The sequence below is a fragment of the Kitasatospora sp. LaBMicrA B282 genome (assembly GCF_050325825.1).
Taxonomy (GTDB): domain Bacteria; phylum Actinomycetota; class Actinomycetes; order Streptomycetales; family Streptomycetaceae; genus Kitasatospora.
Map to the genome: position 1 here is coordinate 1 of NZ_JBNQTI010000060.1, position 45,445 is coordinate 45,445.

Sequence of the window (45,445 nt, forward strand, 5' to 3'; positions counted from 1 at the left end):
CGGGGCCCGCCCGCCACCGGGCCGAGCACCCCGGCGGCCACCACCAGCGGGGTCGCCCCCTGCACCAGGGCGACCCCGAGGCAGCCGACCGCCGCGAGCCGGTGGAGCGAGCCGGCGGCGACCGCCCGACCGCCCAGCACCGCCGGCAGCACCGCCCCCGCCGGCCCGCCGAGCGCGGCGATCAGCAGCAGCACCGGGAACGGGGTCGTCGGGTCGCGCAGCGCGAAGCCGAGCCAGAGCAGCGGCCCGGCCGACAGCGCCAGCACGAGCGCCACCCGGCGGCCCGGGCGCGCGGCCGGGACGAGGGCGGCCAGCAGCCCGGCGACGGTACCGGTCAGCCCGGGAGCCGCGACCGCCCAGTACGCCGCGGGGTCGGCGACCGTGAAGCCGGCCCGGTCCAGCCGGACGACGGTGATCGACCAGAGTTGCCCGATCGCCCCGGCCAGCAGCACCGCCGGGGCCCAGCGCCACCAGGTCCGGTCGGTCCGGCGCCGGGTGCCGGGGGCGATCGCCGGTCCGGCCCGGTCGCCCCGGTCGGTGTGCGTCACGGCCGCGTCACCCGCCCGTGCCGTCAGCAGTCCGGTCGCGTCGCGAACCGCCAGAGCGCGAGCACCAGCAGGAAGCAGACCGCCGAGAAGGCCGCGGTCCACCAGGCGGTCTCCCCGTCCCCGGCGAGCCAGGCGTTGGCGGCCACCGAGAGCGCCCACAGCTGGCCGACCGTCAGGGCCAGCGCGACCCCCAGGCCCAGGGCACCCGGCGCGGCCCGGCCGGGCGCCGGGTCGGTGGCCGGGACGGGGGCTGACTCGGTGGCCGGGTCGGGGGTCGGCGGGTCCGGGGTGAACCGATCGTCCGTCACGCCTGCTCCAGCGGAGGTGCGGTGGGTGCGTCGGTGGGTGCGTCAGGTGACTCGGAGGGAGCGTCGGGCGACCCGGTGGCCCCGGTGGGCGAGCTGCCGGGCCCGGCCGGCGGTGTGGTGCTCCCGTCGGCCGGGGTGCTGGGGTCGGCCGTCGGACCGTCGCAGCCCGCGTCCCGGGCCAGCCCGCCGTTGCGGGCCCGCAGTTCGCGGCAGACCCCGTGCTCCTCGCTCTCGCCCGGCCGCGCGGTGCCGATCGCCCACACCGCCCCCGCCGGGTCCTCCACCAGCACCACCTTGGGCAGCCCGCGCGGCGGCGGACCGGCCGTCACCTCGCCGGTCCGGACGTCGAAGGCGCCCTGGTGGCACGGGCAGACCAGCTCGCCGGCGACCCCGCGGTCGGGGCGCCAGAGCAGTCCGCAGCCCAGGTGGGTGCAGACCGCGGAGTAGCCGACCAGCGAGTCGTCGGCGAGCCGCAGCCCGATCGCACGGTCCTGCGCGGTGGGGTAGTCGAAGGTGACGCTCTCGCCGGGGGCGAGTTCGTCGACCACCTTCACCGGGTCGGCCCCGGCGTCGCCGTGCCGCGGCAGCAGTCCGGCGGCGACCAGCGTCGAGCCGACCGCCAGCCCGCCGGAGAGCGCGGCCGCCAGGCGCAGGCAGTCCCGCCGCCCGGCCCGCGGCCCCTGGCCGGGCGCCGCGCTCGCCGCGCCGCCTGCTGCTTCCGGCCCGATCGGTTCCTGGCCGGTCATGGCTGCCACTCCTCGCTCGCCGAGGCTGCTTCGACCGGGCCCGCTTCGACTGGGCCCGTCCCGGCCGCCGCACGGGCCTGCCGTCCACTCGCCCCGAACGGCAGGTACAGCACCAGGTGGAAGAGCGCGAAGACCACCGCCGCCAGGTGCAGCACCGCCAGGAACTGGTACCCCGCACCGTGCAGCGCCAGCGCGGAGAAGGTCAGCAGCAGCCCGGTCACCGCGACGGCCAGCAGCACCAGCAGCACCGGCCGCCGGGACCCGCCCCGGCCACCGGGCGGCGTCGGGCGCCGCCGGGCCGAGGGCCGCAGCAGCACCGCGACGCCCACGAGCACCAGCAGCGCCGCGAGGTCCAGCCCGTGCAGCAGCCACCAGCCGAGCACCCCGTCCGGGTCGAAGCCGACCAGCCGCTCTCCCCAGAGCCGTAGCTCGTACCCGCCGGCGCCCGGGTCGGCCGGCGCCGTCCAGGTCACCCACCCCCAGACCAGCGGCAGGGCGAGCACCACGGCCAGCAGGCAACCCCAGACGACCAGCTGGTGGGCCAGCCAGTCGGCCCGGGACGGCGCGGCCCGGAGCGGTCGGAACCCCAGCCGGCCGAGCAGCAGCCGCAACGGCCGACGCGGCCCGCGGGCGGCGCCCCGGAGCAGCCGGCGCCCGCGGCGCGAGTCCGCCCAGACGGTCAACCGGTGCCCGAGGCCGAAGGCCAGGCCGAGCGTGGCCAGGGTGTAGGGGAGCAGGGCGGCGTCCAGGTCACGCAGCACCCGGCTGCCCGAGACGATCGCCAGGGCCAGCGCGAGCACCGCCAGCACCCCGGTCGTGGCCGCCCGCCGGCCCACACCGATCGGCGGCATCGCGGGCTCGGCCCAGGGGGGTGGGGGTGCCGACTCCGCGGCCCAGGACGCGGAAGCCGCGGGCTCCTCGGGCGGATCGGCCTGCTGCTCGGACACGGCCACCGGGCGACCTCCACGGGTGGGGACGGACGGCTGCCGCGCACCTCGCCCGGCTCCCTGCCAGGCACGCTAGGCGGGAGCCGGCGCGGCTGCCCGCCGGAGCGGGCGTCCGGGTGAGCGCCGGTGGGCTGCGCGGCAGTGGGCTGCGCGGCGGTGGGGCGCGGCGATCGCCCCGGACCCGGCGGTCAGGCGGTGCGCTCGGGCGGCAGCCGGGAGAGGAACACCTCGAAGGAGGTCGGCTTGACCTCGTTGACCCCGCTGAACGGGTAGTCCATCTCCTTCACCGCGATCAGCGAGATCGAGACCAGCACCGTGAGGGTGAGCACCATCGCCAGGTGCGCCCAGGTGTTGGAGAGGCCGAAGAGGAAGGAGAACCCCACGGTCAGCACCGCGCCGAGGATCAGTGCGATCCAGAGCAAGGGCGGGACCAGGTCCTCGATCTCGTTCAGCCGGGAGCGCCGCTCACTGGCCAGCTGCTCCACACCGGTCACCGCGTGGTCGTACAGCACCTGCTCGCGCGCGTTGCTCGGTTGGAACCCCATCGTGGTGTCGCGCATGTCGTACATCAGCTGGGTGGCGTGCGGGTCGCTCTGGTGGTGCCTCATCAGGCCCCACTCGTCGTCCATCACGGCGTGCGCGTACTTGAGGGTGTCGTCCTCCAGGTGGGCGCCCATCGGCAGCGGCATCTGACGGGACATCCAGTACACCCCGGCGAGCGCGTCCGCCTCGCGGAAGGTGGTGGCCTTCGCGGCGTCGGTGTTCTCCCAGACCGCGATCACCACGAAGGCGAGCAGCACGGCGTAGATCACGCCGACCACGGCGAAGATGAAGCCGGCCACGTCGTTCTGCGGCAGCCGGGTGGTGTGCGGGAAGAAGCGGTTGAGCCCGAGCAGGACGACGGTCACCAGGACCAGCGAGCCGAACAGGATGAGGTAGTCGGAGTAGTTCACGGCTTGGTCCGGTCCGTCGCGGTGGGCACGACCCGGCCCGGGCCCGCTCCGCGGTCCAGGGCGGCCAGGTGGGCCCGGCCGGCCAGGTGCGCGGCGGCGATCCGCTGCCGCAGCGGCTCCGCCCCGCCGTCCGGCACCCCGTCGGCCGCCTCGCCGGTGGGCAGCAGGTGCACCGTCACCCCGTCCGGGAGCTGCGCGACGGCCGCCGCCAGGCTCTTGTACCGGGCGAGCTCGAACGCGACGGAGGCCGCCTCCCACGGCGTGGTGGGTGCCGGCCGCGGTGGCTCGGCCTGCCCGACGTGCAGCAGGTAGACGGTGTCCGCACCCAGCTCGACCGCCCGCTGCACCGGCGGCCCGTCGTCCGTGCGGTGCTCCCCGCCGGTCGTCACCGGCGGCCACCACCCCGGCGCCGCGCAGCAGGCGAGCAGGGCCGGCACCAGGGGCCCGGAGCCGAAGTACCGCGTGGTGGACGGCTCGAAGGAGCCGGCCACGCACTCGAACGGCACCGCCAGGTCCTCGATCCGGGTCTCCGCCCCGAACTGGCGCAGCAGCAGCTCGCGCAGCTCCCCGCCGGCGCCGGGTCGTCCCGGCCGCCGCGGGTGCCGGGCCTGCTCGCGCGCGAAATCCACCCAGAGCTGACCCAGCGACACGCAGGCGCCGAGCGTGGGATCCGCCGCCAGCACCGCTCCGTGCACCGCCCCCACCGAGGCGCCGACGATCAGGTCCGGCCGCACCTCCGCCTCGAACAGCGCCCGCAGCATCCCGACCTCGCCGCCACCGAACCGCCCGCCGCCACCCCCGAGCACGAACGCGGTCCGCTTGCTCGGGTCGGACAGTTTCTCTCTGTGACTGGTCGTGTGCATAGAGAAATTTGTCTCACGTGATCAAAAGGAGTTTCCACTCGGACACGCCCGCTGATCAGGCGGTGCTGTCGGCCCGTCAGGGGCGCTCCGGCGTCAGCCCGGCCGCTCGGTCGGGTAGTGGCACGCCGCGGCGTGGTCCACGCCGGCCGCCGCCGGGGTGAGCCCCGGCGCCTCGTTCTCGCACCGCCCCCGCCGCTCCGCGGCCAGCCCCGCGTAGACCGGGCAGCGGGTGCGGAACGGGCAGCCGGCGTGGCGCTCGGTGGGCGACGGGGGGTCGCCGGCCAGCAACAGGCGTTCGCGGGAGCGCTCGGCCACCGGGTCGGGGAGCGGGACCGCCGACAGCAGCGCCCGGGTGTAGGGGTGGCGGGGGGAGTCGAAGACGGCGGCCGCCGTGCCGTGTTCGACGGTCCGGCCGAGGTACATCACGCTGACCCGGTCGGCGAGGTGGCGGATCACCGAGAGGTCGTGGGAGACGAAGAGGTAGGCCAGGCCGAGCGAGGCCTTGAGCTCCTGGAGCAGGTTGAGGATGCCGGCCTGGATGGAGACGTCCAGGGCGGAGACCGGCTCGTCCAGCACCAGCAGCTCCGGCGAGACCGCCAGGGCGCGCGCGATGGAGATGCGTTGGCGCTGGCCGCCGGAGAACTCGTGCGGGTAGCGGGCGGCGTGGGCGGGGTCGAGGCCCACCTGGGCGAGGAGCGCCGGCACCCGGGCGGCGACGGTGGCGCGGTCGGCGCGGCCGAGGGCGTGCAGGGGCTCGGCGATGATGTCGCCGATCGGCATCCGGGGGTCGAGGGAGGCCATCGGGTCCTGGAAGACGATCTGCAGCTGCCCGCGCAGGCGGTGCGCCTCGGCCCGGCCCAGGGTGGCGGTGTCCTGGCCGAGCAGGTCGATCCGCCCGCCCTCGGGCCTGCCCAGCCCCAGGATCTCGAAGAGCGTGGTCGACTTGCCCGAGCCGGACTCGCCGACCAGGCCCAGGGTCTCGCCGCGCCGGATGTCGAGCGAGACGCCGTCGACCGCGTACACCTCGCCGACCTTGCGCTTGAAGACGCTGCCCTTGAGGACCGGGAAGGTCCTGCGCAGCTCGGTGACGGTGAGGACGGGGGCGAGGTCGGCGCGCGCGGCGACGGCGGACGGCGCGGGGAGGGAGGGGACGGGGTAGACGGCGGACGGCGCCGGCCGGTTCACCGCCAGTTCCGCGGCGCGCAGGCAGGCGGCCGCGTGGTCCCCGACCAGGGTCAGCCCGGGCTCGGTCACCCGGCACTCGTCGGTGGCCAGCGGGCAGCGCGGGGCGAACGGGCAGCCCGGCGGGAGCGCGTTCAGCGCCGGCGGGTTGCCGGGGATCGGGATCAGCGGGCCGCCGGCGCGGTCCAGCCGGGGCACCGCGCCGATCAGGCCCAGGGTGTAGGGGTGGTGCGGTGCGGCGAAGAGGTCGTCCACGGTCGCGGTCTCCACCACCCGGCCCGCGTACATCACCGCCACCCGGTCGGCCATCTGCGCGATCACGCCCAGGTCGTGGCTGACCAGCACCAGGGCGGCGCCGGTCTCGCGCTGGGCGGTGCGCAGCACGTCGAGCACCTGGGCCTGGATGGTGACGTCGAGGGCGGTGGTGGGTTCGTCGGCGAGCAGGACGTCGGGGTCGTTGGCGACGGCCATGGCGATCATCGCGCGCTGGCGCATGCCGCCGGAGAACTCGTGCGGGAAGGCGTCCAGGGCCCGTCCCGGGTCCGGGATGCCGACCAGTTCGAGCAGGTCGCCGGCGCGGCGGCGGGCGGCGGCCCGGTCGACGTCCTGGTGGATCCGGACGGCCTCGGCGATCTGCTCGCCGATCCGGTAGACGGGGGTGAAGGCGGAGAGCGGGTCCTGGAAGACCATGGCGATCCGGCGGCCGCGGATCTTCGCCAACTCGCGGCCGGGCAGCCCGATCAGCTCCTGCCCCTCCAGCTCGACCGAGCCGTCCACGGTGGCGGTGCCGGGCAGCAGGCCGAGGATGGAGAGCGCCGTGACCGACTTCCCGGAGCCGGACTCGCCGACGATCCCCAGGGTCTCGCCGCGTTCCAGGGTGAGGTCGACGCCGCGCACCGCGGTGGTGGCGGGGCGCCTGCGGGCGCCGGCGAACTCCACCCGCAGGTCGCGGACGGCGAGCAGCGGGGTGGCGGTGGCGGTGGTGGTCATCGGGTCCGGCCTTCCGGGGAGGTGCTGCCGGGGGAGGTGCCGGCCGGGGCGGTGCGTGCGGTCGTGCCGGGGCGTTTCCGTCGGGTCCGCCGCACCCGCCCGGCCTCCGCGGTGGGGTCGAGCGCGTCGCGCAGCCCGTCCCCGATCAGGTTCACCGCGAGCACGAAGAGCACCAGCAGCCCGGCGGCGAAGTAGAACATCCACGGGTAGCTCGGCGCCGCGTCGGTGCCGTCGGCGATCAGGGTGCCGAGCGAGACGTCCGGCGCCTTCACGCCGAAGCCGAAGTAGGAGAGGGCGGTCTCGCTCATCACGGCCGAACCGACCGCGATGGTGGCGTCCACGATCAGGTAGGAGGCGGCGTTCGGCAGGATGTGCCGCCAGATGATCCGCAGCGGCCGCACGCCCATGAACTGCGCGGCCCGGACGAACTCGCGCTCCTTGAGCGAGATGGTCATCGAGCGCACCACCCGGGCGGTGATCATCCAGTTGAACGCGGCCAGCAGCACGACGAAGACGATCCAGCCGCCGCTCTGCAGCCGGGGCGAGATGATCGCGATGATCAGGAAGCTGGGGAAGACCAGCATCAGGTCGACGAAGAACATCAGCAGCCGGTCGGTCCAGCCGCCGAAGTACCCGGCGCAGGCGCCGACCAGGCCGGCCGCCACGGTGGAGAGCAGCGCCACCAGCAGGCCGATGATCAGCGACTTCTGCAGGCCGCGCAGGGTCTGCGCGTAGACGTCCTGGCCGAGGCTGCCGGTGCCGAACCAGTGCGTGCCGGACGGGGGTTCGCGCAGCGCCGAGTAGTCGATGTCGGTGTAGTGCCAGTGCGTCAGGTGCGGGCCGACGAAGGCCAGCAGGAAGAGCAGGACCACCACGGCGAAGCCGACCAGCGCGCCGGGGGCGCCGAGCAGCCTGGCCAGCACCAGGCGGCCGCGGCTGGTCGGGGCCGGTGCGGTGGCGGTGCTCCCGGCGGCGGGGGCCGGCGGCTGCTCGTCGACGGCGGTGGTCACGGTCACGTCCCCCATCACACACGCACCCGCGGGTCGAGGGCGGCGTGCAGCGTGTCGGCCAGGAACCCGGAGGCCAGGATGGTCACCGCGGTGAACAGGTTGACCGCGACCACCGCGTTGACGTCGTTCTCGTAGATCGAGCTGATGAACCACTCGCCCATCCCGTGCCAGCCGAAGATCACCTCGGTGAAGGTGGCGCCGGTGAAGATGCCCAGGATGTTGTAGGCGAACAGGGTCGACATCGGGATCACCGCGGTGCGCAGCCCGTGTTTGAGCAGCACCTGGCGGCGGGTCAGTCCCTTGGCCTCGGCGGTGCGCAGGTAGTCGGAGCCGAGCACGTCGAGCATGGTGCTGCGCTGGTAGCGGCTGTAGGTGGCCACGCCGGCGACGGCCAGCGAGATGGTGGGCAGCAGCAGGTGGACGCCCCAGTCGGCGAGGTGGGCGCCGAGGCCGCCGGTGAGTCCGGGGGTCTCGTAGCCGGTGAAGTTGATCAACTGGTGGCCGCTGGACTGGTTGAGCGCGATCGCGCCGTTCTTCAGGAAGAGCGCGATCAGGAAGACCGGCGAGGAGAGCACCACGAACGAGAAGACGGTCAACGCCCGGTCCGAGAACCGGTACTGGCGCACCGCGCCCCAGGCTCCGGCGGCCACCCCGAGCACCGTGCCGAGCAGGCTGCCGACCACCAGCAGGCGCAGCGAGACCCACAGTCGACGGCCGAAGTCGGCGTTCACCGAGGTGTCGTGGATGGTCCGGCCGAGGTCGCCGTGGGCCAGGCCGTCGGCCCAGTGGCCGAACCGGATCACCACGGGGGTGTGGTCGTTGATGCCGAGCCCGGTCAACTGCCGGTCCACCGCGGCGGCGGACGGGCGCGGGGTCTTGTTCTCGAAGTAGCTCCGCGGGTTGAGCGCGGCGCTGGCCAGCCAGTAGGCGAGGAAGATCGAGACCACCAGGAGGACCACGTAGTAGGCGAAACGCTTCGCCAGGTACCGCAGCATCAGCCACTCCACGGAATGGGTCGGATGCCGCGACGCCCGGGGGGACTCCCGCTCGTCATGACTGATTGCCTTCGCTCGATGGGTGTTGTGAGCAGCTTCGCGCAGCGGAATTCTGGGACCGACCGTTCGGGTGGTCAAGACCGTGCGCGGCACTGCTTCGAAGGTGCGAGCGAAGCAGCAGGTCAGAGTCTTGCAGTCGGTTGCGGACAGGGTGTTTCGGCGGTGTTGCCTCCTGTGTCGATTCGATCAGGAGTGAACACCGGCATCTGGTGGGCGAACTGATCGGCTGTTACGTTCGGCTGGCCCGCTGCGGGTTGGCTGCCCGCGTTCAAGTGGCTGCCCACTTGGCTGCCCACGTTCAAGGATCCGAAAACCGATCCGACGTCGATCCGATCCACCCGATCCGAGCCACCGATCCCACCCGATCCCACCCGATCCCACCCGATCCCACCCGATCCGATCCACCGATCCCACCCGATCCGTCTCCCCAGGAGGGACCCTCCATGGACGCCACCGCGCGGCGCGGCCGCACCCGCTCGACGCTCGCAGCACCGCAGCCGGCCGGCCCGGGGCTGCTGCGATCCGCGGCGACCCGCTCGCTGGTCGCCGCCACCGCGCTCGCCCTGGCGGTCACCGGCTGCAGTTCGAGCTCCTCGAAGTCCGGCGCCGCGGCCCCGAGCGCGGTGCCCAGACTCAACGCCGAGGACATCAACGCGCAGCCGGTGAGCAACCTCAAGCAGGGCGGCGTGTTCCGCAACTACCTGCAGCAGTGGATCGACCAGTGGAACCCGTACCAGGTGGACGGCACCTACGGCGACTCGGTCGAGATCATGAAGATGGTCGAGCCGATGCTCTTCCGGATCGACGCCACGGGCGTCTTCCAGCCGGTCTCCGACTACCTGGAGTCGGCCCAGGTGGTCTCCACCTCGCCGCAGGTGGTGCTCTACAAGCTCAACCCGAAGGCGCACTGGTCGGACGGCAAGCCGCTCGGCTACCAGGACTTCAAGGCGGTCTGGCAGGCCGACAACGGCACCAACCCGGCCTACAACTCGGCCAACCCCACCGGTTACAACCAGATCAGCGACGTGTCGCAGGGCGACGACCCGACCCAGGTCAAGGTCACCTTCTCGACGCCGTTCGCCGACTGGCAGAGCCTCTTCTACCCGCTGCTGCCGGCGGCCGGCATCTCCACCCCGGACGACTTCAACAAGGGCTGGATCGACAAGATCCCGATCACCGGCGGCGCCTTCAAGCTGGGCTCGCAGGACAAGTCGGCGCAGACCATCACCGTCGTCCCGGACCCGACCTGGTGGGGCCAGAAGCCGGTGCTGGACAAGTTCACCTACCAGGTGCTGTCCGCCTCCGCGGTCACCCAGGCCTTCCTGAACAACGAGATCGACGTCGCCAGCGCGGGCAACGCCAACGCCTACGCCCAGTTGAAGGGCGACCCGAACGCGGACATCCGCACCTCGGGGCCGTGGGACGAGGTGCACATCTCCTTCGGTTCGAACGGTGCGATGGCCGACCAGAAGGTGCGCCAGGCGCTCGGCAAGGCGATCGACCGCAGTGCGCTGATCAAGGTGATGAGCCAGGGCGTCCCGGTGGTCTTCCCCGAACTGGGCAACCACATCTTCATGACCAACCAGGCCGGCTACCAGGACAACTCCGGTGAGTGGGGGAAGTTCGACCAGGCCGCCGCGAAGCAACTGCTCACCGAGGCCGGCTGGCAGGACGCGGGCGCCGGCAAGCCGCGGACCAAGGACGGCCAGCAGCTGGAGCTGCACTTCGTCGTCTCCGACGGCTCCTCGCAGGCGAGCCTCGACATGACCACCGCGGTGCAGAACATGCTCGCCCAGGTCGGCGTGAAGCTGGACGTCGACAAGGTGCCGGAGAACGACCTCGACGAGAAGTACATCAACGTCGGCAAGTTCGACCTGGCGACCTGGCGCAACACCGGGTCCTTCCCGCCCTCGCTGGTGATCCCGTTCTACCAGCAGACCAGCGGGGACAACGTCTACGAGAACTACTCCAAGCTGAGCACCCCGGAGATCGACAGCCTGCTCAAGCAGGCCGCCTCCACCCTCGACCCGACCGCGGCCGCCAAGCTCTACAACGAGGCGGACGCCAAGATCTGGGAGCTGGGCCACACCCTGGAGATCTACCAGCGCCCGTCGGTGGGGGCCTACCGCAAGGGGCTGGCCAACTACGGGGGCTCCGGGCTGGCGGACTTCGACTACGCCAAGGTGGGCTGGCAGAAGTAGCGCACGCGGAGAGCGGCGCTGTCGGGCAGCGCGGTGATCACGAGGCCGGTGCGGTACCGGACCAGGGGTGCTTCCTCCCCCTCCGGAGCCGCGCCGGCCTTGACCTTCCGCGTTGCCCGCAGGACGCCTTCCTCGCCGTGCCTCTGAGAGGGAATCTATCCGGACATTCAGGGCGATCGCACCCTGCGACACCCCAGGCGCGCGCGTGGGAGCCGACGCTGTCACCCGGTTCGCGCACTGCGGCGTCAACTCTCCTTGACCCTCCGCAGGTCGTCGATCGGGCCGTTGGGCGCCCCAGGTGACGCCTCGCCAAGGCATGCCGTCGCGGTGCGTGCGCTGACCACTCCCGACTGCGACGATCGGGCCGCAACACGCCGAACCGGCGGGCCCGCCACGCCCGCAGAGCCAGGGAGAACCGCGCCGATGACCGCAGGACCGCAAGCCGCCGAGCCGGCCGCCGACCCCGTGGTGCGGCGGATGGTGCCGCGCCGCCGGGACGAGCCGCACCGCGTCGCGACCTCGCTGGAACTCTTCTTCGACCTCTGCTTCGTGGTCGCGGTCGCCCAGGCCGGCAAGCAACTGGCCACCGCCCTGGGCGAGGGGCACCTGCGGGTGGCGCTCTTCGGCTACCTGCTGGCCTTCTTCGCGGTCTGGTGGGCCTGGATGAACTTCACCTGGTTCGCCTCCGCCTACGACTGCGACGACGTGCCGTACCGGATCACCACCCTGGTGCAGATCACCGGCGCGCTGATCCTGGCGGCCGGGATCCCCCGGCTCTTCCTGAACCGCGACTTCACCCTCGGCGTGCTCGGCTACGTGGTGATGCGCCTGGCGCTGGTCACCCAGTGGCTGCGGGCGGCCCGCGGGGAGAGCGGGCCGGCCCGGGCGATGGCCCGCAGCTACGCGGGTGGCATCACGCTGGTGCAGGTCGGCTGGGTGCTGGTACTGCTGCTGCCCAACTCGGTGATCCCCTGGGTGCTGCCGCTGGTGGTGATCGCCGAGCTGTCGGTGCCGGCGGTGGCCGAGCGGCGGGTGCAGAGCACCTGGCACCCGCACCACATCGCCGAGCGGTACGGGCTCTTCACGCTGATCGTGCTCGGCGAGACGGTCTCGGCCGCCACCGTGGCGGTGCAGAGCGGGGTCGACGAGCACGAGGCGCTCGGCAAGCTGGTCGCGATCGCCGTCGGCGGCCTCCTGCTCTGCTTCTCGGCCTGGTGGATCTACTTCGCGGCGCCGATCCACGAGCACCTGCGCTCCAACCGGCAGGCCTTCCTCTGGGGTTACGGCCACTATCTGATCTTCGGATCGGCCGCCGCGATCGGCGCCGGCCTGGAGGTCGCGGTCGAGCACGCGGTCGGCCAGGCGCACATCTCCGGCGCGGCCGCGAGCGCCGCCGTCACCGTGCCGGGCGCGCTCTACCTGTTCACCGTCTGGCTGCTGCACTCCCGGCACGGCAAGACCGGCGCCGCCCAGTGGGTGCTGCCGACGGCCGCCGCGGCCGTGCTGGCCTGCACCGCCTTCGGCGAGTCGGGCGTCCTGGCCGCCGGACTGGTGGCCGCCGCCGCGGTGGCCCTCGGCGTCTGGCTGCACGCCCACGCCCGCCCGGGGAGCCCGCACGTCGCGCACGCCTCGCACGGCTAGGCGTACCGGTCAGGCGTGTCCGGTCGGGTGTGTCGGTGCCGCCTGCCACGATGGCAGGCCCCGCTCCCGTCCCGGTACCCGAGGAAGTCGCCCGTGTCGCTCGCCGACCAGCCCTACGCCCACCTGCTCCGCCCGCACACCGGGCCGCTGCGCCGTGACGAGCGCTATGACACCGTGCACTTCGACGGGCTCGAGCTCGCCGACGGTCAGGCGGGCGGCGCGCTCTTCCTGGAGTGCGCCTTCACCGACGTCTCGCTCACCGAGCTGAAGCTCCGGCAGGCCCGGTTCACCGAGGTCTGGCTGGAGCGCTGCCGGTTGCTCGCCTGCGAGCTGGTGGAGAGCGAGTGGCAGGACGCCAGCGTGCTGGACGGGGTGCTCGCCGGGGTGTCGGCCTACGGTGCCCAGCTGCGGCGGGTGACGGTGCGCGGGTGCAAGTTGGAGGCGGTCAACCTGCGCGGCGCGGTGCTGCGCGACGTGGTCTTCGAGGACTGCCGGCTGCACGACGTGGACTTCGGCGGGGCCAGGCTGACCGGGGTGAGCTTCCCCGGCAGTGCGTTGGAGGAGGTCCGGTTCGGCGGCGCCACGCTGACCGGCACCGACCTGCGCGGCGCCACCCGGCTGGAGCTGCCGGACGGTCACGAGGGGCTGCGCGGTGCGCTGGTCTCCGCCGCCCAGTTGATCGAGCTGGCCCCGCAGTTCGCCCGGGCGCTCGGGGTCGAGGTGCGTGACTGACGACCCTTCGGGTGCGATCCGCAGGTCAGCCGGATGCGGTGCTCAGTTCACCCACCGGACGCTCGCTGACCTGCGAACGAACAGTCAGGCAAGGGTCGGTGCAACCCCCTGGTGCCTGCCGCGCGGCTGGGCCACGATGTGCGCGGCCCACGTTGTATGAACAACCCAGTGTGCGGACTGACGCAGCGTGCGGACAGGGCCTCGGGCGCCCGGCAGCCGCCGGAGCGCCGGCAGCCGCCCAGGGCGGCGACACCGAAGGGTTTGGCGATCCGGATGACAGAGCTGAGTCGTAGGACGTTCATGGCCGCCACCGCGGGTGCGGCCGCGGGCGTGGCGGTGGCCGGGACGGCCGGTGCGCCGACCGCGGCCGCCGCGTCCGGCACGACGCTCACCACCACGGGCACCATCACCGACGTCCAGCACGTGGTGATCCTGATGCAGGAGAACCGCAGCTTCGACCACTACTTCGGCACCCTGCAGGGCGTGCGCGGCTTCGCCGACCGCAGCGCGATCCAGATCGCCGGCGGCTACAGCGTCTTCAACCAGCCCAACAGCAGCACCGCCCGCCAGTACCCCTGGGCGTTCAACCCCACCGCCACCGGTGCCGGCTCCAGCCCGGAGACCACCGCGCAGTGCAACGGCGACCTCTCGCACGCCTGGTCCGACCAGCACAAGGCCTGGAACGGCGGCAAGATGGACTCCTGGGTCGCCGCCAAGGGCACCGTGCGCACCATGGGCTACCTGCAGCGCTCGGACATCCCCTTCCACTACGCGCTGGCCGACAACTGGACGGTCTGCGACGCCTACCACTGCTCGGTGCTGAGCGCGACAGGCCCCAACCGCACCTACCACTGGTCCGGCATGATCGACCCGAACGGCACCGCGGGCGGCCCGGCCTACGACGGCGGCGACGAGTCCGGCCTGGGCTGGCAGACCTACGCCGAGGCGCTGGAGAACGCCGGCGTCAGCTGGAAGGTCTACCAGAACGCGAGCGACAACTTCGGCGACAACGCGCTCGCCTACTTCAGCCAGTTCGCGGGCGCCCCGGCCGGCAGCGACCTGGCCGTCAAGGGCATGGGCTCGGTGCCGAGCGTCACCGGCCGCACCCCCGACGACATCGCCGCCGCCATCCAGGCCGACGTGCTGGCCGGCACCCTGCCGCAGGTCTCCTGGGTGGTGGCCGACCAGCAGTCCTCCGAGCACCCCTACGCCACCCCGGAGGACGGCGCGCACTTCGTGCACATGGTGATCAACGCGCTGAACGCGGACCCCAACGTGTTCGACTCCACCGTGCTGCTGATCAACTACGACGAGAACGACGGCTTCTTCGACCACGTGCCGCCGCCGGTCGCCCCCGCCGGCACCGCCGGGGAGTTCTACAGCTCCACCAACATCGGCATGGGCTTCCGGGTCCCGCTGCTCGCCATCTCCCCGTGGAGCCGCGGCGGTTGGGTCAACTCCCAGGTCTTCGACCACACCTCGGTGCTGCGCTTCCTGGAGGTCTGGACGGCTGCCCTGGGCACCCCGGCCCAGTGCACCAACATCAGCGACTGGCGCCGGCGGGTCGCGGGCGACCTGACCGGCATCTTCGACTTCGCCAACCCGGTCTACGGCCTGCCGACCCTGCCGGACACCTCGCAGACCATCGGCCTGGCCACCTGCGGTCCGCTCGGCAACCCCTCGCCGACCACCAACGCGCTGCCCGTCCAGGAGTCCGGCAGCCGCCCGGCCCGCGCGCTGCCCTACCAGCCGGGCGCCAACCTCGACCACCTGGAGCTGGACAGCGCCTCGGTGATGAAGGTCTGGCTGAAGATGGACAACCTGGGCACCGCGACCACCCACTTCGCGGCCTACGCCAATGCCCACCGCACCGGCGGCCCCTGGCAGTACACGATCGACCCGGGCCAGAGCACCAGCGACTACTTCAACGTCGGCTCCGGCGCCGGCAACGGCGCCTACGACCTGACCATCATCGGCCCCAACCGCTTCCTGCGCCGCTTCCAGGGCGACGCCACCAAGGCGGGCAAGAACCTGGTGGTCACCTCCTCGTACTCGAACGCCCCGGACACCGGCAAGCCGGCCATCTGGTTCAAGCTCGCCAACAACGGGAGCAACCCGGTGACCTTCACCATCAAGTCGAACAACTACCGGACCGACGGCCCCTGGACCTACACCGTGGCCGCCGGACAGAGCGTCAGCGACTACTTCAACGCGGTCGCGTACAACGGCGGTTGGTACGACTTCACGGTGACCGCCGGCAACGACGCGACGTTCTCGCAGCGGTTCACCGGCCACCTGGAGACGGGTGCGGCCAGCGTGACCGGCTGACCGGTCGGAGTCGACGTGCGTGGCCGCCCGCCCCGGGAAGGGGTGGGCGGCCACGTGCGTTCCGGTCGCGTGCTCTTCCGGGTGCGTGCGCTGGGCTACTCCTCGCCGAGCATCATGTGCAGCAGGTCGCGCAGCGTCTCCCGCTGTTCCTGGTCGAGCCGCTCCAGCGGGTGCGAGGCGAACGGGGTGGCGGCCCGCAGGTTGGCTATCACGCTCAGACCGGCCTCGGTGGCGGCGACCAGCTTGACCCGGCGGTCGCCCGGGCTGGGGCGGCGCTCGGCCAGGCCGCGGGCCTCCAGCCGGTCGACGATCGCGGTGACGTTGGACGGCTCCGCGCACAGCTTCTCGGCCAGTTGCCGCATCGCCATCGGCTCCTCGACCGCGCGCAGCGCCTTGGCCTGCAGCGGGGTGAGTTCGTGCGGGGCGGCGGCGGCCTCGGACTCCTGGGCGTAGCGGCGGTTGATCGCGGCGAAGAGCGCCACGACCTGGCTGGTCAGTTCATCCGAGGGCATGGCCCCAGTCTACCGAGATGCTTGACAACCGAAAACATCTGACCGCATAGTTATCGAAGCAGGTAGTTATGAACCATAAGAGTTGTGGTTCATAGGGAACTGGAGTGAAGCAGATGAGCACCGAGCCCACCGTCCTGATCACCGGCACCTCCTCGGGCATCGGCCTGGCCACGGCGGTCGCGGCCGCGCAGGCCGGCTGGCGCGCCGTCGCCACCATGCGCGACACCCGCAAGGCCGACGCCCTGCTGGCCGCCGCCGAGGCCGCCGGGGTGCGCGACCTGGTCGAGGTCCGGGCCCTCGACGTGACCGACCAGGCCGCCGTCGAGGCCTGCCTGGCCCAGGTCGCCGCCGACCACGGCCGGCTGGACGCTGTGGTCAACAACGCCGGCGCCGGGCACGTCGGCACCATCGAGCAGGGCACGGTGGCGGACGTCCGCGCCGTCATGGAGGTCAACTTCTTCGGCGTGGTCCAGGTGACCCGGGCCGCGCTGCCGCTGCTGCGGGCCAGCCGGGGCCGGCTGATCACCGTGACCAGCATCGGCGGTGTGGTCGGCCAGCCCTTCAACGAGGCCTACTGCGCGGCCAAGTTCGCCGTCGAGGGCTTCATGGAGTCGCTCGCGCCGGTCGCGGCGAGCGTCGGCGTCACCGTCAGCGTGGTCGAACCCGGCGCGGTGGCCAGCGAGTTCGTCGCCAACATCGACGTGGCCGAGGACCCGGTCGCCGCCGCCGGCCCCTACGGCCCGGCGCTGGCCGGCTACCTCAAGCACGTCCAGGGCGCCTTCGCCAACGCGCAGACCCGCGAGGAGGCGGCCGGTGTGATCATCGAGACGCTCACCGCGGAGCAGCCCGCCTTCCGGGTGCAGACCTCCGAGCGGGCTCGCTACGTCACCGGGCTCAAGCTGACCGACCAGGACGGCTCGGCGGTGCAGGGGATGACGGCCGGCTGGGTGGCCTGAGTCCGGCCGCCCTCTCCCGCGAGTCCTCCCCGGACGGTACCCAGGTGTCCCCGGCCGGTGCGCGGGTAGGGGCCGGAGTGCCGACCACCGCAGATCACGGTGCGTGGCGTCGACATGCGGGCCGGCGCGAGCGGTGACATGTTGGTGGCAGCCCATCGTCGGACGAACCGCGAGGAGGAGACATGGGCATGCTGGACAAGATCAAGGGCATGTTCGGCGAGCACGGTGACAAGGCCGCCGATGCGGCCGGCCAGGCCGAGCAACGCGCCATGGACGCCGGGCAGCAGGCCGCCGACAAGGCCGGGAGCAACCTGCCGGGTCCCGCGGCCGACGCCCTGGGCAACGCCACGGGCCGGACCCAGCAGAGCGCCGACGACCAGCTGCAGCAGGCGGAGTCGGACATGGAGAGCGAGGGCGGTCAGAACCGCGAATGGGAGCGGTGAGCAGCCGTACCCACCCGAAGGGGCGGGGCGCTTCCCGGTACGGGAGGCGCCCCGCCCCTTCGGCTTCTGCTCGGCGCGTGGTCCTCGGCTCTTCAGCCCCTTCTGCTCAGCTCGGCTGCTGAGCCCGTTCTGCTCAGCCCGTGCGCGGCGGCAGCGGCGGCCGGCGCAGGTCCGGGCGCGGGGTGTCGGCGGGCGGCGGGGCGGCGGCCGGCTGCGCGTGCAGCAGCTCCAGGGCGACCTTCACCGCCTCGACCAGCTCGGTGTTGCGGCCCGCCGCCCAGTCGGCCGGGGTGCGCAGCACCGGGATGTCCGGCTCGACCCCGCGGTTCTCGATGCCGAAACCGTGCCCGCCGGTGAACCAGGAGGCGTTGGCCGGCACCGAGATCTGGGTGCCGTCGCCCAGGGTGCTGCGGCCGATCGTGCCGACCACCCCGCCCCAGGTCCGCCGGCCCAGCACCGGGCCGAGGCCGAGCAACTGCACCGCCGCGATGATCACGTCGCCGTCCGAGCTGGTCGCCTCGTCGGCCAGCGCCACGATCGGGCCGCGCGGCGCGTCCCGCGGGTAGCGCACCGCCCGGCGGCCCCGGGTGTGGTCCCAGGCCAGCACCCGGCGGGTGAGCTTCTCCAGCACCAGCTCGGAGACGTTGCCGCCGGCGTTGCCCCGCACGTCCAGCACCAGCGCCGGGCGGTCCAGCTCGCGCCGCAGGTCGCGGTTGAACTGCGCCCAGCCGGAGCCGCCCAGGTCCGGGATGTGCAGGTAGCCGCAGAGCCCGTCGCTGAACTCGCGCACCATGGCCCGCCGCCGGGCCACCCAGTCCTGGTAGCGCAGCGGCCGTTCGTCGGTCAGCGGGGTGATCGCCACCCGGCGCACCGGCCCGGCCACCCCGCGCCGGAAGGCCAGCTCCAGGGTGCTGCCGCCGGCCCCGGCCAGCAGCGGGGCCGGGCCGCGCACCGGGTCCGGCGGCCGGCCGGCGATCGCCACCAGCTCGTCGCCCTCGCGCACCTGCACCCCGGCCAGCGGCGCCCGGGCCCGCGGGTCGGAGGACTCGCCGAGCAGCACCCGGTCCAGCAGCCAGCGGCCGTCCGGCTCCCGGTGCGCCCCCGCACCGAGCAGGCCGAGCGGCTGCTGCACCGGCGCCGGGCCCTCGCCGCGCCGGGCCGGGGTGACGTAGGCGTGCGAGGTCCCCAGCTCGCCGAGCAGCTCGCGCAGCAGGTCGGCGAAGTCGTCGGGGGAGGCGATCCGGTCCAGCAGCGGTTCGTACTGGGCGACCAGCGCCGGCCAGTCCAGCCCGCCCAGCTCCGGGTCCCAGAACTGGTCGCGGACCAGCCGGGCCGCCTCGCGGTAGGCCTGCCGCCACTCCGGACCCGGGTGCACGGTGTGGGTGATCCGCCGCAGGTCCACGCTCAGCGCGGCGCCCGGCGCGGCCAGCGGCAGCAGCTTCAGGGTGCCGGCCACGAAGGTGGTCACCATGCTGCCGTCGCCGGACACCGCGTAGCCGTCCACCTGCTCCTGCACCGTGCTGCGGGCCGCGGCGGCCAGGTCGAAGTACTCCAGCGCCGGGCGGCCGGACAGGTCGGTGGGGCTGGCGAAGGTCTCGCCGAGGGCGCCGGAGATCGGCCAGCGCAGCCAGAGCAGCCCGCCGCGCACCGGCGCCGGGGTGGAGTACTTGGAGGCGATCACCGGGAACGGCACCAGCCGCTCGGTCAGCCCCTCGGTGTCCACCAGCACGGTGCCGTCGCCCGGCGCCGGATCCGCCTCGTCGCCCACCGGGGCGGCGAACGGCGACGGCGTGTCGGCGGCCAGCGGGACCAGGTAGGGGCGGCAGCCCAGCGGGAACGAGAGGTCGCCGGTGTGCACGTCGTGCACCGGGTCGAAGCCGCGCCAGGAGAGGAAGACCAGGTAGCGGCCGTCCCGGGTGAAGACCGGCTGCTCGTCCTCGAACCGCCCGTCGGTGACGTCCAGCGGCAGCGCGTCCGGCAGGTCCACCCGCTGCAACCGGATCCGGCGCAGCGACCGGCCCGCCACCGGCTGGGACCAGGCCAGCCAGCGCGAGTCGGGGGAGAAGGCCAGGCCCCGGATCGGCCCGTAGCCGGCCCGGGCCAGCTCGCGCACCGCGCCGTCGGCGACGTCCACCAGCAGCAGCCGGCCGTCGCCCGCGGCCGCGGCCAGCGCCTGGCCGTCCGGGGCGGCGACCAGCTCCAGCACGTACCCCAGCTGCCCGCCCGCGATCCGGCGGGCCGGGTGCTGCGCCGGGCTGCCGGGCAGCGGGGCCAGCTCGATCGCGTCCTCGCCCTCGGCGTCCGTCACCCAGGCGATCTGCCCGGTGCCGCCCAGGACCGCGGGCAGCCGGGCCCGCACCCCCGGGGTGTCGGCCAGCGCCCGGGCCGGCCCGTCCCGGTGGGTCAGCCAGTAGAGGCTGCCGCGCACGCCCACCACGCCGGAGCGCCCGCTGGCGTCGCAGACCAGGTCGTTCAGGTGCCGGGCGGCGGTCACCTGGTACGGGCGGCGCCCGGCCCGCGAGCCGCCCAGCCGCACGGTCAGGCGCTGCGGGGCCGGTGCGGCCAGGCTCTCCAGCAGCCACAGGTCGCCGGCGTGCTGGTAGACGATCCGGCGGCCGTCGGTGGCGGCCTCGCGGGCGTAGTAGCTCGCGTGGTCGGTGTGCCGGCGCACGTCGGTGCCGTCCGGGCGGCAGGAGTAGAGGTTGCCGACGCCCTCGTGGTCGGAGAGGAAGGCGATCCGAGGGGCGCCGTCGGGGTGCGTGACCAGCATGGGGGAGGAGAGGTGGCCCGGCAGGCCGGTCAGCAGCTGCTCGCCGTCCAGCCAGAGCCGGCCGGTGGCACCGCCCCGGTAGCGCTTCCAGGCGGCCGGCTCGTGCGGGGCGGCGGCGGTCAGCAGCAGGGTGTGGTCGTCCGTCAACTGGCAGTCGCGCACCGGTCCCCAGGGCAGCCGGCGGCCCGGCGCGCCGTCGGTCGGCAGCGCGTGCGCCCAGGTGTAGTGGGCGAACGGCTCGTGGTACGAGGTCACCGCGAGCACCTCGCCGCCCGGCAGCCAGCCGCGCACCCGGGTGTCCTGGCTGCCCCAGTAGGTCAGCCGGACCGCCTCGCCGCCCTCGGTCGGCGCGGTCCACACCTCGGGGGTGAGCGCGGCCCAGCTGGTCCACGCCACGGTGCGGCCGTCGGGCGACAGCCGCGGGTGCGAGACCCGGGTGCGGTCGCAGCTCACCCGCCAGGCCCGCCCCGAGGCGCCGTCCGGGCCGAGCGGGGCGAGCCAGACGTCGTCCTCCGCGGTCAGGGTCAGCAGGTCACCCGCGAGGTGCGGGTGGCGCAGGTAGCCGCGGTACTCGGGGGGCTGGTCGGGCGAGTGCTCCGATGGCCGCTCGGTGGGGTGGTCGTCGCTCACTCCTCCCATGGTTCGGGGGGTGCCGGAGGGCGGCAACCGGGGGTGGGTCCACGCGGTGCGGGGGCGGGCGGCTCAGGCCGGGGGCGGCGGGGCTCAGGCCGTGCGGGGGCGCTCGGAGCCGGCCGGCCAGATCTCGTGCACCCAGAGCCCGGCCCGGCGGGTCAGCGCGGCGATCTCGGCCGGCTCGCGCTGGTCACCCTCCGCGGTGCCGTCCCAGACCGCGATCAGCTCGTCGATCATGCCGACCAGGGCCCGCCCGAGGTCGTCCCCGAGCCCGCCCGCGGACTTCGGCGCCAACCGGTGCACCGCGGTCGCCTCCCGGGCGATCTCGGTCCGCGGCAGCTCGGCGCCGCCGGCGGGCAGCAGGACCTCCACCTTGCCGCCGTGCTCCCGCACCGCCTCCGCGAACCAGGTCTCCGGCCCGGGGCGCAGCGCGGTCACGCCGACCAGCTCGTACGGCCCGTACGTGGTCACCAGCCGCCACAGCTCGCCCCGCACCAGCATCTCGGTCAGATCGGAGAGGTTCCGGTACCCGGTGATTCCGACGCGCATTTCTCGTGCCCTCCAGTCAGGGCCGTGCCGCGGCCAGGATAGCGGGGAGGGGCGGGGCAGCGGTGCGTCCCGGCACCGGGCAGGGGCGAAAGCGGCCAAAGCCCTGGAAAGGCGCCCGAAACCCCAGCTCTCCCCGGCCCGCTCACCGATTCCAACGCCACCGCTGCGCTCGGGTGTTCCCCGTCCGGGTGTGAGTTTTCCCTGTTCCGGCAGCCCTTTTCGGGGGGATCGGCGGACCTCCATACTCCGAGGTCTCCCCCTCCCCCCGAGCAAAGGTGATCTGTGACCGTGCTGCTGACGACCGGTGACCCGACGGACTCCTCCGCCCCGGCGGAGCCCCGGCCTCCCGTCTCCTGGCTGGTCCGGCGCGGCGTGCTGCTGCCGCCCGGGCCGCAGCGGGTGCTCGCGCTGGCGAGTTTCGTGAACATGGTCGGCAGCGGGGTCTTCATGGTCAGCGCCGCGCTCTTCTTCACCCGGTCGGTGGGGCTGTCGCTCGGTCAGGTGGGGCTCGGGATGGGGATCGGGGCGTTGGTCGGGCTGGTCTCCGGGGTGCCGGTGGGGCGGTTGGCCGATCGGCGCGGACCGCGGGAGGTGTACCTGGCGACGCTGACCGTGCAGGCGGTGGCGATGGCGGCGCTGGTGCTGGTGCACAGCTTCTGGCTGTTCGTCGTGGTGATCAGCCTGACCGAGCTGGCCGGTTCGGCGAGCCAGGCCGCGCGGGCGCCGCTGGTGCGCGGGTTGGCGGGGCCGCGGCCGGCGGCGCTGCGCGCGTACCTGCGGGCGGCGGTGAACCTCGCCGGCAGCCTCGGGGCCATGCTGGCCGCGTTGGTGGTGCAGGTGGACTCGCGGACCGCCTACGTCTGCCTGGTGCTCGGCAACGCGGTCAGCTTCCTGGTCACCGCGCTGGTGGCCAGGAAGCTGCCCTCGGTGCCGCCGGTGCCCGCGCCGGCCGGGCGGGAGAAGGCGAGCGCATTGCGGGACCACCCGTTCCTGGTGTTCACCGCACTCGAGGCGGTCACCGCGATGCAGGGTGACGTGCTGATCTTCGCGCTGCCGCTGTGGATCGTCGAGCACACCCACGCGCCGCGCTGGTTCGTCGGGGCGACGGCGCTGGCCAACACGCTGCTGGTGGTCGTGCTGCAGGTCCGGGTCGGGCGCGGGATCGACACCAACGCCACCGGGGCCAGGGCCTGGCGCCGGTCGGGGTGGGCGTTCCTGGTCGGGATGGCCCTGATCGGGTTGGCGGCCGGGCTGCCCGGCTGGTGCGCGGTGGTGCTGATCGGCGTCGGCACCACGGTCCACACGGTGGGCGAGATCCTGCAGGCGGCCGGGTCCTTCCAGCTGCGCTACACGCTGGCGCCGGCCCACGCGCAGGGCCAGTACACCGGGATCGGCAAGATCGGCAACGGTCTGGTGCAGGTGGTCGCCCCCTCGGTCCTCGGGGTGCTCTGCATCGGGTGGGGTGCGCCCGGCTGGTTCGTGCTGGGCGGGGTCTTCGTGCTGACCGGGCTGGCGATCGGGCCGGTGGTGCGCTGGGCGGAGCGCTGCCACCCGGAGCGGGTGACCGCCTGAACCTGAGCCGGCACTGAACCTCAACCGGCACCGGACCTCAACCTGCACCGGACCCCAACCGGCACCGGACCTCAGCCGGCACCGGACCTCAGCCGGCACCGGACCTCAGCCGGCACCGGACCTCAGCCGGCACCGGACCTCAGCCGGCGCTGAACCTCAACCGGCACCGGCCACCGGCGGTCGGCCGGTCACGGCGCTGGTCTCGGTGCCCTGCCCCGGCTGCCGGACGGCGGCCACGGCGTGCGCGTGCCGGTCGCTGGTCGCCTGCAGGGTCCAGGCCGCCGCCGGCAGGCGCTCCGCCTGGTAGCCGTCCAGCAGGGTGTCGGCCGCCCGGCCGGCCAGCACCGGGCCGAGCCGGTCGCCGAGGCAGACCGCGTCCTGGATCCCGGTGTTCATGCCGAGCCCGCCGGCGATCGGGTGGACGTGGGCGGCGTCCCCGGCCAGGAAGACGCGGTCGACCCGCATCCGGTCCACCATCCGCACGTTGACCCGCCAGGCGGAGAGCCAGGTCGGGTTGGCCAGCTCGATCCCCGGCACCTTGGCGAAGCGGTCGAAGAGCCGCTGGAAGCCGGCCAGGGACGGCGGCAGCGGGGTGCCGCGCTCGTCGGTCTCCGGTGAGGCCTGGAACTGGAAGCTCCGGGTGCCGGGGACCGGCCAGAGCAGCACCCCGCCGTCCGCGGCGAACCACTGGTGCCAGTGGTCCCGGTCGATCCCGTCCGCTTCGACGTCGCCGCAGACCATGCTCTCGGTCGCCTCGCCGTGTCCGTCGAAGGCCAGCCCGAGCAGCTTGCGCACGGTGCTGTGGCCGCCGTCGCAGCCGGCCAGGTAGCGGGCCCGCAGGCGGCGCCCGTCGGCCAGGGTGGCGGTGACCCCGGCGTCGTCCTGTGCCAGGTCCACCAGCTCGCAGCCGAGTTCGACGGTGACACCGAGTTCGGCGAGCCGCTCGCGGAGGATCGCCTCCAGTCGCCACTGGCCGAGTTGCAGGCCCGAGGGAGTGATCTCGGTGTCGTTGACGAACTCGCCGTCGAAGTACTTGCGCAGCACCAGCCGGGTCACCCCGGCGGCGTGCAGCCGCTCGGTCACCCCGAGGTCGGCCAGTGCGGCCAGGCCGGCCTCGTTGAGCCCCTTGCCGCGGGACTCGCGGTGGTGGGCGGTGGCGCGCTCCAGCACACGGACGGTGGCGCCGTGTCGGGCCAGCGTGCCGGCCAGGGTCAGGCCGGTGGGGCCGGCGCCGATGATCAGGACGTCCGGGTTCTCGGGCATCACGGGTCGCTCTCCTCGTCGGTCGGTGTGGCCTCCACTGAACTCGCCTCCGAGAGAAAATGCAACCGGGTAACGAAAGTGACCGGGTCATGGATTTGGGTTAGGGTGATCGGCATGGAACCTGTGCTGGGCCTGCGCGAGCAGAAGAAGGAGCGGACCCGGTGGCACCTGGCCGGCACCGCGCTGCGGCTCTTCCTGGAGCGCGGCTTCGACGCGGTCTCGGTCGCCGAGGTCGCGGCCGCGGCCGAGGTCTCGAAGCCGACCCTGTTCCGGTACTTCCCGACCAAGGAGGACCTGGTCCTCGACCGCTTCGCCGACCACCAGGGGGAGGCCGCCCGGGTGGTCCGCGCCCGCCCCACCGGGTGCAGCCCGCTGCGGGCGCTGCACGAGCACTTCCAGGACGGGCTGCGCCGGCGGGATCCGATCACCGGCCTGAACGACCACCCGGAGATCGTCGCCTTCCAGCGGCTGCTCCACACCACCTGGAGCCTGCAGACCCGGCTGACCGCCTACACGGCGCGCGACGTCGAGCTGCTGGCCGAGGAGTTGGCCGAGCCGTACGGCGACGGTGGCCTCGGCGCCCGCCTGGCTGCGCTGCACCTGGTCACCGTGCAGCAGGAGTTGGGGCGGGAGAACTGGCGCAAGCTGGTGGCCGGGCGGACCGCGGACCAGGCCTACCCGGAGGCGGCGGCCGACGCGGAGCGCGCCTTCGGCGCCCTGGCGCAGGGGCTCGACCGGCCGACCGACTGAACTCCCGCCCAGGAGGCGGCAGTCGGCGGGGAGGTCAGTCGACGGGGACGTCAGACGGCGGCGCCGCGGTTGAAGGCGCGCCGGGCCCACAGGTAGCCGAGCAGGGTCAGACCGAGGCACCAGGCCAGGGCGACGACGCCGTGGTCGCCGATCGGCGCGCCGGTCAGCAGCCCGCGCAGGGTCTCGATGACCGGGGTGAACGGCTGGTACTCGGCGAACCAACGCAGCGGGCCCGGCATCGAGGACGGTGGCACGATCGCACTGCCGAGGAAGGGCAGGAACTGCATCGGCAACGGTATGTTGCTGGCGCTCTCCACCGTGGCGGCCACCAGCCCGATGGCGGCGGAGAGCCAGGTCAGGGCCAGCGTGACCAGGGTCAGCAGGCCCGCGGTGGCGAGCCAGGCGAGCGGGTCGGCGGTGGGGCGGAAGCCGACCGCCAGCGCGACGCCGATCACCGCGACGATGCTCACCAGGGTCTGCAGCACGCTGCCGACCACGTGCCCGGTGAGGAAGGAGGCACGGGAGATGGCCATGGTGCGGAACCGGTTGACGATGCCTTCGGTCTTGTCCGAGCAGACCCCGACCGCGGTGGCCAGCGCCCCGGAGGTGGCGGCCATCAGGATGATGCCGGGCGCGAGGTAGTCGATGTACTTCAGGCCGCCGGCGCCGCCCGAGGCTCCGGGCACGTCGTGCAGGCCGTTGATCCCGCTGCCCAGCGTGCCGCCGAAGGCGTAGTCGAAGAGCAGCAGCATCATCACCGGCATCGCGATCACCGAGACGGTCATCGACGGGTAGCGCAGCGCGTGCTTCAGGTTGCGGCGCAGCATGGTGACGGAGTCGCGGGCGGCGTGGGAGAGCGGGATGCGGGAGCGCGCGGGCTGGGCGAGGGTGGGCGTGGTCATCGGGCCGGCTCCTTCGAGTGCGGGACGCCGTCGCCGGTCAGGGTGAGGAAGACGTCGTCCAGGTCGGGGGTGTGCACGGTGAGCTCCTCGGCCGGCACCCCGGCGCGGTCCAGGGTGTCGAGGACGGCGCGCAGCGCGGGCAGGCCGCCGTCGCCGGGGATGGTCAGGGTCAACGCCTCGTCGTCGCGCCCGGTGCGGGCGAAGAGCCGTTCGGCGGCGGTCAGCTGCTCGGTGCCGGCGAAGCGCAGTCGCAGGTGGCCGCCGGGGATCCGGCGCTTCAGCTCCTCCGCCGTCCCCTCGGCGATCAACCGGCCGTGGTCCAGGACCGCGATCCGGTCGGCGAGTTGGTCGGCCTCGTCCAGGTACTGGGTGGTCAGGAAGACGGTCACCCGGTGCTCGGCGACCAGGTTGCGGATGATCCCCCACATGGTGCGCCGGCTGCGCGGGTCGAGGCCGGTGGTCGGCTCGTCGAGGAAGATCACCCGGGGCTCGCCGACCAGGGTCATCGCCAGGTCGAGCTTGCGCCGCATGCCGCCGGAGAAGGTGACGGCGGGTTTGCGGGCGACCTCGGTCAGGTCGAAGCGGCGCAGCAGGTCGGCGGCCCGGCGGCGGCCCTCGCGCCGGTCCAGGTGGTGCAGGTCCGCCATCAGGAGCAGGTTCTCCTCGGCGGTGAGCAGGTTGTCCACCGCCGAGAACTGGCCGGTGACCCCGATCGCGGCCCGCACGCCGTCGGGGTTGCGGGCCAGGTCGTGGCCGGCCACCTGGGCGGCGCCGGCGTCGGCCGGGATCAGTGTGGAGAGGATCTGCACGGCGGTGGTCTTGCCGGCGCTGTTGGGCCCGAGCAGGGCGAAGACCGTGCCCTCGGGGATGTTCAGGTTGATCCCGGCGAGGACCTGCCGGTCGCCGTAGGACTTGGTCAGGCCGAGGGCGGAGATGGCCGTGGGGCGCAGGGTGGTGACGCTCGGTGCGGTCATGTCGCTGGGTCCTTTCTGGCCGAGCGGGTGGTCAGGCGCGGCGGATGGTGATGTCGCCCAGCCCGGTGCGGGCCCGGACCTCGACGGTCTCCTCGCCGGCCGCCGGGGCACCGGTGGCGGGCAGCGCGTTGTGCACGCCGCCGAAGGCGGTGTCGAGGTCGAGCCAGGCGGCGGTGCCCTCCCGGACGCCGACCTCCAGGTGGCCGGTGGAGGTCTGCAGCTGCACCTTGCCGCTGGTCACCTCGGCCACCGTGATGTCGCCGAACGCGGTCTTGGCGTCGACCCCGGACTCGGCGGTGCCCACCACGATCCGGCCGTTGGCGGAGCGCACGCTGATCTCGCCGGTGGCCCGGTGCACCACGATCTCGCCGTTGGTGTTCTTCACCGTGGCGGTGCCGTCGATCGAGCCGAGCTCGATCAGGCCCATCCCGGTGACCTCGGCGTCGCCGGCAGCCTGGTTGAGCCGCACCGTCCCCGCGGTCTTCAGCTCGGCCGGGCCGGTCCGGTCCAGGCGGAGGTCGCCGAGCGAGGTGCGCACCCGGCAGGCGCCCAGCAGGCCGCTGCTGGTGACGTGCGCCACCGGTGCGTTGATCTGCAGGCCCGATCCGGTCGGCAGCTCGACGGTGATCTCCAGCGAGCCGCTGCGGCCGAACGGCGAGCGCTTGCGCGGGGCCTTCAGCTGCAACCGCCCGTCCACGCAGCTGACCTTGGTGCCCTCGGCGACCCGCACGTCGTCCTCCTGGGCGGGGTTGGCCGGCAGCACGGTCACCTGGGTGTCGGTGCGCTCGCTCGCGGTGATCCGGACCGAGGCGATGTCGAACTCGAGGATGGCGGTGATGGGTTCGGGGGTGGCGAAAGTAGGCATGACGGTGTCGTCCTCTCGGCTCAGTGGCTCGTGGACGGTTCCGCAGGTGCGGGACCGGAGGCCCGCCGTGGGTGGCGGGGTGAAGTCCGGCGGTGGCGCTGTCGCCGGGGTGACGTGGTGCGGGGGCGCGGCGCCCCTGGCGGGCCGGCTAGCGGACCCAGCCGGTGTAGTTCTGGCGGCGGGCGGCGGGGGCCCGGGTGGTCCGGGGGGCGGGTTCCAGGGCTGCGGCGGCGGCCCGGACCAGCCAGGCGTTGACCGACAGGCCCTCCATGGCGGCCGTCTCCTCGATCCGGGACTTGAGGTGGGCGGGCAGGCGGAAGTTGATCCGGGCGGTACCGCTCTCCTCGCCGTCGGCGGCGCCGGGCGGCGGCGCGAGCGGAGCGGCGGGGGCGGTCGGCAGCGGGGCCTCGTCGGCCTCGGGTGGGCCCAGCACGAACGGCGGGGTCACCACGAACTCCGGGTCGAGGCCGCGCAGCCGCAGGTCCACCGAACCGGGCGCGAGGTCCAGGGTGATCTCGCCGGTGGCGTCGGAGAGCGCGTTCAACAGGGTGAGCCGGATCGCCGACTCCAGTGGCGAGGTGAGCCGGTCGGCCAGGGCCCGGGCGTCCTCGCCCCCGGCTTCCGCGGCGACCGCGAGCTCATGGCGGAGGTTGTCGACGTACGGCGTGAGGTCCATGACGCCATCATGGCACACGAATGGCGCCATCGCCAGCAGGATGGCGCCAAAAGGGTGTCGGCGTGGCGTCGGGATGGCGTCACGCAGCCCCGGGCTGGCATCACGCGGCTCCGAGTGGCGCCGGACGGGGCCGATCGGAGCGGGGCGACGGGGTCGTGTCCCGGCGTGCCCTGCGGATGGCGCCACCATGGCGCCATGGAGTGCCAGGTGGCGCCAGGCCTCGCGCCCGGTCCGGGTGCCCGAACGCAGAAACGCCGGAAGGCCCTTCGCTGCTGCGAAGGGCCTTCCGGCTGTCGGTGCGCCGCCAGGGACTCGAACCCCGGACCCGCTGATTAAGAGTCAGCTGCTCTAACCAACTGAGCTAGCGGCGCCTGCTGACCTGGAGAACATTACCCGGTCGGCGGGCGATTCTCCGAATCGGCTCCGGGGGCCGCCCGGCGCGCCGCCCCGGTCCGCGTGGGTTTGTCATATCTACACTCACTCTGTCCGCTCCGGAGAGGATGCACCCGTGGGCCAGTTGTCCCTGCTCTTCCTGGTCCTGCTCGCCTCCGTGGTGACCATGCCGCTGGCCCGCCGCACCGGGGTCCCGCAGCCGGTCCTGATGACCGTGCTCGGCCTGGTGATGGCGATCGTGCCGCAGATCCCCGACGTCGCCGTCGACCCCGACCTGATCCTCCCGCTGGTGCTGCCGCCGCTGATCTTCGCCGTCGCCCGCCGTGCCTCGCTCGCCTACTTCCGGGCCAACCTGCGCTCGATCCTGCTGCTCGCCGTCGCCCTGGTGGTGGTCACCACCACCGTGGTGGCCACCGCCTTCCACCAGCTCGCGCCCACCCTGCCGCTGGCCGCCGCGGTGGCGCTCGGCGCGCTGGTCTCGCCGCCCGACCCGGTGGCCGCGGTGGCGGTGGCCGGCAGCGTCGGGCTGCCCCGGCGGCTGGTCTCGATACTGGAGAGCGAGGGGCTGTTCAACGACGTCACCGCGATCGTGGTCTACTCGCTGGCCGTCGAGGCGGTGGTGGACGGCGACTTCTCGGTGCCGCACGCGCTGCTGCGCTTCGTCCTCTCGGCGGTGCTGGCCGTGGTGATCGGGGTGGTGCTCGGCTGGTTGGCCACCAAGGTGGCCGCGCTGCTCGACGACCCGACCCAGCAGGTGGCGCTCAACCTGCTGGTCCCGTTCGCCGCCTACGCGCTGGCCGAGGCGGCCGAGGGGTCGGGCGTGCTGGCCGTGGTGGTGGTCGGTCTCTACCTGGCCGACCGGGCGGCCGACGCCGACGACGTCGCCTACCGGCTGGTGGGCAGCGCGTTCTGGGACGTCGTGGAGATCCTGATCACCGGGGTGGCCTTCGGGCTGATCGGGCTGGAGCTGGCCACGGTGCTGAAGGACGCCGGGTCGGGGTGGCACTCGATGCTCGGCGAGGCGGCGGTGGTGATCGCCGTGGTGGTGCTGGTCCGGCTGGTCTGGCTGCTGCCGGCCGGCTGGCTCTCCAAGCGGCTCAGCCGAGGGGAGGAGGACGTGCCGATCAGCTGGCGGGAGACCGTGGTGCTCTGGTGGTCGGGCATGCGCGGGGTGGCCACCGTCGCGCTGGCGCTGGCCGTGCCGCTCACCACGCATGCGGGCGCGGACTTCCCCGGCCGCGGCCGGATCGTCTTCTCGGCGTTCAGCGTGGTGCTCTTCACCCTGCTGGTGCAGGGCCTCTCGCTGCCCTGGCTGGTCCGGCGGTTGGGCATCGACCCGCACCTGGACCGGCGCGAGCAGGAGGAACGCCGGCTCTGGTGGCGGGCGGCCAGGGCGGCGCTCGGGCGGCTGGCCGAACTCGAGGAGCAGGACCGGCTGCCGGTGGAAATCGTGGAGAAGCTCCGGGAACGCCAGCATGACCGGCTGGCGCGGCTCTGCCCGGAGCAGTACCAGGAGGAGGAGGCCGCCGAGGCCCGGCAGCGGGTCGCCAACCTGCGCAGACTGCGGGCCGTGGAGCAGGAGTTGCTGGCCGCATCGCGGCGCGAGATGGTGCTGGCGCGCGGTGAGCCGGGCGCCGATCCGGAGTTGGTGGACGAGGTGCTGCGCGGCCTGGATCTGCGCTCGGACCGGAAATGACGGCACTGCGTCAGGTGTGGTGGCGCCAGCGGCCGGGGGCGTTCCGTAGGCTGGGCACGCGCTTCCGGACCGAATTCGAGGAGAGACCGATGCCGCAGCCCGACGGCCGTACCCCCCTGGACCGCACTCCGCAGTGGGCCGCCCTCGGAAAGCACCGCGAGGAGCTCGGCGACCCGCACCTCCGTGAGCTGTTCGCCGCCGATCCCGAGCGCGGCAGCCGCTACACCCTGCAGGTCGGCGACCTCCACCTGGACTACTCCAAGCACCTGGTCACCGACGAGACCCTGACCCTGCTGCGCGAGCTGGCCGAGGCGGTCGACGTGGCCGGTCTGCGCGATGCGATGTTCCGCGGCGAGAAGATCAACGTCACCGAGGACCGCGCCGTGCTGCACACCGCGCTGCGCGCCCCGCGTGGTGCGGTGGTCGAGGTGGACGGCGTCGACGTGGTGCCCGAGGTGCACGCCGTCCTGGACAAGATGGCCGACTTCGCGAACCGGGTGCGCAGCGGCGCCTGGACCGGCCACACCGGCAAGCGGATCCGCAACGTCGTCAACATCGGCATCGGCGGCTCGGACCTCGGTCCGGCGATGGCCTACGAGGCGCTGCGCTCCTACGCCCAGCGGGACCTGACGGTCCGCTTCGTCTCCAACGTGGACGGCGCCGACCTGCACGAGGCGGTGCGCGACCTGGACGCGGCCGAGACCCTGTTCATCGTCGCCTCCAAGACCTTCACCACGATCGAGACGGTCACCAACGCCACCTCGGCCCGCAGCTGGCTGCTGGAGCAGCTCGGGGCCGGCCAGGACGCGGTGGCCAAGCACTTCGTGGCGCTCTCCACCAACGCCCAGGGCGTGGCCGACTTCGGCATCGACGTCCAGAACATGTTCGAGTTCTGGGACTGGGTCGGCGGCCGCTACTCCTACGACTCGGCGATCGGCCTCTCGCTGATGATCGCCATCGGCCCCGAGGCCTTCCAGCAGATGCTGGACGGCTTCCGCCTGGTCGACGAGCACTTCCGCACCGCCCCGCTGGAGCAGAACGTCCCCTTCCTGCTCGGCCTGCTCGGCGTCTGGTACGGCCAGTTCTTCGACGCCCAGTCGCACGCGGTGCTGCCGTACTCGCACTACCTGTCGAAGTTCACCGCCTACCTGCAGCAGCTGGACATGGAGTCCAACGGCAAGTCGGTGCAGCGCGACGGCAGCGCGGTCGGCTGGACCACCGGCCCGGTGGTCTGGGGCACCCCCGGCACCAACGGCCAGCACGCCTACTACCAGTTGCTGCACCAGGGCACCAAGCTGATCCCGGCCGACCTGATCGGCTTCGCCAAGCCGATCGGCGAGCTCTCCCCGGCCCTGGCCGCCCAGCACGACCTGCTGATGGCCAACTTCTTCGCCCAGGCCCAGGCCTTCGCGTTCGGCAAGACCGCCGAGGAGGTGCGCGCCGAGGGCGTGGCCGAGTTCCAGGTCCCGCACCGCACCTTCCGCGGCAACCACCCGACCACCGTGGTCCTGGCGGACGAGCTGACCCCCTCGGTGCTCGGCCAGCTGGTCGCGCTCTACGAGCACAAGGTCTTCGTGCAGGGCGCGATCTGGAACATCGACTCCTTCGACCAGTGGGGCGTCGAGCTCGGCAAGGTGCTGGCCAAGCGGATCGAGCCGGTGCTGCTGACCGGCGAGGGCGGCGAGCACCTGGACAGCTCCAGCGCCGCGCTGGTCGCCAAGTACCGGGAGCTGCGCGGCCGCTGAGCCGGACCCGGGCGACACCGGACCCCGGGCGACACCGGGCCCCGGGTGCACTCCTGCGACGGCGGGGGTGCACCCGAGGCGGACCGGGGGAGCGGCAGGGCACGGAAAACGCCGGAAGGCCCTTCGCTGCTGCGAAGGGCCTTCCGGCTGTCGGTGCGCCGCCAGGGACTCGAACCCCGGACCCGCTGATTAAGAGTCAGCTGCTCTAACCAACTGAGCTAGCGGCGCCTGCTGACAGGGAAGACTCTAGCAGCGGGCTCAGGCGGAGCCAAAATCGAATACCGCCGGTGGGGTCGGCAGCCCGCCCGCGGGCCCCTGCTCCGGCTGCGCCTCGGGCCCGCGCGCGGCCCGGACGCAGGCCCACAGCAGCACCCCGGCCCCCGGCAGCCACGGTTCCCGGGTGTCCGGTGCCACGATCCAGCGCCCGGCGCCCAGCCCGGGCGCGGCCGCCAGCTCGGGGCGGCGCACCGGCGGCACGGTCACCGCGTCGCCGCGGCCGTGGCAGAGCAGCGGCGGCACGTCCCTGGCCCACTCCTCCCAGGCGAGCAGCCGGCGCAGCCGTGGCGCGGTCCCGGGCTGGACGAAGAGCAGCGTGCGCCCCCGGTACTCGGCCACCGGCCCGCACCCGGGCCCCGAGGACCAGAGCTCCTCCAGCACCCGCCGCCCGAACAGCACCGGCAGGCTGATCACGTCGAAGGCCCTGCCGCAGGGCAGCACCGCCGGGGCCCACGGCCGGGCCTCCCAGAGCGCCCGCAGACTGCGTGGGTACTCGCTCGCCGAGGCCAGCCAGGCTTCGCCGGCGACGGTCAGGTACTCCACCGAGTGATGCGTCCAGATGTCCACGTCCAGCAGGGTGCTCCGGTGCCGGACGGGCCGGGAGCGAAAGTCGGATTCGCCGGACAGCACCGGGGTCGGCGGCGTACGCTGCCGCGCTGCATATGCCAGCGGCGCGCTCCGGCCGGCGCCCGGCCGGGCCCCTCGGCGGCCCCGGGCGGGGCGCTACTCCTCGCCGGCGCCGGGCTGCCGCATCAGGCCGCGGCCGTACTCGACCATCCGCGCCGCGTAGTCCGCCGTCCAGTCGGCCCGGGCCGCGACCTCGGCCGGGGAGAGCGCGTCGAACCGGCGCGGGTCCGCCAGCTGGGCCGCCGCGATCGCCTGGAAGTCGGTGGCCCGCTCCGCCGCCGCCCGGAACGCCAGCGCCAACTCGGTCGACCGCCGCAGCAGTTCCGCCGGGTCGTCGATGCTCTCCAACTGGAAGAACCGCTCCGGTTCGGCGACCAACGCCTCCGGTTCGAAGATCAACGAAACCGGGCGGAGTCGGCGCGGCGGGTCTTGGCGATCGGGCATGCGAGGACACCTTAGGTAGCTGGGACCGACAGACGTCGTCGGTGAGCGGCCGTCGTCCATTGTCGCTCGCGCCCCGCCCCCGGCGGAACGGTGCCCGGGCAGCCGCTTGCGGCACGGGGGCGTCAGGGGCGCGCGGGCACCCGTCGACCGCCGCCGACCCCGCCGGCCGCGGTCACGAACCGCGCACCCGGTGCTCCGCCAGGTGCTGCAAGACCCGGTGGTTGGCCTCCCAGCCGTCCGGGAACTGCGCCCCGACCCGCTCCAGCAGCGGGATCACCTGCCCGCCGATCCGCTCCGCCCAACCGGCCGGGATCCGCATCGCGCTGCCCAGCTGCACCGGATCGGTGGCCGGGTGCTCGTCCAGCAGCTCGGGGATCCCGGCCCGGGCCACCACGATGCAGGCGTGCCGGTGCCGGGAGGCGAGCACGCACAGCCGCCCGGTCTCCAGGTGGAAGGCGGTCGCGTCCGGGCGGCCGGAGAGCGGGTGCAGCACCACGGTCACGTCGTACTCGCGCCCCTGCAGCCGGTTCGCGGTGTCCACGGTCACCGCGGGCCCGACCGCCGGGTCCACCGGCACGCCGAGCGCCCCGAGCGCGGCACGCACCGCGGCCGCCTGGTCGCGGTGCGCGGTGCCGACCGCGATCCGGCCCGCGGTCAGCGGCACCCGGCCCTGCTCCGAGTCCGCGACCAGCTCGCGCACCAGCAGCCGGGCGACCAGCGCCGCGACCGCCGCCACCGCCTGCGGGTCGGTGCGCACGGTGCGCCGGGCCGGCAGTTCGAGCAGCGCCCAGCCGTGCTCGGCCGCCAGGTCGATCGCCGCGTCCACCGCACTGCCGTCCGCCCGGCGGCCCGGGCGCAGCTGCCGCTCGTCCGGCCCGGTGCCGGAGCGGAACGGGGTGAACGGGTAGAACGCCTCGGAGATCAGCGGCGCTGCCGAGGCCGGCAGCCGCCAGGAGACCGGCAGCCGGTGCGGCCGGATCGCCGGGTTGTGCGCCAGCAGCGTGACCACGGCGCTGGTCGAGGGGTCGTAGCTCAGGCCGGTCCACTGCTCGGTGCCGACCACCGTGAACGGGTCCAACTGCCCCGGGTCACCGACGAACAGCGCCCGCTGGAACAGCCGGGCCACCGCGAGCAGCGCGTCCGAGCGCATCTGGTAGGCCTCGTCCACGATCGCGTGCCGCCACGGCTCGACGTCCTTCACCCACTGCCACTTGGCGGCGGTGGAGACCACCACGTCCAGCTCCAGCAGGTCCGCCGGCTTGCTGCTGGCGGTCACGTTCGGATGCCGCAGCGCCTCGGCGGCCGGGCGGGACTCGCCGGCGTGCAGCCGCCCGATGGTCAGCTCCGGGCCCTTCGCGGCCAGCCGGTCCACCAGGTCGTCCACCTGACTGTTGGTCTGGGCGACGATCATCAGTCGCTCGCCCGCGCCGACCAGCTCCCGGGCCGCCTTCACCACCAGGGTGGACTTGCCCGCGCCGGGCGGCGAGTCCACCACCACCCCGCGCGGCGCACCGGGGGCCGGGCGGACGGCGGCGTCCAGGATCGCCGCCACCGCGGCGTCGGCCGCCTCGGCGGCCGGGGGAGGGCTCGGAACGCTCACGGTGCTGCTCATGCCCATTCATCCAGGACGGAACTCGAACTCTGCGTGGCCGCCGGGGGACCGCCGTGCGTCCAGGGCGTGTCGTCCGGCTCGGGCAGCGGCGCGGACTGTCGGGGCGTCAGCTCGAACAGCGTGTAGGTGACCGCCTCGCCCACGTCGGGCAGGCTGCCGGGCTCCGGCTCCTTGCGGCGGCCCATGCCGTTCAGCACCCGGATGGTGAGCAGGCCCGCCTCCGGGTCGAAGGCCACCACCTCGCCCTTCTGCGCGGCCGGCCCGCCGATCCGGTGCACCTCGCAGCCGGGGTCGGCGTGCGGGGTGTCGGTGGTGCGCACGGTCAGCAGCGGCCGCGGCTTGGGCGAGCGGCCGCCGGTGTCCCAGGCCGGCACCAGCTCCTCGACCGTGCCGCTGAACGCCTCGCCGGCCAGCCGCCGTTCGGCCATCGCCAGCGGATCGTCGAGCGCTTCCTGGACGTCCAGCCGGACCTGCTCGCGCTCGCGCTGGGCCAGCTTGCGGGCGGCGGTCACCGCGTCGTCCAGCCGCGGCTGCGGCGGCTCGCCGGCCGCCACCCGGTCCCGGTGGCCGGTGAAGGACCAGCGGTCGCTCTCCCAGCGCTCGGCCACGTGCCCGCCCGGCGGCAGGGTCCGCAGCAGGTCGAGACCGGCCCAGACGTCCGCCCAGGTCGGCAGCAGGACGCCGAGCAGCAGCTCGCGCAGCTCGGCGACGCACGCCGCGACCTCGCGCTCGGCGCCGGCCCGGCCCTGTCGCAGGCCGGTCATCGCGGCGTCGTACCGGCCGATCGCCGGGGCCAGCAGCTTCTCGTCGAACCGGGGGTCGGTGGCCGGGCCGGCCGGCGGGTGCAGCAGCTGGCCGTCGGCGCCGCGCCCGGTCTCCGCCCACTCGGCCGCCTGCGCGCCGGTCAGGCCCTCGGGCGTCAGGTGCCAGGCGAGTTGGGCGGCCAGGTGCTGGTCCTCCAGCAGGCTCTGCCCGGTCGCCCAGTGCCGGGCGAGCAGGCCGGTCATCGGCAGCAGCAGGCTGGCACCGGGCACCTGGGCGCGTTCGGTGTAGTGGGTGAGCCAGCGGCCGAGCAGCGGGACCTTGGCCGGTGCCGGGTACGGGCCGGGGTCGGGGTCCTCGGCGGTGCGGCGGAACCGGGTGGCCCGGCCGAGCAGTGCCAGGTGGCGCACCGAACCGCTGTTGGGCACGATCAACTGCGGCGCGTCCGCGCACAGTTCCCGGGTGGTCGGGGCCTTCTCGCCGGTCTCCGGGTGCTTCTCCGAGCCCTCGATCAGCTCGACCTCACCGGCGTAGGACTCCAGGTGGGGCAGCAGCTCCTCCGCCAGCGCGGCCAGGAACTCGGCGCGGCGGTCCCGGTTGAGCGGCTGCGGCACCAGCAGCAGCCGGGGGTCGGTGCGGTCGGTGCCGAGCAGCACGGCCAGCGGGGCGCCGTCCTCGGCCGCGGTGGCCAGCGGGACCAGCACCATCGGGCGGTCCGACAGGTGGCGGTGGCGCACGGTGGCCAGCGGCTCGGCGTGCCCGCTGCGGATCGCCTCGAGCCGGGCCAGGGTGGTCAGCAGGCTCACCCGGTCACCTCGGCCAGGGCCATGGGGGCGGGCGGGGCGGCGAGCGCCTCGGCGCGCAGGGCGGCCGCGTAGCGCAGCCGGGCGGCGGCGGGGTCGGTGGTGTCGTGGTCGGTGGTGCCGTGGGTTGTGGTGTCGTGGTCCGTGGTGCCGCGGTCCGTGGTGGCGGCGGACTCGCCGTCGGTCGACGCGTCGTGGGTCGGTCCGGCGTCGTCGTTGCAGGCGGCCAGGACGGCGGCCACCGTGCGCAGGTCGCCCAGGTCCGCCCGCACGCCGCGCCCGAGCTGCTCGACCGCGTCCGCCGTGCGTGCCCCGGCCCGGCAGTGGAAACCCAGCTCACACGCCGACAGGCACTCCGGGCCGTAGGCCGCCGGCACCTCCGCCACCGCGGCGGCCAGCTCGGCCGGCGGGCGGGTCGGCTGTCCGGAGTCGTTCGGCGCCAGGTCGAAGCTGGTGCCGGCGGGGAGGGCGGCCAGCAGCTCCTCGATCCGGGTCATCCGGGCCAGCTGGCGCCGGGTGGTGGCCACCTCGCGCCGGACGTCGATGGCGGCGGCCACCGGGGTCTGGCCGAAGTCCTTGGGACAGACCAACAGGACGGTCGAGGCCGGGCTGCCGGGCGGCTCGGTGGCCGGTGCAGTGGTTGGCCCGGTGGTCGGCCCGGGCGCCTCGCCGGCCGCCTCCCGGGCCGCCTGCTGCAGCGCCAGGACGTAGACCGCGGCCTGCCGGGCGGCCGCGCCGACCTTGGTCGGGTCGGCCGAGCCGTCCAGCACCGGGAAGGACTTGATCTCCACCACGGTGCACCGCCCCTGGTGCACCACCACCGCGTCCGGCTCCAGGTAGGCGGGCGCGCCGGCCACGGTGAGCCGCAGCATCGGGTGGTCCAGCAGGGTCCACGCCCCGGGGTCGGCCAGCGAGGCGGCGACCGCCTCGGCCAGTGCCTCGGTGGTGCGGGCGGCGCGGACCGCCGGGCCCGAGCGGGGCAGCAGGTCCGGGGTGTGCAGCCGGTCGCCCTCACCGGGTGGCAGCCCGAGGTGGCGGCGCAGGGGTTCGAGCAGCGCGGCGCAGTCGTCGGCCTTCAGCCGGGCCTCGAAGACGGTGCCGCGGGCGATCGCGAACGGCGAGCGGCCGAACGGGGCGGGCCGGCCCAGGCGGCCGGCGACGGCACCCTTGTCCACCCCGGCGGCGTCCAGCAGGGCCCGGCGGCGGCAGCCGGGGTTCGCGGCGAGGGCGGCCAGTGCCCGGGCGTCCAGCCCGCGCGGCTCGGCCCCGCCCCGCAGCGCGGCCAGGTGCCGGGCCTGATCGGTGAGCGAGTTCATGGTGCTCGCCAGTTTCGCACCTGGTACCGACAGCGTGGTGCTCACGGTGCTGCCGCCGCGCACCCTCGCCCGCGCCGGCGGGGTCACGCACCTGGGCGTACCCCTGGGTAATCGTCGGGTAGGGGATCATGTCAGTGCACCCACTCAGTGCATCCACCGCCCTGGCGCCGGCCCGAGTGCCGGTGCCCAGCCACCCATGGAGCCCGCGATGCCCGCTCGTCTGATCCTCGTCCGCCACGGTGAGACCGCCTGGTCGGCGAGCGGCCAGCACACCGGTCGGACCGACATCCCGCTCACCGAGGAGGGCCGGCAGATGGCCCGGGCCCTCGGTGCCCGGCTGCGCCGCGCTCCCTGGCTCGGCCTGCCCGACGCCGACGTCTACACCAGCCCGCTCTCCCGGGCCCGGGAGACCTGCGAGCTGGTCGGCTTCGGCGGCCGCGCCGTGGACCGCCCCGAACTGATGGAGTGGGACTACGGCGCGTACGAGGGCCGCACCGGCGCCGACATCCGCGAGCACGACCACCCCGGCTGGCTGATCTGGCGGGACGGCGTCCCCGAGGGCGAGAAGCTGGCCGACGTGGGCGCCCGGGCCGACGCCTTCCTGGCCGGGATCGCCGAGGACCACGGGACCCCGCACCCGGACACCACCACCATGCACGCCGCCGACCGGGACGTGGTGGTCTTCGCCCACGGCCACCTGCTGCGGGTGCTGGCGGCGCGCTGGCTGGGCCAGGCACCGGAGTTCGGGCAGCGGCTCAAGCTGGGCACGGCGGCGCTCTCGGTGCTCTCCTGGGAGTACGGCCTGCCGGCGATCGAGATCTGGAACGACCACAGCCACCTGGACTCGCCGGGCGCCTGACGGGCCGGCAGCCCCGGGGCCGATACCCCCAAGGCCGGTGCCCCCGGCGGTCGCGGTCAGGCCGCGAGCGCGTTGTCGTAGCCGGCCAAGAACGCGCCGACCTCGTCGACCTGGGCGAAGCCGCGCAGCCGGGTGGCGGTGTCGGCGAGCATGGCGCGGATCCGGGCCGACCGGACCCGGCCGAGCAGCTCCACCGCCGCGCTGCCGTGCACGCCCGCCCCGGCCAGGTCGCCGCGGCCGAGCCGGTCGTGCGCCAACTCCGCGGTGTACAGCGCGCGGTTGCGGACGAACTGCGGATGCTGCAGCGCCATCGCCTGCCCGGCCAACCGGCTGGCCCGGTCCCAGTCGCCCAGCGCCGACCAGCACTGGGCCTCCAGGCCGGCGATCTCGGCCTCGCCGAAGAACGACATCCACTCCGGATCGCCCTCGCCCTCGCCGCGGTCGAAGAGCCGGTACCCCCGGGCCAGCGCCCGTTCGCAGGCGCCCCGGTCGCGCAGCACCGCCCAGCCGCCGGCCTCGCGCATCGCGAGCAGCGCGAGCAGGCGGTCGGAGTCCAGCCGGCGGGCCGCGCTCTGGCCGGCCTGCGCGGCCCGCAGCGCCTCGCGCGGGCGGCCGGCGTCCCGCGCGAGGAAGGCGCTGTTGCAGAAGACGTGCGCCTCCAGGGCGCTGTCGTTGGCCATCCGGGCGGTGGCCAACGCCTCGGCGTAGAACGACCTGGCGTCCGCCAGCCGGTGCGAGTCGTGGGCCAACCAACCCACCGAGATGGCCAGTTCGCCGGCGGTGGCCTGGAGCTGCCGCTCGGTCGCGAGCGAGTAGTCGCCCTCGTTGAGCAACAGGTAGGCGTGGCGCAGCGACTGCCCGGCGCGCTCGAAGAGGGTGTCGCCGCCGTGCGCGTCGTCGGCCAGCCGGATGTCCCGGACGGCCTGCTCGACCAGTCGGACGTCGGCCCGGCCGACCTTTCGCTGCGCGGGCAGCGGGAGGGCGCTGGGCGCGGTGGCTCCCCGCGCCGGGGCGTCCAGGCCCAGCGCGGTGGCCAGGGCGGTCGGGCCACCGTGCAGGAACGTACGGCGGAGCACGTCGTCGTTCTCCTCGTCGAGATGCTGTGGGTCGAGATGCTGTGGATCGAGATGCTGCGGGGTGCGGTGGGCGGGACGGTTGCGGACCGCGGTGCGCGGTGCGAAGCCGAGCTCGGTCAGCGTGTGGTCCGGCCACAGGTGCCGGAACACCCGCTCGTAGGCGTAGTTGGGACAGCGGATCGCGCCGGCTTCCACCCGGCCGATGTACCGGGCGTCGCAGGACACGTGTTCACCGATCTCCCGCGCCGCGCGCCGGATCACGGTCGCGAACTCGGCGGGGGACAGGTCGCCGCGCAGCTCGCGCATCACGGTGTTGGGGATGGGCACAGTGGTTGCGGGGGCCATGGCGCGCTCCGGGCTGAGGCGGTGCGGGGGCATGCCGACCGGTGGGGACGGACGGCTGCGCCCGGCCGGACTCGGCGGCGGACCCGCTGGCCGGGCCCGGACGGGGGCCGGCCGCGGCGGACCGTGCGGTCCGGTGGGGCGATGGCTCGACAGTACCGGCTGTCACCACAGCCTCACGATGGGTTCGCCGGAAAATAGCCCTCATTTGAGGTCAAATCCGACATTTCTTGAGGGTTCTGCCATGAAATGCCATGGCTTGCTGTAAGGCGCCCCGTGGCCAATCCCGCGTCCGACCCGTTGTGTTGGTATCGGGCAGCCGGGGGGCGCTCCCGAGGTGTCACCTAGTCATCGTCCAGCTCCGACTGCCATTCATACCATCAGTGCTTTTTTCTCACTGACGGATCCTCAGTTTCCCTCAGTGGCCGGGGAGTCCGGCGGCGCTCAGTCGAACGTGAGGGAAAGCGGAAGTGTGGGTCGCGCGGAGCGCGCCGAACGGCGAACCGAACAGCGAATCGAGCAGCGCACCCAGCCAGGAGGGCCCACGCATGATGGTCACCGGAATCCCGCAGTTCCGCAGTTTCCGGGCAGGCGAGCTGCCGCGCCTGCTCGGGTCCGCCCCCGAGCTCCGCGGCCCCGGCGGCCGTCCCGCCCGGGCCGGTGACCAGCAGCCGTACGACACCGTCACCGCTCCGCTGCGGCTCGGGCTGGAGGCGCTCGACATCCTGCGGCTGCGCCGCGCCTGCGGTTCGGTGGCCCAGGGCGTCGGGATGACGGTCGCCTTCCTGGTCCCGGGCGGTACGGCGGCGAGCTGGCACCTGCCCGGCACCTCGTGCAGCTCCGGAGCCGTCGCGCTGACCGCGACCGATCCGTGCTGGCTGGTGCCGCCGGCCGGTCCGGACGCCCGCACGGTCGCCACCGACCCCTGGGTGCTCCGCTCCGCCCTCTGTGAGGCCGCCTGCACGTTGACGGCCAGCGGGCTCGGCCCGCTGTAGCGGCCCGCTGCCGGCAACCCGGCTCCCACCTGCGCGTTCGCCCGGCCACCAGGGGATACTTCGCCCCATGGGACGAGAGCGACGGGCCCCGCGCAAGCGGCCGACCAGCACCGAAGCGGCCGCGACCGGCCCGCGCGCGCAGCAGACCGACTCCGGCCTGGCCGAGCTGATCCCCGACCGGGACCACCCGCAGGCCTGGTCGCTGCTACTGGACGGCGCCCCGCAGTCGCACGTCGACCTCGCCGACCCGACCCGGCTCGCCTTCGAGTACCAGCGCCGCCTCGGCCACCTGATCGACCTCGCCGCCGAACCCGGCAAGCCGCTGCGCGTGCTGCACCTCGGTGGCGGCGCGCTGACCCTGGCCCGCTACGCCGCGGCCACCCGGCCCCGCTCGCGCCAGCAGGTCGCCGAGCTGGACACCGGGCTCACCGAGTGGATCAGGACCGAACTGCCGCTCCAGGCCGGCTGGCAGATCAAGGTCCGCGGCGGCGACGCCCGCGCCGTCCTGGAGCGGGCACCCGAGGCGGGCGCCGACCTGGTGATCACCGACGTCTTCTCCGGCGCCCGGGTCCCCGCGCACTGCACCACGGTGGAGTTCGCCACCCTGGCCGCCCGCGCCCTGGCCCCCGGCGGCCGCTACGCCGTCAACATCGCCGACGGCGGATCACTGGCCTTCGCCCGCTCCCAGGTCGCCACCCTGCTGGCGGTCTTCCCCGAGGTCGCGTTGGTCGCCGACCCGGCCGTGCTGCGCGGCAAGCGCTTCGGCAACCTGATCCTGGCCGCCGCCCACACCCCGCTGCCCCTGGTCGACCTCGGACGCCTGATCGCGACCGACGCCGCCCTCGGCCGCCTGCTGCACGGTCCGGAGCTGGCCGCCTTCCCGGCCGGCGCAGCAGTGGTCACCGACGCGACGGCCGCCTCGTCGCCCGCACCGCCACCGGACGCCTTCCGGTAGCCGCGCCGGGCACGGGCATGGCCGCGGCTCTAGTGACCGCGGGGGAGTCCCCGGTGCTTGTACATGGCGGCGCCGGTCAGCAGCAGGCCGGCCGCGATCGGGATCAGCACCGCGTTCTCGGTGCCGGTGGCGGCGAGCGGTTCGGCTGCCGTGGTGCCGGACGCGTCGGTGAGGCCGGTGAGGGAGGAGTCGATGCCCGGCACCACGACCGGCGCGTTCAACACGTCGGGGGTGGTCGTGCCAGCGCGGGCGGCCCTGCCCACGGCCGTGCGACCGTTGTCCCGGGAGGCGGCCGGTTCGACGTTGCGGGCGCTCGCCGCGATCTCCGACACGCCGTCAGCGGTGCCACCCGTCCCGCCGGCCCCGTCCGACTGCGGGAGGTTTCCCTCGTCCGCCTCCGCTCCGCGATCGCCGCGGCCACCGGCGACCGGGGCGGTCCGGTCGGCCGCGGAGCCGTTGCCGTCGGCACCTCGGCCGACCCGCGCCGCGGAGCTGCCGGGCAGCTCGCCGTGCTCGCCGCCCGTAGCAACCGCCGCCCCTTCCGGGGTCCGGCCGTGCGCCGGGTCGCTCGGCAGCAGGGTGTCCGCGAGCGCGAACGCGTCCGGCACCGTGTTCGCCTGGCCGGGGAGCGGGAGGCCGCCGGTCCGGATCCGGTCGTGCAGCAGCTGGTCCACGTCCTGTCCGCCGGCCTCCAGGCCGGCCGCGCCCGCCGCGCCCAGGACGCCCGACACCCCTGCCGATCCGGTCTGGCCGGTGCCCGTGCCGGTGCTCGTGCTGCCACTCGGGCCGGCGCCGACCGGGTGGGCCTCGGGAACGTCCTGCGGAGCCCGACCCGCGGCACCGTGCGCACTGCTTGCGCCGACCGAGCGGACCGCGGGGCCCGCCGGCGCGCCGGTCGTCGCGTGCGCCGCGCCGACCCCGATGCCGAGCCCCCACATCTGCGCCAGCACCGCACCCCCGGCGGCCAGCACGCGCGGCCCCGCGAACCGCACCCCACGTCCGCGGCGCTGCTCCGGCACCCGGTGCAGCGCGAGTGCCGGGAGGCGCTCGGGCGACTGGCGCTGCTTCGGGATCCGAGGCGGTGGGGACGCGTGATTGGCTTGCACGTGAGGGGAGAACGAGCCGCTCCGCCGTGAGGTCACGCCCGGCGTTGACGCAGCGTCAACCGAACGACCGGTCAGGGGCACTTTTCGGCCCTTCTGGCGGTCGCTGACCGCGACCCGGCGCGCGCGGTCCGTCCGACTCGGTTCACGCCCTGTTCCGCGCCCGCTCGCGCGCCCCGGTACTCCGCGTGTGCCGGCGCACGGCCGGCACGATCACGGGATCAGGAGTTGGGGCGCAGCGTCCACAGGGCCCGCATCTCGCCGGTGACGGCACCGTCGCTGTCCCGGGTGATCGTGACCTCGACCGGGAACTCCGGGCGCTTGCCCTCGTCCAGCTCGGCGATGATCTCCGCAGCCGGGCGGCCCAGCGTGGCGGTGGCCGTCACCACGCCCATGGCCAGCTTCTTGTAGGAGATCTCGGCCTTCACGAGCAGCGGCACGGCGCGCGAGAGCTGCTCGCCGAAGGCCGCCAGGACGATGCAGCCGCTGGCCGACTCGCCGAGCGTGAACATCGCGCCGGCGTGCGGTCCGGCCACGTGGTTGTGGTAGTCCGGCTGGTCCGGCAGCTGCAGCACTGCCCGCTCCGGGGTGGTCTCCAGGTACTCCAGGTTCAGGGTGCGGACCATGGGAACGGTCGCCGTCAGCATCTGGCCGATCGTGGGAGTCGTCATGGCAGCCATGTTACTGGTCGGTAGCCTCGCTGGGCAGGGGAGGCTGCGAAAGATGTTCGACGAGGTGCGGATGGGGCGGCCCGGGCCGACGGAGCGCGGCGCGACGCGAAAAAGCCGAAGGCCCGATCTTCACTCGGAAGACCGGGCCTTCGGCACTGGGGTGAGCGACGGGACTCGAACCCGCGGCCACCTGGACCACAACCAGGTGCTCTACCAACTGAGCTACGCCCACCATCTGTCCTGCGCGTTTCCCGCGCTGACAGGAAGAACTCTACAGGATCCGAGAGGGTGCTCGCGCCAGGGTTTTCCAGCGCGACCAGCACGGACGGCGGTTGGGCGGCACCGGTGTGGCCCAGGTCACCACCCGGGGTGGCACCGGTGCCGTTCGGGGGCGGACTCAGCCGAGGGGCTGCTGGTACTTCGCCGCGATCTCCCGGGCGGCGTCGCCGTCCGGGCCGGGCAGCGGGACGAACACCGCCTCCCGGTAGTAGCGCAGTTCGGCGATGCTCTCCCGAATGTCCGCCAGCGCCCGATGGCTGCCGCCCTTCTGCGGGCTGTTGTAGTAGGCCTTCGGGTACCAGCGGCGGGCCAGCTCCTTGATCGAGGAGACGTCCACGATCCGGTAGTGCAGGTGCCCCTCCAGGGCCGGCATGTCCCGGGACAGGAAGCCGCGGTCGGTCGCCACCGAGTTCCCGCACAGCGGGGTCTTGCCGGCCTCCGGCGCATGGGCGCGGACGTAGTCGAGCACCAGCTGCTCGGCCTCCGCCAAGGTCACCCCGTCGGCCAGCTCGTCCAGCAGTCCGGAGGCGGTGTGCATCTCGCGCACCACCTCCGGCATGGTCGCGAGCGCCTCCTGCGGCGGGCGGATCACGATGTCCACGCCCTCGCCGAGGATGTTGAGCTCGGAGTCGGTGACCAGCGCCGCGACCTCGATCAGCGCATCGCGATCGAGGTCCAGGCCCGTCATTTCACAGTCGATCCACACCAAACGGTCGTTCACATGGGTCACCCTACGGCGCACTCCGGCAACCCGGGCAGTGCCGGGGCCGTACCGGCTTTGAGCGGCGTGGACCGGCGTGGACCGGCGGGCGGGGGCACCACGGGCGGGGCAGGGCGGGAGGACCGGGTGGTGAGTGGTGGCCGGCGCGGTGGCGGGCCGCCGAGACGCCAGGGGCCCACCTCCGGAGAGGTGGGCCCCTGCGCAGTGGCCGGGCCGGGCCGGGCCGCGTCGGCGGCCGGGCTAGGCCTCGGCCGCGGAGTCGGCCGCTGACGGGCCCTCGGGCGGTCGCACCCCGCGCGATCCGCCGAGGCTGTCCGCCGCCGCGGCGCGCGGCGGCTCCCGCCGGGTCAGGCCGTCCCGGGCCGCCTGGGCGGCCGCGGTCTGGGCGGCCGCCGCCTGCG

The 45,445-nt window shown here is 74.0% G+C and carries 38 protein-coding genes, 3 tRNA genes and 1 pseudogene; 13 read left to right on the plus strand and 29 right to left on the minus strand.

What is annotated here, in order from left to right; genetic code table 11:
* The 9 genes and pseudogenes from ACQRUO_RS18455 to ACQRUO_RS18495 form a co-directional block, all read right to left on the minus strand.
* Positions 1-548: pseudogene (locus ACQRUO_RS18455) on the minus strand (hypothetical protein); the annotation flags it as partial.
* 23 nt (positions 549-571) lie between these two features.
* Positions 572-856 carry a DUF6755 family protein gene (locus ACQRUO_RS18460; RefSeq protein WP_428317051.1) on the minus strand — a complete coding sequence of 95 codons (285 nt, stop codon included), beginning with the start codon at positions 854-856 and terminating at the stop codon, positions 572-574.
* Complete coding sequence (locus tag ACQRUO_RS18465) at positions 853-1,602, minus strand: Rieske 2Fe-2S domain-containing protein (protein WP_428317052.1); 750 nt, start codon at positions 1,600-1,602, stop codon at positions 853-855. The genes ACQRUO_RS18460 and ACQRUO_RS18465 overlap by 4 nt, the downstream gene beginning before the upstream one ends.
* Positions 1,599-2,555: an MFS transporter gene (locus ACQRUO_RS18470; RefSeq protein ID WP_428317053.1), complete on the minus strand. Its 957-nt coding sequence runs from the start codon at positions 2,553-2,555 to the stop codon at positions 1,599-1,601. The genes ACQRUO_RS18465 and ACQRUO_RS18470 overlap by 4 nt, the downstream gene beginning before the upstream one ends.
* A gap of 182 nt (positions 2,556-2,737) precedes the next feature.
* Positions 2,738-3,502, minus strand: coding sequence for a DUF4239 domain-containing protein (locus ACQRUO_RS18475; RefSeq protein WP_428317054.1), 765 nt, complete (start codon positions 3,500-3,502; stop codon positions 2,738-2,740).
* Positions 3,499-4,365 (minus strand): patatin-like phospholipase family protein, encoded by an 867-nt coding sequence (locus tag ACQRUO_RS18480; RefSeq protein WP_428317055.1) that lies wholly within the window; start codon positions 4,363-4,365, stop codon positions 3,499-3,501. The genes ACQRUO_RS18475 and ACQRUO_RS18480 overlap by 4 nt, the downstream gene beginning before the upstream one ends.
* A 93-nt stretch (positions 4,366-4,458) precedes the next feature.
* Entirely contained in the window at positions 4,459-6,537 is a 2,079-nt protein-coding gene (locus tag ACQRUO_RS18485) for a dipeptide ABC transporter ATP-binding protein (protein WP_428317056.1), read from the minus strand.
* Positions 6,534-7,553: an ABC transporter permease gene (locus ACQRUO_RS18490; protein WP_428317057.1), complete on the minus strand. Its 1,020-nt coding sequence runs from the start codon at positions 7,551-7,553 to the stop codon at positions 6,534-6,536. The genes ACQRUO_RS18485 and ACQRUO_RS18490 overlap by 4 nt, the downstream gene beginning before the upstream one ends.
* Positions 7,554-7,561: 8 nt before the next feature.
* The gene (locus ACQRUO_RS18495) at positions 7,562-8,542 is read right to left on the minus strand and encodes an ABC transporter permease (RefSeq protein ID WP_428317058.1); all 981 of its coding nucleotides are present in this window, start codon (positions 8,540-8,542) and stop codon (positions 7,562-7,564) included.
* Positions 8,543-9,045: 503 nt separating this feature from the next.
* Here ACQRUO_RS18495 and ACQRUO_RS18500 point away from each other — a divergent pair.
* The 4 genes from ACQRUO_RS18500 (at position 9,046) to ACQRUO_RS18515 (ending at position 15,504) form a co-directional block, all read left to right on the plus strand.
* Complete coding sequence (locus ACQRUO_RS18500) at positions 9,046-10,803, plus strand: ABC transporter family substrate-binding protein (RefSeq protein WP_428317059.1); 1,758 nt, start codon at positions 9,046-9,048, stop codon at positions 10,801-10,803.
* A 423-nt stretch (positions 10,804-11,226) separates the two neighbouring features.
* The gene (locus tag ACQRUO_RS18505) at positions 11,227-12,444 is read left to right on the plus strand and encodes a low temperature requirement protein A (protein ID WP_428317060.1); all 1,218 of its coding nucleotides are present in this window, start codon (positions 11,227-11,229) and stop codon (positions 12,442-12,444) included.
* A gap of 93 nt (positions 12,445-12,537) precedes the next feature.
* Complete coding sequence (locus tag ACQRUO_RS18510; RefSeq protein WP_428317061.1) at positions 12,538-13,176, plus strand: pentapeptide repeat-containing protein; 639 nt, start codon at positions 12,538-12,540, stop codon at positions 13,174-13,176.
* A 273-nt stretch (positions 13,177-13,449) separates the two neighbouring features.
* A complete protein-coding gene (locus ACQRUO_RS18515; protein WP_428317062.1) occupies positions 13,450-15,504 on the plus strand; it encodes a phosphocholine-specific phospholipase C in 2,055 nt (684 codons plus the stop codon).
* 95 nt (positions 15,505-15,599) lie between these two features.
* On the opposite strand, the gene ACQRUO_RS18520 is transcribed toward ACQRUO_RS18515, so the two are convergent.
* Positions 15,600-16,016, minus strand: a complete 417-nt coding sequence (locus tag ACQRUO_RS18520; protein ID WP_428317063.1) for a MarR family winged helix-turn-helix transcriptional regulator — start codon at positions 16,014-16,016, stop codon at positions 15,600-15,602.
* A 113-nt stretch (positions 16,017-16,129) separates the two neighbouring features.
* On the opposite strand from ACQRUO_RS18520, the gene ACQRUO_RS18525 reads away from it, so the two are divergent.
* Both ACQRUO_RS18525 and ACQRUO_RS18530 read left to right on the plus strand, forming a co-directional pair.
* Positions 16,130-16,972, plus strand: coding sequence for an SDR family NAD(P)-dependent oxidoreductase (locus ACQRUO_RS18525; protein ID WP_428317064.1), 843 nt, complete (start codon positions 16,130-16,132; stop codon positions 16,970-16,972).
* A 182-nt stretch (positions 16,973-17,154) separates the two neighbouring features.
* Complete coding sequence (locus ACQRUO_RS18530; protein ID WP_428317065.1) at positions 17,155-17,415, plus strand: hypothetical protein; 261 nt, start codon at positions 17,155-17,157, stop codon at positions 17,413-17,415.
* 133 nt (positions 17,416-17,548) lie between these two features.
* Here ACQRUO_RS18530 and ACQRUO_RS18535 read toward each other — a convergent pair whose 3' ends face one another.
* Complete coding sequence (locus tag ACQRUO_RS18535; RefSeq protein WP_428317066.1) at positions 17,549-20,824, minus strand: S41 family peptidase; 3,276 nt, start codon at positions 20,822-20,824, stop codon at positions 17,549-17,551.
* A gap of 84 nt (positions 20,825-20,908) precedes the next feature.
* Positions 20,909-21,367: a hypothetical protein gene (locus ACQRUO_RS18540; protein WP_428317067.1), complete on the minus strand. Its 459-nt coding sequence runs from the start codon at positions 21,365-21,367 to the stop codon at positions 20,909-20,911.
* A 288-nt stretch (positions 21,368-21,655) separates the two neighbouring features.
* On the opposite strand from ACQRUO_RS18540, the gene ACQRUO_RS18545 reads away from it, so the two are divergent.
* Entirely contained in the window at positions 21,656-22,939 is a 1,284-nt protein-coding gene (locus ACQRUO_RS18545) for an MFS transporter (protein ID WP_428317068.1), read from the plus strand.
* A 156-nt stretch (positions 22,940-23,095) separates the two neighbouring features.
* Here ACQRUO_RS18545 and ACQRUO_RS18550 read toward each other — a convergent pair whose 3' ends face one another.
* Positions 23,096-24,202 carry an FAD-dependent monooxygenase gene (locus tag ACQRUO_RS18550; protein ID WP_428317069.1) on the minus strand — a complete coding sequence of 369 codons (1,107 nt, stop codon included), beginning with the start codon at positions 24,200-24,202 and terminating at the stop codon, positions 23,096-23,098.
* A gap of 114 nt (positions 24,203-24,316) precedes the next feature.
* Between ACQRUO_RS18550 and ACQRUO_RS18555 the strand changes: the two genes are divergently transcribed.
* Complete coding sequence (locus ACQRUO_RS18555; protein ID WP_428317070.1) at positions 24,317-24,952, plus strand: TetR/AcrR family transcriptional regulator; 636 nt, start codon at positions 24,317-24,319, stop codon at positions 24,950-24,952.
* 50 nt (positions 24,953-25,002) lie between these two features.
* On the opposite strand, the gene ACQRUO_RS18560 is transcribed toward ACQRUO_RS18555, so the two are convergent.
* From ACQRUO_RS18560 to ACQRUO_RS18580, 5 genes are all read right to left on the minus strand, one after another.
* The gene (locus tag ACQRUO_RS18560) at positions 25,003-25,854 is read right to left on the minus strand and encodes an ABC transporter permease (protein WP_428317071.1); all 852 of its coding nucleotides are present in this window, start codon (positions 25,852-25,854) and stop codon (positions 25,003-25,005) included.
* A complete protein-coding gene (locus tag ACQRUO_RS18565; RefSeq protein WP_428317072.1) occupies positions 25,851-26,828 on the minus strand; it encodes an ATP-binding cassette domain-containing protein in 978 nt (325 codons plus the stop codon). Before ACQRUO_RS18565 ends, ACQRUO_RS18560 begins: the two co-directional genes overlap by 4 nt.
* Positions 26,829-26,859: 31 nt before the next feature.
* Complete coding sequence (locus ACQRUO_RS18570) at positions 26,860-27,693, minus strand: DUF4097 family beta strand repeat-containing protein (protein ID WP_428317073.1); 834 nt, start codon at positions 27,691-27,693, stop codon at positions 26,860-26,862.
* Between the two features lie 148 nt (positions 27,694-27,841).
* Positions 27,842-28,369: a toxin-antitoxin system HicB family antitoxin gene (locus ACQRUO_RS18575; protein ID WP_428317074.1), complete on the minus strand. Its 528-nt coding sequence runs from the start codon at positions 28,367-28,369 to the stop codon at positions 27,842-27,844.
* 297 nt (positions 28,370-28,666) lie between these two features.
* Positions 28,667-28,740 (minus strand) — tRNA-Lys (locus ACQRUO_RS18580).
* Between the two features lie 137 nt (positions 28,741-28,877).
* Between ACQRUO_RS18580 and ACQRUO_RS18585 the strand changes: the two genes are divergently transcribed.
* Both ACQRUO_RS18585 and pgi read left to right on the plus strand, forming a co-directional pair.
* A complete protein-coding gene (locus ACQRUO_RS18585; RefSeq protein WP_428317075.1) occupies positions 28,878-30,458 on the plus strand; it encodes a Na+/H+ antiporter in 1,581 nt (526 codons plus the stop codon).
* 89 nt (positions 30,459-30,547) lie between these two features.
* Positions 30,548-32,203 (plus strand): glucose-6-phosphate isomerase, encoded by a 1,656-nt coding sequence (gene pgi, locus ACQRUO_RS18590; protein WP_428317076.1) that lies wholly within the window; start codon positions 30,548-30,550, stop codon positions 32,201-32,203.
* A gap of 154 nt (positions 32,204-32,357) precedes the next feature.
* Here pgi and ACQRUO_RS18595 read toward each other — a convergent pair.
* The 6 genes from ACQRUO_RS18595 to ACQRUO_RS18620 all read right to left on the minus strand — a co-directional run bounded on the left by ACQRUO_RS18595 (position 32,358) and on the right by ACQRUO_RS18620 (position 38,043).
* Positions 32,358-32,431: transfer RNA gene (locus ACQRUO_RS18595), tRNA-Lys, on the minus strand.
* Positions 32,432-32,461: 30 nt separating this feature from the next.
* Positions 32,462-33,046: a bifunctional DNA primase/polymerase gene (locus ACQRUO_RS18600; protein WP_428317077.1), complete on the minus strand. Its 585-nt coding sequence runs from the start codon at positions 33,044-33,046 to the stop codon at positions 32,462-32,464.
* Positions 33,047-33,202: 156 nt separating this feature from the next.
* Entirely contained in the window at positions 33,203-33,550 is a 348-nt protein-coding gene (locus tag ACQRUO_RS18605) for a hypothetical protein (protein ID WP_428317078.1), read from the minus strand.
* Between the two features lie 172 nt (positions 33,551-33,722).
* The gene (locus ACQRUO_RS18610; protein ID WP_428317079.1) at positions 33,723-35,162 is read right to left on the minus strand and encodes an AAA family ATPase; all 1,440 of its coding nucleotides are present in this window, start codon (positions 35,160-35,162) and stop codon (positions 33,723-33,725) included.
* Positions 35,159-36,730: a hypothetical protein gene (locus ACQRUO_RS18615; protein ID WP_428317080.1), complete on the minus strand. Its 1,572-nt coding sequence runs from the start codon at positions 36,728-36,730 to the stop codon at positions 35,159-35,161. The genes ACQRUO_RS18610 and ACQRUO_RS18615 overlap by 4 nt, the downstream gene beginning before the upstream one ends.
* The gene (locus ACQRUO_RS18620; RefSeq protein WP_428317081.1) at positions 36,727-38,043 is read right to left on the minus strand and encodes a hypothetical protein; all 1,317 of its coding nucleotides are present in this window, start codon (positions 38,041-38,043) and stop codon (positions 36,727-36,729) included. The genes ACQRUO_RS18615 and ACQRUO_RS18620 overlap by 4 nt, the downstream gene beginning before the upstream one ends.
* Positions 38,044-38,251: 208 nt before the next feature.
* On the opposite strand from ACQRUO_RS18620, the gene ACQRUO_RS18625 reads away from it, so the two are divergent.
* Positions 38,252-38,902 (plus strand): histidine phosphatase family protein, encoded by a 651-nt coding sequence (locus ACQRUO_RS18625; protein WP_428317082.1) that lies wholly within the window; start codon positions 38,252-38,254, stop codon positions 38,900-38,902.
* Positions 38,903-38,958: 56 nt separating this feature from the next.
* Here ACQRUO_RS18625 and ACQRUO_RS18630 read toward each other — a convergent pair whose 3' ends face one another.
* Entirely contained in the window at positions 38,959-40,323 is a 1,365-nt protein-coding gene (locus ACQRUO_RS18630; protein WP_428317083.1) for a tetratricopeptide repeat protein, read from the minus strand.
* A gap of 545 nt (positions 40,324-40,868) precedes the next feature.
* On the opposite strand from ACQRUO_RS18630, the gene ACQRUO_RS18635 reads away from it, so the two are divergent.
* Positions 40,869-41,315, plus strand: a complete 447-nt coding sequence (locus ACQRUO_RS18635; protein ID WP_428317084.1) for a hypothetical protein — start codon at positions 40,869-40,871, stop codon at positions 41,313-41,315.
* Between the two features lie 67 nt (positions 41,316-41,382).
* Positions 41,383-42,270: a spermidine synthase gene (locus ACQRUO_RS18640; RefSeq protein ID WP_428317085.1), complete on the plus strand. Its 888-nt coding sequence runs from the start codon at positions 41,383-41,385 to the stop codon at positions 42,268-42,270.
* A gap of 29 nt (positions 42,271-42,299) precedes the next feature.
* On the opposite strand, the gene ACQRUO_RS18645 is transcribed toward ACQRUO_RS18640, so the two are convergent.
* From ACQRUO_RS18645 to orn, 4 genes are all read right to left on the minus strand, one after another.
* The gene (locus tag ACQRUO_RS18645; protein ID WP_428317086.1) at positions 42,300-43,289 is read right to left on the minus strand and encodes a hypothetical protein; all 990 of its coding nucleotides are present in this window, start codon (positions 43,287-43,289) and stop codon (positions 42,300-42,302) included.
* Between the two features lie 305 nt (positions 43,290-43,594).
* Positions 43,595-44,044, minus strand: coding sequence for a DUF4442 domain-containing protein (locus tag ACQRUO_RS18650; RefSeq protein ID WP_428317087.1), 450 nt, complete (start codon positions 44,042-44,044; stop codon positions 43,595-43,597).
* 156 nt (positions 44,045-44,200) lie between these two features.
* Positions 44,201-44,276, minus strand: a tRNA-His gene (locus ACQRUO_RS18655).
* A gap of 165 nt (positions 44,277-44,441) precedes the next feature.
* On the minus strand, positions 44,442-45,044 hold the full coding sequence (gene orn / locus ACQRUO_RS18660; protein WP_428317088.1) for an oligoribonuclease: 603 nt from the start codon (positions 45,042-45,044) through the stop codon (positions 44,442-44,444).
* Positions 45,045-45,445 lie beyond the last annotated feature (401 nt).

What these genes read in the sequence shown, in the direction of transcription:
- ACQRUO_RS18465 (WP_428317052.1), bottom strand. Translation starts at nt 1,602, where the DNA reads ATGACCGGCCAGGAACCGATCGGGCCGGAAGCAGCAGGCGGCGCGGCG.
- ACQRUO_RS18480 (WP_428317055.1), bottom strand. Translation starts at nt 4,365, where the DNA reads ATGCACACGACCAGTCACAGAGAGAAACTGTCCGACCCGAGCAAGCGG.
- ACQRUO_RS18485 (WP_428317056.1), bottom strand. Translation starts at nt 6,537, where the DNA reads ATGACCACCACCGCCACCGCCACCCCGCTGCTCGCCGTCCGCGACCTG.
- ACQRUO_RS18495 (WP_428317058.1), bottom strand. Translation starts at nt 8,542, where the DNA reads ATGCTGCGGTACCTGGCGAAGCGTTTCGCCTACTACGTGGTCCTCCTG.
- ACQRUO_RS18500 (WP_428317059.1), top strand. Translation starts at nt 9,046, where the DNA reads ATGGACGCCACCGCGCGGCGCGGCCGCACCCGCTCGACGCTCGCAGCA.
- ACQRUO_RS18505 (WP_428317060.1), top strand. Translation starts at nt 11,227, where the DNA reads ATGACCGCAGGACCGCAAGCCGCCGAGCCGGCCGCCGACCCCGTGGTG.
- ACQRUO_RS18515 (WP_428317062.1), top strand. Translation starts at nt 13,450, where the DNA reads ATGACAGAGCTGAGTCGTAGGACGTTCATGGCCGCCACCGCGGGTGCG.
- ACQRUO_RS18520 (WP_428317063.1), bottom strand. Translation starts at nt 16,016, where the DNA reads ATGCCCTCGGATGAACTGACCAGCCAGGTCGTGGCGCTCTTCGCCGCG.
- ACQRUO_RS18525 (WP_428317064.1), top strand. Translation starts at nt 16,130, where the DNA reads ATGAGCACCGAGCCCACCGTCCTGATCACCGGCACCTCCTCGGGCATC.
- ACQRUO_RS18530 (WP_428317065.1), top strand. Translation starts at nt 17,155, where the DNA reads ATGGGCATGCTGGACAAGATCAAGGGCATGTTCGGCGAGCACGGTGAC.
- ACQRUO_RS18535 (WP_428317066.1), bottom strand. Translation starts at nt 20,824, where the DNA reads ATGGGAGGAGTGAGCGACGACCACCCCACCGAGCGGCCATCGGAGCAC.
- ACQRUO_RS18540 (WP_428317067.1), bottom strand. Translation starts at nt 21,367, where the DNA reads ATGCGCGTCGGAATCACCGGGTACCGGAACCTCTCCGATCTGACCGAG.
- ACQRUO_RS18550 (WP_428317069.1), bottom strand. Translation starts at nt 24,202, where the DNA reads ATGCCCGAGAACCCGGACGTCCTGATCATCGGCGCCGGCCCCACCGGC.
- ACQRUO_RS18555 (WP_428317070.1), top strand. Translation starts at nt 24,317, where the DNA reads ATGGAACCTGTGCTGGGCCTGCGCGAGCAGAAGAAGGAGCGGACCCGG.
- ACQRUO_RS18560 (WP_428317071.1), bottom strand. Translation starts at nt 25,854, where the DNA reads ATGACCACGCCCACCCTCGCCCAGCCCGCGCGCTCCCGCATCCCGCTC.
- ACQRUO_RS18565 (WP_428317072.1), bottom strand. Translation starts at nt 26,828, where the DNA reads ATGACCGCACCGAGCGTCACCACCCTGCGCCCCACGGCCATCTCCGCC.
- ACQRUO_RS18570 (WP_428317073.1), bottom strand. Translation starts at nt 27,693, where the DNA reads ATGCCTACTTTCGCCACCCCCGAACCCATCACCGCCATCCTCGAGTTC.
- ACQRUO_RS18575 (WP_428317074.1), bottom strand. Translation starts at nt 28,369, where the DNA reads ATGGACCTCACGCCGTACGTCGACAACCTCCGCCATGAGCTCGCGGTC.
- pgi (WP_428317076.1), top strand. Translation starts at nt 30,548, where the DNA reads ATGCCGCAGCCCGACGGCCGTACCCCCCTGGACCGCACTCCGCAGTGG.
- ACQRUO_RS18605 (WP_428317078.1), bottom strand. Translation starts at nt 33,550, where the DNA reads ATGCCCGATCGCCAAGACCCGCCGCGCCGACTCCGCCCGGTTTCGTTG.
- ACQRUO_RS18610 (WP_428317079.1), bottom strand. Translation starts at nt 35,162, where the DNA reads ATGAGCAGCACCGTGAGCGTTCCGAGCCCTCCCCCGGCCGCCGAGGCG.
- ACQRUO_RS18620 (WP_428317081.1), bottom strand. Translation starts at nt 38,043, where the DNA reads ATGAACTCGCTCACCGATCAGGCCCGGCACCTGGCCGCGCTGCGGGGC.
- ACQRUO_RS18625 (WP_428317082.1), top strand. Translation starts at nt 38,252, where the DNA reads ATGCCCGCTCGTCTGATCCTCGTCCGCCACGGTGAGACCGCCTGGTCG.
- ACQRUO_RS18630 (WP_428317083.1), bottom strand. Translation starts at nt 40,323, where the DNA reads ATGGCCCCCGCAACCACTGTGCCCATCCCCAACACCGTGATGCGCGAG.
- ACQRUO_RS18635 (WP_428317084.1), top strand. Translation starts at nt 40,869, where the DNA reads ATGATGGTCACCGGAATCCCGCAGTTCCGCAGTTTCCGGGCAGGCGAG.
- ACQRUO_RS18640 (WP_428317085.1), top strand. Translation starts at nt 41,383, where the DNA reads ATGGGACGAGAGCGACGGGCCCCGCGCAAGCGGCCGACCAGCACCGAA.
- ACQRUO_RS18650 (WP_428317087.1), bottom strand. Translation starts at nt 44,044, where the DNA reads ATGACGACTCCCACGATCGGCCAGATGCTGACGGCGACCGTTCCCATG.